50 protein-coding genes (1 of these 50 running past the window's edge) are annotated in these 57,671 nt (G+C 65.6%); 28 read left to right on the forward strand and 22 right to left on the reverse strand.

Features of this window, described 5'->3' with window-relative positions; genetic code table 11:
- Positions 1 to 176: 176 nt before the first annotated feature.
- The 4 genes from B4A72_RS12230 to B4A72_RS12245 form a co-directional block, all read right to left on the reverse strand.
- Entirely contained in the window at positions 177 to 1,658 is a 1,482-nt protein-coding gene (locus B4A72_RS12230; RefSeq protein ID WP_292956587.1) for an inorganic phosphate transporter, read from the reverse strand.
- Between the two features lie 70 nt (positions 1,659 to 1,728).
- Positions 1,729 to 3,357 (reverse strand): Na/Pi cotransporter family protein, encoded by a 1,629-nt coding sequence (locus tag B4A72_RS12235; RefSeq protein ID WP_292956801.1) that lies wholly within the window; start codon positions 3,355 to 3,357, stop codon positions 1,729 to 1,731.
- A gap of 264 nt (positions 3,358 to 3,621) precedes the next feature.
- Complete coding sequence (locus tag B4A72_RS12240) at positions 3,622 to 4,503, reverse strand: LysR family transcriptional regulator (RefSeq protein WP_292956584.1); 882 nt, start codon at positions 4,501 to 4,503, stop codon at positions 3,622 to 3,624.
- Positions 4,504 to 4,602: 99 nt separating this feature from the next.
- Positions 4,603 to 4,857 carry a hypothetical protein gene (locus tag B4A72_RS12245; RefSeq protein WP_292956581.1) on the reverse strand — a complete coding sequence of 85 codons (255 nt, stop codon included), beginning with the start codon at positions 4,855 to 4,857 and terminating at the stop codon, positions 4,603 to 4,605.
- Between the two features lie 345 nt (positions 4,858 to 5,202).
- Here B4A72_RS12245 and B4A72_RS12250 point away from each other — a divergent pair, with 345 nt between their 5' ends.
- Positions 5,203 to 8,718 (forward strand): ExeM/NucH family extracellular endonuclease, encoded by a 3,516-nt coding sequence (locus tag B4A72_RS12250; RefSeq protein ID WP_292978710.1) that lies wholly within the window; start codon positions 5,203 to 5,205, stop codon positions 8,716 to 8,718.
- A 120-nt stretch (positions 8,719 to 8,838) separates the two neighbouring features.
- Here the strand turns inward: B4A72_RS12250 and B4A72_RS12255 are convergent, their stop codons facing one another.
- Positions 8,839 to 10,029, reverse strand: coding sequence for a pyridoxal-phosphate-dependent aminotransferase family protein (locus B4A72_RS12255; RefSeq protein WP_292956575.1), 1,191 nt, complete (start codon positions 10,027 to 10,029; stop codon positions 8,839 to 8,841).
- Positions 10,030 to 10,139: 110 nt separating this feature from the next.
- Between B4A72_RS12255 and B4A72_RS12260 the strand changes: the two genes are divergently transcribed.
- Both B4A72_RS12260 and B4A72_RS12265 read left to right on the forward strand, forming a co-directional pair.
- On the forward strand, positions 10,140 to 13,031 hold the full coding sequence (locus B4A72_RS12260) for an FAD-binding and (Fe-S)-binding domain-containing protein (protein WP_292978712.1): 2,892 nt from the start codon (positions 10,140 to 10,142) through the stop codon (positions 13,029 to 13,031).
- 2 nt (positions 13,032 to 13,033) lie between these two features.
- On the forward strand, positions 13,034 to 13,711 hold the full coding sequence (locus B4A72_RS12265) for a GntR family transcriptional regulator (RefSeq protein WP_292956569.1): 678 nt from the start codon (positions 13,034 to 13,036) through the stop codon (positions 13,709 to 13,711).
- Between the two features lie 110 nt (positions 13,712 to 13,821).
- Here the strand turns inward: B4A72_RS12265 and B4A72_RS12270 are convergent, their stop codons facing one another.
- Positions 13,822 to 14,475: a GntR family transcriptional regulator gene (locus tag B4A72_RS12270; protein ID WP_292956566.1), complete on the reverse strand. Its 654-nt coding sequence runs from the start codon at positions 14,473 to 14,475 to the stop codon at positions 13,822 to 13,824.
- 154 nt (positions 14,476 to 14,629) lie between these two features.
- Here B4A72_RS12270 and B4A72_RS12275 point away from each other — a divergent pair, with 154 nt between their 5' ends.
- The 22 genes from B4A72_RS12275 (at position 14,630) to B4A72_RS12380 (ending at position 38,603) form a co-directional block, all read left to right on the forward strand.
- Entirely contained in the window at positions 14,630 to 15,610 is a 981-nt protein-coding gene (locus B4A72_RS12275; protein WP_292956563.1) for a TRAP transporter substrate-binding protein, read from the forward strand.
- 58 nt (positions 15,611 to 15,668) lie between these two features.
- Complete coding sequence (locus tag B4A72_RS12280) at positions 15,669 to 16,232, forward strand: TRAP transporter small permease (RefSeq protein WP_292956560.1); 564 nt, start codon at positions 15,669 to 15,671, stop codon at positions 16,230 to 16,232.
- Positions 16,229 to 17,509, forward strand: a complete 1,281-nt coding sequence (locus B4A72_RS12285) for a TRAP transporter large permease (RefSeq protein WP_292956557.1) — start codon at positions 16,229 to 16,231, stop codon at positions 17,507 to 17,509. The genes B4A72_RS12280 and B4A72_RS12285 overlap by 4 nt, the downstream gene beginning before the upstream one ends.
- Positions 17,506 to 18,483: a sugar phosphate isomerase/epimerase family protein gene (locus tag B4A72_RS12290; RefSeq protein WP_292978714.1), complete on the forward strand. Its 978-nt coding sequence runs from the start codon at positions 17,506 to 17,508 to the stop codon at positions 18,481 to 18,483. The genes B4A72_RS12285 and B4A72_RS12290 overlap by 4 nt, the downstream gene beginning before the upstream one ends.
- Positions 18,467 to 20,185: a dihydroxyacetone kinase family protein gene (locus B4A72_RS12295; protein WP_292956551.1), complete on the forward strand. Its 1,719-nt coding sequence runs from the start codon at positions 18,467 to 18,469 to the stop codon at positions 20,183 to 20,185. The genes B4A72_RS12290 and B4A72_RS12295 overlap by 17 nt, the downstream gene beginning before the upstream one ends.
- Positions 20,186 to 20,287: 102 nt before the next feature.
- Positions 20,288 to 21,328: a 4-hydroxythreonine-4-phosphate dehydrogenase PdxA gene (locus B4A72_RS12300; protein ID WP_292956548.1), complete on the forward strand. Its 1,041-nt coding sequence runs from the start codon at positions 20,288 to 20,290 to the stop codon at positions 21,326 to 21,328.
- 336 nt (positions 21,329 to 21,664) lie between these two features.
- The gene (locus tag B4A72_RS12305; protein WP_292978716.1) at positions 21,665 to 22,861 is read left to right on the forward strand and encodes an MFS transporter; all 1,197 of its coding nucleotides are present in this window, start codon (positions 21,665 to 21,667) and stop codon (positions 22,859 to 22,861) included.
- A gap of 2 nt (positions 22,862 to 22,863) precedes the next feature.
- Positions 22,864 to 24,036 carry a thiolase family protein gene (locus tag B4A72_RS12310; RefSeq protein ID WP_292978718.1) on the forward strand — a complete coding sequence of 391 codons (1,173 nt, stop codon included), beginning with the start codon at positions 22,864 to 22,866 and terminating at the stop codon, positions 24,034 to 24,036.
- Positions 24,033 to 24,416: a Zn-ribbon domain-containing OB-fold protein gene (locus B4A72_RS12315; protein ID WP_292978720.1), complete on the forward strand. Its 384-nt coding sequence runs from the start codon at positions 24,033 to 24,035 to the stop codon at positions 24,414 to 24,416. The genes B4A72_RS12310 and B4A72_RS12315 overlap by 4 nt, the downstream gene beginning before the upstream one ends.
- Positions 24,409 to 26,055 (forward strand): AMP-binding protein, encoded by a 1,647-nt coding sequence (locus B4A72_RS12320; protein ID WP_292978722.1) that lies wholly within the window; start codon positions 24,409 to 24,411, stop codon positions 26,053 to 26,055. Before B4A72_RS12315 ends, B4A72_RS12320 begins: the two co-directional genes overlap by 8 nt.
- Positions 26,056 to 26,105: 50 nt before the next feature.
- Positions 26,106 to 26,942, forward strand: a complete 837-nt coding sequence (locus B4A72_RS12325; protein ID WP_292978724.1) for a sugar phosphate isomerase/epimerase family protein — start codon at positions 26,106 to 26,108, stop codon at positions 26,940 to 26,942.
- Positions 26,939 to 27,484, forward strand: a complete 546-nt coding sequence (locus B4A72_RS12330; RefSeq protein WP_292956530.1) for a DAK2 domain-containing protein — start codon at positions 26,939 to 26,941, stop codon at positions 27,482 to 27,484. The genes B4A72_RS12325 and B4A72_RS12330 overlap by 4 nt, the downstream gene beginning before the upstream one ends.
- Positions 27,481 to 28,512 (forward strand): dihydroxyacetone kinase subunit DhaK, encoded by a 1,032-nt coding sequence (locus B4A72_RS12335; protein ID WP_292956527.1) that lies wholly within the window; start codon positions 27,481 to 27,483, stop codon positions 28,510 to 28,512. The genes B4A72_RS12330 and B4A72_RS12335 overlap by 4 nt, the downstream gene beginning before the upstream one ends.
- A complete protein-coding gene (locus tag B4A72_RS12340) occupies positions 28,509 to 29,429 on the forward strand; it encodes a tagatose 1,6-diphosphate aldolase (RefSeq protein WP_292956524.1) in 921 nt (306 codons plus the stop codon). The genes B4A72_RS12335 and B4A72_RS12340 overlap by 4 nt, the downstream gene beginning before the upstream one ends.
- A complete protein-coding gene (locus tag B4A72_RS12345) occupies positions 29,426 to 30,898 on the forward strand; it encodes an aldehyde dehydrogenase family protein (RefSeq protein WP_292956521.1) in 1,473 nt (490 codons plus the stop codon). Before B4A72_RS12340 ends, B4A72_RS12345 begins: the two co-directional genes overlap by 4 nt.
- 49 nt (positions 30,899 to 30,947) lie before the next feature.
- Positions 30,948 to 31,685 (forward strand): GntR family transcriptional regulator, encoded by a 738-nt coding sequence (locus B4A72_RS12350; protein ID WP_292956518.1) that lies wholly within the window; start codon positions 30,948 to 30,950, stop codon positions 31,683 to 31,685.
- Positions 31,685 to 33,106: an L-fucose/L-arabinose isomerase family protein gene (locus B4A72_RS12355; RefSeq protein ID WP_292956515.1), complete on the forward strand. Its 1,422-nt coding sequence runs from the start codon at positions 31,685 to 31,687 to the stop codon at positions 33,104 to 33,106. Before B4A72_RS12350 ends, B4A72_RS12355 begins: the two co-directional genes overlap by 1 nt.
- Before the next feature lie 113 nt (positions 33,107 to 33,219).
- Positions 33,220 to 34,260, forward strand: a complete 1,041-nt coding sequence (locus tag B4A72_RS12360; RefSeq protein WP_292956512.1) for an ABC transporter ATP-binding protein — start codon at positions 33,220 to 33,222, stop codon at positions 34,258 to 34,260.
- A gap of 40 nt (positions 34,261 to 34,300) precedes the next feature.
- On the forward strand, positions 34,301 to 35,653 hold the full coding sequence (locus tag B4A72_RS12365; protein ID WP_292978726.1) for an ABC transporter substrate-binding protein: 1,353 nt from the start codon (positions 34,301 to 34,303) through the stop codon (positions 35,651 to 35,653).
- Positions 35,654 to 35,743: 90 nt separating this feature from the next.
- The gene (locus tag B4A72_RS12370) at positions 35,744 to 36,619 is read left to right on the forward strand and encodes an ABC transporter permease (RefSeq protein ID WP_292956506.1); all 876 of its coding nucleotides are present in this window, start codon (positions 35,744 to 35,746) and stop codon (positions 36,617 to 36,619) included.
- A 1-nt stretch (position 36,620) separates the two neighbouring features.
- The gene (locus B4A72_RS12375) at positions 36,621 to 37,481 is read left to right on the forward strand and encodes an ABC transporter permease (RefSeq protein ID WP_292956503.1); all 861 of its coding nucleotides are present in this window, start codon (positions 36,621 to 36,623) and stop codon (positions 37,479 to 37,481) included.
- Positions 37,482 to 37,493: 12 nt separating this feature from the next.
- Positions 37,494 to 38,603, forward strand: coding sequence for a nucleoside hydrolase (locus B4A72_RS12380; RefSeq protein ID WP_292956500.1), 1,110 nt, complete (start codon positions 37,494 to 37,496; stop codon positions 38,601 to 38,603).
- Positions 38,604 to 38,685: 82 nt separating this feature from the next.
- Here the strand turns inward: B4A72_RS12380 and B4A72_RS12385 are convergent, their stop codons facing one another.
- The 8 genes from B4A72_RS12385 to B4A72_RS12420 form a co-directional block, all read right to left on the reverse strand.
- Positions 38,686 to 39,468 carry an enoyl-CoA hydratase gene (locus B4A72_RS12385; protein WP_292956497.1) on the reverse strand — a complete coding sequence of 261 codons (783 nt, stop codon included), beginning with the start codon at positions 39,466 to 39,468 and terminating at the stop codon, positions 38,686 to 38,688.
- Entirely contained in the window at positions 39,461 to 40,630 is a 1,170-nt protein-coding gene (locus tag B4A72_RS12390) for a CaiB/BaiF CoA transferase family protein (RefSeq protein WP_292956494.1), read from the reverse strand. Before B4A72_RS12390 ends, B4A72_RS12385 begins: the two co-directional genes overlap by 8 nt.
- Positions 40,631 to 40,633: 3 nt before the next feature.
- The gene (locus B4A72_RS12395; RefSeq protein ID WP_292956491.1) at positions 40,634 to 41,920 is read right to left on the reverse strand and encodes a TRAP transporter large permease; all 1,287 of its coding nucleotides are present in this window, start codon (positions 41,918 to 41,920) and stop codon (positions 40,634 to 40,636) included.
- Entirely contained in the window at positions 41,920 to 42,510 is a 591-nt protein-coding gene (locus B4A72_RS12400; protein WP_292956489.1) for a TRAP transporter small permease, read from the reverse strand. Before B4A72_RS12400 ends, B4A72_RS12395 begins: the two co-directional genes overlap by 1 nt.
- 65 nt (positions 42,511 to 42,575) lie before the next feature.
- Positions 42,576 to 43,553 carry a TRAP transporter substrate-binding protein gene (locus tag B4A72_RS12405; protein WP_292956486.1) on the reverse strand — a complete coding sequence of 326 codons (978 nt, stop codon included), beginning with the start codon at positions 43,551 to 43,553 and terminating at the stop codon, positions 42,576 to 42,578.
- Between the two features lie 504 nt (positions 43,554 to 44,057).
- On the reverse strand, positions 44,058 to 44,474 hold the full coding sequence (locus B4A72_RS12410) for an ion channel (protein ID WP_292956483.1): 417 nt from the start codon (positions 44,472 to 44,474) through the stop codon (positions 44,058 to 44,060).
- Positions 44,475 to 44,488: 14 nt separating this feature from the next.
- The gene (cueR, locus tag B4A72_RS12415) at positions 44,489 to 44,908 is read right to left on the reverse strand and encodes a Cu(I)-responsive transcriptional regulator (RefSeq protein WP_292956480.1); all 420 of its coding nucleotides are present in this window, start codon (positions 44,906 to 44,908) and stop codon (positions 44,489 to 44,491) included.
- Between the two features lie 13 nt (positions 44,909 to 44,921).
- Positions 44,922 to 47,438, reverse strand: coding sequence for a heavy metal translocating P-type ATPase (locus B4A72_RS12420; protein ID WP_292978728.1), 2,517 nt, complete (start codon positions 47,436 to 47,438; stop codon positions 44,922 to 44,924).
- A gap of 139 nt (positions 47,439 to 47,577) precedes the next feature.
- Between B4A72_RS12420 and B4A72_RS12425 the strand changes: the two genes are divergently transcribed.
- Positions 47,578 to 47,784 carry a heavy-metal-associated domain-containing protein gene (locus B4A72_RS12425; RefSeq protein ID WP_292956474.1) on the forward strand — a complete coding sequence of 69 codons (207 nt, stop codon included), beginning with the start codon at positions 47,578 to 47,580 and terminating at the stop codon, positions 47,782 to 47,784.
- Between the two features lie 47 nt (positions 47,785 to 47,831).
- Here B4A72_RS12425 and B4A72_RS12430 read toward each other — a convergent pair whose 3' ends face one another.
- The gene (locus tag B4A72_RS12430) at positions 47,832 to 48,563 is read right to left on the reverse strand and encodes a DsbA family protein (protein WP_292956471.1); all 732 of its coding nucleotides are present in this window, start codon (positions 48,561 to 48,563) and stop codon (positions 47,832 to 47,834) included.
- 16 nt (positions 48,564 to 48,579) lie between these two features.
- Positions 48,580 to 49,047, reverse strand: a complete 468-nt coding sequence (locus B4A72_RS12435; RefSeq protein WP_292956468.1) for a c-type cytochrome — start codon at positions 49,045 to 49,047, stop codon at positions 48,580 to 48,582.
- A 638-nt stretch (positions 49,048 to 49,685) separates the two neighbouring features.
- Between B4A72_RS12435 and B4A72_RS12440 the strand changes: the two genes are divergently transcribed.
- Positions 49,686 to 50,456: a DsbA family protein gene (locus B4A72_RS12440; protein WP_292956465.1), complete on the forward strand. Its 771-nt coding sequence runs from the start codon at positions 49,686 to 49,688 to the stop codon at positions 50,454 to 50,456.
- Entirely contained in the window at positions 50,453 to 52,570 is a 2,118-nt protein-coding gene (locus B4A72_RS12445) for a protein-disulfide reductase DsbD family protein (protein WP_292956462.1), read from the forward strand. The genes B4A72_RS12440 and B4A72_RS12445 overlap by 4 nt, the downstream gene beginning before the upstream one ends.
- Positions 52,571 to 52,651: 81 nt before the next feature.
- On the opposite strand, the gene B4A72_RS12450 is transcribed toward B4A72_RS12445, so the two are convergent.
- The 6 genes from B4A72_RS12450 to B4A72_RS12475 all read right to left on the reverse strand — a co-directional run.
- Positions 52,652 to 53,611, reverse strand: coding sequence for a 2-hydroxyacid dehydrogenase (locus tag B4A72_RS12450; protein ID WP_292956459.1), 960 nt, complete (start codon positions 53,609 to 53,611; stop codon positions 52,652 to 52,654).
- Positions 53,612 to 53,624: 13 nt separating this feature from the next.
- The gene (locus B4A72_RS12455) at positions 53,625 to 54,461 is read right to left on the reverse strand and encodes a fumarylacetoacetate hydrolase family protein (RefSeq protein WP_292956456.1); all 837 of its coding nucleotides are present in this window, start codon (positions 54,459 to 54,461) and stop codon (positions 53,625 to 53,627) included.
- A 79-nt stretch (positions 54,462 to 54,540) separates the two neighbouring features.
- Positions 54,541 to 54,717, reverse strand: coding sequence for a hypothetical protein (locus B4A72_RS12460; RefSeq protein ID WP_292956453.1), 177 nt, complete (start codon positions 54,715 to 54,717; stop codon positions 54,541 to 54,543).
- A 55-nt stretch (positions 54,718 to 54,772) separates the two neighbouring features.
- Positions 54,773 to 55,540, reverse strand: a complete 768-nt coding sequence (locus tag B4A72_RS12465) for an SDR family NAD(P)-dependent oxidoreductase (RefSeq protein ID WP_292956450.1) — start codon at positions 55,538 to 55,540, stop codon at positions 54,773 to 54,775.
- Positions 55,537 to 56,355 (reverse strand): PCC domain-containing protein, encoded by an 819-nt coding sequence (locus B4A72_RS12470; protein ID WP_292956447.1) that lies wholly within the window; start codon positions 56,353 to 56,355, stop codon positions 55,537 to 55,539. The genes B4A72_RS12465 and B4A72_RS12470 overlap by 4 nt, the downstream gene beginning before the upstream one ends.
- Positions 56,352 to 57,671: the 3' portion of an acyl-CoA synthetase gene (locus tag B4A72_RS12475; protein WP_292978730.1), read on the reverse strand. It continues 267 nt past the right edge of the window; the window shows 1,320 of its 1,587 coding nt (coding positions 268–1,587); its start codon lies off the right edge, out of view — the gene reads right to left on this strand; the stop codon is at positions 56,352 to 56,354. Before B4A72_RS12475 ends, B4A72_RS12470 begins: the two co-directional genes overlap by 4 nt.

Below are 57,671 nucleotides of genomic sequence, written 5' to 3' on the forward strand. Positions count from 1 at the left end.
CGGCATGAATGGCGGCGCGACGGATCAGAAATCCAACTAGGGTTCCGGATCACGCACGGGAAAACGCATCAGCGACCTTTTCCGGCCTTCGGCAATTTCGGCGCCCGCGGACATGACGCGGGCGCTGATCGGTTTCGGCGGCGACCGCGAAGAATGTCGCGGGCACCGCCAACATATCAGCCGTTGATGGTGCGCATCACGTAGAAGATGATCGCCGACAGCAGGGCCGCGGCGGGAACCGTCACCACCCAGGCGGCACCGATGGTCAGAACATGCGCCCGGCGAACCAGCTTGCGACGACGCCGTTCCTCGGGGTTGACCAGCGGCGCGTCCACGGCCAGCCGTGCGATCCGGGCGCGGCGTTCCGCATCCCATTCGCGAAAGAAGCCCACGCCGAAGACCGCGCCCACCGCGATATGGGTCGAACTGACCGGCAGACCCAGCCAGCTGGCGATGATGACGGTAATCGCGGCCGACAGCGCCACGCAATAGGCCCGCATCGGATTCAGCCTGGTGATCTCGCTGCCCACCATGCGGATCAGTTTGGGGCCGAACAGGAACAGCCCGAAGCTGATTCCGAAGGCGCCGATCAGCATGACCCAGATGGGAATGGTGAACGACTGCCCGACGCTGCCCGAGGCGACGGTCTGCACGATCGCGGCCAAGGGACCGACGGCATTGGCCACGTCATTGGCTCCATGCGCGAAACTGAGCAGCGCGGCCGAGACGACCAGCGGGATCGCGAACAGGACCTTCAGCGACTTGTTGCGGTTCTCGAGGCCCCGCGACTGGCGGGCGATCACCGGGATCATCGCCAGCCAGGTCACGATCCCGATGGCCAGCCCGATCACGATCGAAAGACCCAGCGACACGTCGAACAGATGTTTCAGCCCTTTCAGCGCCAGGTAGGCGGCAAAGGTGCCGGCCATGATGCCGACAAGGCCGGGCACCCAGCGGCGTGCGGCCGCAACCTTGTCGGGCTGATGGATGATCCGGGCCTCGATGAACCACAGGAACGCGGCCGCGATCAGCCCGCCCAGCAAGGGCGAGATGACCCAGCTTGCCGCAATCGTGCCGACCAGCATCCAGTTTACGGCGGCAAAACCGGCGGCGGCGATGCCCGCGCCCATGACGCCGCCGACGACGGAATGCGTGGTCGAGACCGGCGCGCCGATCCAGGTGGCCAGGTTCACCCAGAGCGCCGAGGACAGCAGCGCCGCCATCATGGCCCAGATGAAGATCGTGGTATCGCCCAGCACCTCGGGGGCGATGATGCCCTTTGCGATGGTCGAAACGACATCGCCGCCCGCGATCAGCGCGCCGGCGCTTTCGAAAATGGCGGCGATGATGATCGCGCCGCCCATGGTCAGGGCATTGGCACCGACCGCGGGGCCCATGTTGTTTGCGACGTCGTTGGCCCCGATATTCAGCGCCATATAGGCGCCGAAGACCGCCGCCAGCACCACGATCAGGCCCTGACTGGACTGGCCCAGAAACAGTGCTGCGGCCAGTCCGGCCAGCATGATGAAGACCAGCGCGATACCGGGCCCGACAAGCGGGCGCGCGACATAGGCCGTGGCCAGTTCCAGATTCGAGAACCGGCCCAGATCGCGGTCCAGTGTCTCGAGGTGGCGCGCTTCGAAATCCTTGTCGGCCATGCCGTGCCTTTCCGGTTGTCGCGGGCTGCCTAGGGGGCTTTGCGGGCCAGATCAAGCTTGTCGCACCGCCTCAGCCGGTCTTGAGTCGGCTGTCGATCAGCAGGCCCTCTTCGTCGAGGATCGGATGGGCCACGGCGACGAGATGGGCGTTGATCCGCTTGAGGTCGCGCAGGATGTCCAGATGCAGCGACGAGGTCTGCCGGCTCTGCTCGTGGCCCTCACGCAGGCGGATCAGATGCCGCTGCGCCGATTGCCGCTCCATGTTGCGGATATCGACCTTGACCTCCATCAATTGCCGCGCCAGCGCGCGATCGCCGGTCATGAAGACGGTCTGCGCGGTAGAAAGATTTTCCAGTGTCAGAAGGAACAGCGATTCCAGTTCCTTGTAGCCCGCATCGGAGAATCGCAGGCCAAGACCGGAGCGTTTGCGCAATTCCGCCGCGAGATTCCGGTCGATGATGTCGCCGACATGTTCGAGGTTGACCACGTAATCGATGATGTTGAGCGATCGACGCCGCTCTTGTTCGGTCGCGTTTTGCCCCAGGCGGCTGAGATAGGTCTTGACCTCCTGCTGCCGGCGATCGACGCGATCGTCCAGCGCCTTGACCTCGGCCAGCGGTGCCGTGTCGCTGGTCGAAAAGGCGTTATGTGTCTGGACCAGCATCCGCTGGACAATGTCGCCGATCGCCAGGGCCTCGCGGCTGGCGCCCGCCAGCGCCAGCGCCGGGGTTTCCAGCGCGGCCTCGGTCAGCCATCGCGTGCGGTCGGCGTCCTCGTCCGGCTTGTCCGGCAGCAGACGGCTGACGGCGGACCAGATCAGGCCGCTGAACGGCCAGATCACCGCCGCCAGGGCGATATTCAGCAGCAGATGCGCCTCGACCGCAAGGCCGGTCTGCGGCAGCGGCAGGCGTTCCAGCGCCCTGCCGACCGGACCCGCGAAGGGCAGGATCGCCACGCAGCCCAGGGCGCGCACGACAAGGTTTCCGGCGGTCACGCGCCGGGCGGCTGTCCGCGATGCCAGCGTCGCCAGTACCGGCGGGATCGCGCCGCCCAGATTGGCCCCCAGCACCATCGCGACGGTCAGGCCGGGCGACAGCCCCAGTGTCAGGATCAGCATGATCGCCGCCAGCGACGAGGCGCAGACCGCCGCAAGAGCCGCCGCGATGACCACGGCCACGGGCCAGGCACCGTCCAGCATCGTCAGGAAGGCGCCCATCGTCGGAGAATCGCGCAGCGGTGAGGTCGCATTGTTCAGCAGCGTCAGCGACAACAGCATCAGCCCGACGCCGATCAGTGCAAGACCCGTGCCCGAAATGGCCGGCAATCTCTGCCGCCGCATCACATAGCCGATCAGCAACAGCAGCGGCGACAGGGCCTCGATCCCCGTGGCCACGATCCAGGCAGTCAGGGCGGTGCCGACATTCGCGCCCAGAAGGGCGATCTGCGCCATGCGTCCGCGCACCAGATCGCGTTCGACGAAGGATGCGGTCATCAGCGCGGTCGCCGTCGAGGATTGCAGCGCCAGCGTGGCGACGAGGCCAGAGAAGAAGGCGCGCGGGCCGGTGCGCGTGCCCAGTCCCAGCACCATCTTCAGCCGCACGCCGAAGGCGTCGGTCATCCCCTTGCCCACCAGCCGCAGCGCGAACAGCAGCAAGGCGACCGCGCCGGCAAGCCGGAAGAAGACGATGAACGAATCCATCTGCACGAAACCTTTCCTTCGGACCGGCCGGTCGGCGCCGAAACGCGGCGAACGGCCCGTCCGGCAGCAAGTGTCGCCGTTTCGCGCGGCATACGCAATCAACGCCGGATGGCCTGGCGCAGTTTCGGACGGATTGATCCCGACCGCAGGATAGCGGCGGACCGGTTCGGGTCGTGCCGGCACCACGCCGGTATCGTGCCCACGGGATCAGCGGCCGGAACCGCGGCGCCATGCGACCGAAGACGGCCGGACCCGCGCTTGCCGCTAGACCAGCCGCAGCGACGCGGTGAAATCCAGGAAGCTGCGCATCGCAGCGGTCAGCAACCGGCGCGAAGGATAGACCAGCGAAACGGGAACATCGGGCAGGGCATGATCAGGCATCAGCGGCACCAGCGCCCCGGTTTCCAGTTCGTCGCCAAGTGCGAACAGCGGCAGCAACGCGATTCCCCGCCCCTCGATCGCCATCATTCGCAGCAATTCGCTGTTGTTGGAAGCAAAGGCGATCCGGACCCGCTGGTGGATCAGGACCTTGCCCTGTTGCAGCGGCCAGGTGCCGCTGCCGGGCAGGTTCGAGTAGTGCAGGCAGCGGTGCCGGGTCAGATCTGCCGGAACCTCGGGCGCGCCATGTTCGGCGACATAGCCTGGCGACGCGACCATCACGATCCTGGCCTCGTGAAGCTTGCGCGCGGTCAGGGCGGAATCCGGAAGATGGCCGATCCGGATGACCGCATCGAATCCGCCCGCGATGATGTCGGACCGGCCGTCGTCCAGCATCACCTCCAGTTGCACATGGGGATTGCTCTCGATGAAGCGCAGCAGATGCGGCCGCAACACGTTCAGCGTATACACGATGGGAGAGCCGATCTTCAGCGGACCGACGGGATGATCCGACAGGGCGCGCACGGCCTCGCTGGCCTCGTCGAGCCGGGCCAGAACGTCGCGGACGCGGTTGGCATAGCACTGACCGGCGGCGGTCGGCGTCACCGATCGCGTGGTCCGGTGCAGCAGCCGCGCGCCCAGATCCGCCTCCAGATCAGAGACATGCTTGCTGCACAGGCTTTTGGAGATCGACATCCGCCGCGCCGCGGCGGCAAAGCTGCCCTCGTCGATGATCGCGACGAATGTGCGCAGGATGGCGATGTCCATGATCTTGTTCTGCCCCCGATTGCCACATGGTCGAGGCAGACATGTAGAAAGCCGCCCCTGCATCGGCAAGGGCGGCCCTGGATCCGTCTGAAACGGCGATCAGCGGTCGCTGTTGCCGACCGGCGCTGCGTCCGAAGTGGGGAAGCTGGTGACGGTCAGGATCGTGTCGTCGGGAATCCCGCGATGGCTGAGTTCGCGCGACGACAGCACCTCGTCGGCCTTGACCTCGGCGGTCTGGACGGCCTGGGCGGGGCTGGCGGCCGAGCCCGGACGTTCGTTCTGACCGATATTGGCGGCCTGTGCGGCGCCGGTTGCCAGGGTGGCGGCGATCAATGCAACAAAGAATTTTTTCATGGTCATGTCCTTTCGATTGGCGCGGCATCTTCCGCGTCCTCTGCCAGATCAGATAGGCCTCTCCCGTCCGCGGAATTAGGCCCGATCGGTCGCGCTCTGTGTTCGACATTCCTGCACAATCCCGCGGCGGGCCGATGGCGCCCCGGGGCGGGGGCGCGGACAACCGCTGGTTGGGATGCGAAAGATGTTGCCATCCGCACGGCGAGCCATAAGCTCGGTCTCTCGCGCATGGCCGGACCGGCCGCGGAGATCGGGCTGCCGGCCTGCCGCGTCACGAGACGGTTGCACAGAACTGCTAGCGTTCGGCCTGCGCGGGCAACCGATGGGCTGACAGGGAAAAGACGCATGGCCACCATACCTCACGAAAAAGATTTCGACGCCGACCCTATCGGCAGCCGCGACGCGGCGCTGGCGGCGGAATTCGCCGGTGCTTTCGGCGACGCGGCCGCCGCGGCCCAAGTGGTCGCGCTGAACGAGACCTTTGACAGCGGCGCGGGCTTTTCCACCTCGGCGCCGTTCTTTTCGGATGGCTTGGGCGATTACTTCGGCATTGCCGGAACCGTCGCCGATTTCGGCACGGACCCGACGCCTTCGGCGCTGAAGACCTATGCCGGGGCCGATGGCAGCCACCTGACCGGGATGGATCTGGACGGCGAAGGGGCTGTGCTGCCGATCACCGCGGAATGGTCCGGCATCGACATTTCCGGCCTGTCGGATCTGACCTTCCAGGGCAGATTCGCGGAGTTCTTCGACACTCCGGGCGATATCGACGCGGGCGATCTGCTGATGGTGCAGGCGCGCATCGACGGCGGAGCGTGGCAGACTTTGCTGGCTTTCGTCGGCTCGGACTTCACCTCGGGCAGCTTCAACGGCAATTTCCGGCAGGACACCGATCTGGACGGCAGCGGCGACGGCGCCGTGCTGGCCGACGCCTTCCAGCAATTCACCGCCGCCATCGCCGGCACCGGCAGCGTCATGGACCTGCGCTTCACCGCCAGCCTGGACGCGGGCGACGAGGATTTCGCGGTGGACGATTTCCGCGTCATCGGCACCTCGGGCGGCAATGCCGGCCCGGCCGTGATCGCGCGGGCGGGCGATGGGCTGTCGGTATCCGAAGCCGGACCCACCACCGACAGCTTCACGCTGGAACTGGCGACCATGCCCGCGGCGCCGGTCGAGGTCACCATCGAGGCAGCGGACGGGCAAGGCGAGATCAGCCTGGACGGCAGGACCTTCGGCGCCTCCGCAACCGCGATCCTCGGCGGCACCGACCCGGTCGAGGTGATCGTGCGCGCCGTCGACGACACCATCGACGAGGCCGCGACCCATTCCGGGGCGTTGGGTTTCACCGTCGCCAGCGCCGATCCGGCCTATGACGGGCTGACGATCGCGGATCTGAGCGTCGCGGTCGAAGACGACGACACCACGATCACGCGGATTTCAGCCATTCAGGGCAGCGGTGCAGCCACCGGAATGCCCGGCGCGGAGGTCACCGTCGAGGCGGTCGTGACCGGTATCATCACCAACGCCGCCGGCGCGCAGGTCGGCTATTATCTGCAAGAGGAAGACGGCGACAGCGACGGCGACGCCGCGACCTCGGAGGGAATCTATGTCTATTCCGGCCAGCCGGTCGCGGTGGGTCAGCAGCTTCGGCTGACGGCGGATGTGTCGGAATTCTCGGGCCTGACCGAACTGAGCAATGTCCGCGACCTCGCGGTGCTGCAAACCGGCGTTCCGCTGCCCGCCGTCACCCTGATCACGCTGGGGATGAGCGCCGGTTTCGAGGCCTATGAGGGGATGCGGGTCCAGCTTGTCACCGGCTCGGAGGATCCGCTGACGGTGGTCACGAACTTCAATCTCGACCGCTTTGGCGAGATCCAGGTGGCCGAGGGCAATCTGGTCCAGCCGACGCAGATCTACGACGCCCAGACCCAGGCCGCCGAGATCGAGGCGCTGGCCCGCGCAAACGCCGCCGGGCGCCTGACCATCGACGACAGCTCGACCGCGCAGAACCGCGACACGATCACGATGATCGATTCCGGCGACGGCACGCCGCTGACGGCGGCCGATCCGCTGACCGCAGAGGGGCCGACGCTGCGACTGGGCAGCCAGTTGCCCGATGTCACCGGGATCATGGATGAACGCTACGGCGGCTATCGCATCCAGGTGGATGCGCCGCTGCAGGTGATCGCGGACACGGGTCAGCGCCCGGCCGAGCGGCCCGATGTCGGCGGCGACCTTCAGATGGCCAGCTTCAACGTGCTGAACTATTTCACCACGCTGGATGTGGCAGGCGCGGGCACCGGGCCGAACGGCGACCTGGACCCCCGCGGTGCGACCACGGCCGAGGATCTGGTCCGCCAGACCGACAAGCTGGTCGCCGCGATCACCCGGATGGATGCCGAGGTCCTGGCCCTTCAGGAGATCGAGAATAACGGCTTTGGCGAGGACAGCGCCATCGCCACGCTGGTCGATGCGCTGAACCGGGCCGAGGGCGCGGATGTCTGGGCCTTCGTCGATCCCGGCACCGGCTTCGTGGGCACCGATGCGATCACCACCGGCATCATCTATCGTGCCGATCAGGTTGCGCTGAAAGGCTCGGCCGTGCTGGATTACACCGAATCCACCGCCGCGACGACGTGGGATATCGTCCGCCAGATCCAGGAAAGCACCGGCGATTTCGTCGGCGATTTCGACCGCAACCGCCCCTCGATGGCCGCCAGTTTCGAGGCCGCGGATGGCGGCGGGATCACGGTGGTCGCGAACCACCTCAAATCCAAGGGCGCCAGCGGTCTCGACAGCCTGCTGGACGCGGCGATGGCGGCCGATGTCGATCCCGCGCTGATCGAGGCACTGCGCAACGATCCGAATTTCGATCAGGGCGACGGCCAGGGCTTCTGGAACGGCGTTCGCCAAGAGGCCGCGGCAGAGCTGACGCGCTGGATCGCCACCGATCCGACCGGCGCCGGCAGCATCGAAAACGTGCTGCTGCTGGGTGATCTGAATTCCTACGCCATGGAAGACCCGGTTCAGGCGCTGAAACAGGCCGGTCTGACCGATCTCGCCGGCGCATATCTGGGCCAGGAGGCTTATTCCTACGTCTTCGACGGCCAGCGCGGCACGCTGGATTACGGGCTGGCCTCGCAGGGGTTGCTGGACAATGTCACCGGCGTCGCCGAATGGCATATCAACGCCGACGAGCCCGATCTCTTTTCCTATTCCTCGGCCTTCAACAACGCCGGCTTCTACAATGCCGATCCCTTCGCGGTATCCGATCACGAGCCGATCCTGGTCGGCGTGACGCTGGACAAGCCCGTCCGGACCGTCGTCACGGGCGTCGATTTCGGCGGCGGCTGGCGGTTCTTCGATCGAATCTCCTATTCCGAGGACGGCGAAACCGTCGCCCGCCAGGTCGTGCCACCCATCGCCCGCGGCCTCGACATCAAGGGTTCGGACATCTCCATCTCGGCCGAGGGAACCAGGTTCGGCCTGCTGACTTTCGCCGGCGAGGGGCTGGGCATCTATGCGCCGCTGTCGGATCGGATCTGGAAATCCGAGGCCCACCGCATCGACGGACCCGAGGCGCTGCGTGTCAGCATGGATGACGGCGGCCGCCTGACCGACGCGACCGGAATCGCGCTGGATCTGACGGGTTTCGGCGGCAGGGGCCAGATACGGCTTGCCTTCTACGACGACGGTGCGGCGGTCGACGAAATCCTGCTGAAGCCGGCCGACCGGATCGATTACGAGGCAGCGGCCGCCTTTGACGAGGTGGTCCTGTCGGCGACGGGCAAGCTGGGTTTCGAGATCGCGGGAATCGACATGGCCCGGATCGAGGATGACAGCTTCGATTTCGTCTGACCGGAACCGGAAAACGGCACAGCCGGAGGGCGGATCCTGTCGTGGATACCGGCCTCCGGTTCGCGGGTCCGGCGAGGTTCAGGGACCCGGCGGCGCCCCCGAACTCCCCGGACGCGCGTGCTATTCGGCGGCGATACCGGGCGCCGCCAGATCGTCCAGAACCGCCATCGCGGCCTCGACCCCGCCATCGCGATGGGGCACCCCGGCCTTGCGCAGGCCCAGTTCGACCCCGGTCAGGGTTCCCGCCAGCGTCAGGTCGTTGAAATCGCCCAGATGGCCGATCCGGAACACCTTGTCGGCGACCCTGGACAAGCCGTTGCCCAGCGAGATGTCGTAATGTTTCAGCGCCACCTTGCGGAAGGCATCGGCGCTGTGGCCCTGGGGCATCATCACGGCGGTCAGCACACCGCTTTCCTGCCCCTGCTGGCGGCACAGCACCTCCAGCCCCCAGTGGCGCACCGCCGCGCGGGTCGCCGCGCCGTGCCGTTGATGGCGGGCAAAGACGTTTTCCAGCCCTTCGTCGCGCAGCATCGAGATCGCCTCGTTCAGCCCGAACAGCATGTTCGTCGCCGGCGTATAGGGGAAATAGCCGGTCGCGTTGCTGGCCTTCATGTCGCGCCAATCCCAGTAGGATCGTGGCATCCCGCCCGTCTCGGACACTGCCATCGCCCTGGCGCTGACCGCGTTGAAGGCGATGCCCGGCGGCAGCATCAGCCCCTTCTGCGAACCCGACACCGCCACGTCGACGCCCCATTCGTCAAAGCGGAAATCGATCGAGGCCAGCCCCGAGATCGTATCGACCATCAGCAGCGCCGGATGCCCCGCCGCGTCGATGGCCGCCCGCACCTGCGCGATCGGCGAGACCGAGCCCGTCGAGGTCTCGTTGTGGACGACGCAGACGGCCTTGATCTCGTGCGCCTTGTCCCTGCGCAGATGCGCCTCGATCGCCTCGGGATCGGCGCCGCCGCGCCAGTCGCCCTCGATGAATTCGGGGCGCAGGCCCAGTTTTTCGGCCATCTTCTTCCACATCGCGGCGAAATGACCGGTTTCATACATCAGCACCCGGTCGCCTTTGGCCAGGACATTGACCAGGGCCGCCTCCCATGCGCCGGTGCCCGAACATGGATAGATGACGACATCCTGTGCGGTCTTGAATACCCATTTCATTCCCTCCAGCGCCGCCTGTCCGACAGCGGCGAAATCGGGGCCGCGATGGTCGATCACCTGGGCGGAAATCGCGCGCAACACGCGGTCGGGGACCGGGCTGGGGCCCGGAATCTGCAGAAAATGGCGTCCTGCGCGATGTGACATGCGTTTTCTCCCTTCGCGGCATCCTGCCGCTTCCAAATGCCTTTTTAATTTTGCATTATGTATCCAATTCGGGTAGCCCGAAGTCAATAACCAAGTCGAAAGGGTCGCCCATGCTGGATCAGGCGCTGCGCAGGGAGTTTTCGGGCGAAATCCTGTTCGACACGTTTTCGCGCGGCCGCTATTCCACCGATGCGTCCTTCTACCAGATCATGCCGCAGGGCGTGGCGATCCCGCGCGGGTTTGCGGATGTCGAGGCCGCGCTGGCCGTCGCCCGCGATGCCGATGTGCCGGTCACCGGACGCGGCGGCGGCACCTCGCAATGCGGGCAGACGATCAATTCGGGGCTGATCCTCGACAATTCGGTGCATTTCAACCGCATCCTGGAACTGGATCCCGCGAACCGCCGCGTCGTGGTGGAACCGGGCATCGTTCTGGACGATCTGAACCGGGCGCTGAAACCGCACGGGCTGTGGTTTCCGGTCGATGTCTCGACCGCATCGCGCGCCACGATCGGCGGGATGGCGGCCAACAATTCCTGCGGCGGGCGGTCGCTGCGATACGGCACGATGCGCGACAACGTGATCTCGATCGAGGCGATCATGGCCGACGGCACCCTGGCGCAGTTCGGGCCGGTCGGGCCGAGGGGCGGGCCGTCCGACGCGCTGGTGGATCCGCTTCTGGCGATGGGTCGCGACCATGCGGCGCTGATCGAGGCGCGGATTCCGAAACTGACCCGGCGGGTCGGCGGCTACAACATCGATGCACTGGTGCCCAAGAACCGACCCGTCAACCTGTCCCACCTGCTGGTCGGCAGCGAGGGCACGCTGGCCTATTTCACCCGGATCGAACTGAAGTTGTGGCCGCTGGTTGGCCAGCGCGTGCTGGGCGTGTGCCATTTCCCCAGCTTCTATCAGGCGATGGACGCCACCCAGCATCTGGTTGCGCTGAACCCGCTATCGGTCGAGCTGGTGGACAACACGATGATCGGCCTGTCACGGCAGATCCCGATGTTCCGTCCCACCATCGAGCAATTCGTCAAGGGCGATCCCGCCGCCCTGCTGCTGGTCGAATTCGACGAAGGCGACGCCGCCGCCAATGCCGAAAAGCTGCGGCTGCTGGACGAACGCATGGCCGATCTGGGCTTTGACTGGCGCGCCGAGGGCAAGGGCTGGGGCGGCGTGGTCCCGATCGCCGACCAGCGCCTTCAGGGCCAGATCGCCGAGGTCCGCAAATCCGGGCTGAACATCATGATGTCGATGAAGCAAGAGGGCAAGCCCGTCTCCTTCGTCGAGGATTGCGCCGTCGAACTGCCCGATCTGGCGGAATACACGCGCGAGCTGAGCGCGGTCTTCGAACGCCACGGCACCAGGGGAACGTGGTATGCCCATGCCTCGGTCGGCTGCCTGCATGTGCGGCCGGTGCTGAACCTGAAACTGGACGCCGATGTCAAACGGATGCGCGCGATCGCCGAGGAAGCCTTTGCGCTGGTATCGAAATACAAGGGGTCGCATTCGGGCGAACATGGCGACGGGATCGTGCGGTCGGAATTTCACGAGCGCATGTTCGGGACCGAAATCACCACGCTGTTCCGCGAGGTCAAGGACCGGTTCGACCCGGATCGCCGCTTCAATCCCGGCAAGATCGTCGATGCGCCGAAGATGGATGACCGCCGCCTGTTCCGCTTTGCGCCCGGCTATACGGTGGCGCCGCTGAAGACCGAATTCGACTGGTCGGCATGGCCCGGCGCCGGCGGCGGGTTTCAGGGCGCGGTCGAGATGTGCAACAACAACGGCGCCTGCCGCAAGCTGGCGGGCGGGACGATGTGTCCGTCCTATCGCGTCACCCGTCACGAACGCGACGTGACTCGCGGTCGGGCCAACACGCTGCGGCTGGCGATCTCGGGCCAGCTTGGCCCCGATGCGCTGACATCGGACGCGATGGCCGATACGCTGGCCCTGTGCGTGTCCTGCAAGGGCTGCAAGCGCGAATGCCCGACCGGCGTGGACATGGCCCGCATGAAGATCGAGGTTCTCGCCGCCCGCGCCCGCAGCAACGGTCTGACGCTGCATGACCGGCTGGTGGCCTATCTGCCGCGCTATGCGCCGGTGGCCGCGCGGCTGCACTGGCTGATGAACCTGCGCAACCGCCTGCCGCTGCTGGCGCGGCTGATGCAGCGGCCGACCGGCTTTTCCGCCGCGCGCGCCCTGCCCCACTGGTCCGCTCGCCCCTTCCGCGATGCCGAGGCGCAAGGGGCGGATGCCGATATCGTGCTGTTCGCCGATCCGTTCAATCGCTGGTTCGAGCCCGAGAACCTGCGTGCCGCGGTCCGGGTTCTGAACGCGGCCGGCAGGCGCGTGACGGTGGCCCGGCCGCTGGATGGCGGACCGCCGCTGCAATGTGGCCGCACGCTGCTGTCGGCCGGACTGGTCGACGAGGCCCGGACCGAGGCCCGCCGACTGATCGACGCGCTGTTGCCCCATATCCGTGCCGGGCGCAGCATCGTCGGGCTGGAGCCGTCCAGCCTGCTGACGCTGCGCGACGAAATTCCCGCGATGCTGCCGGGCGACGACACGGCACAGATCGCCGGCGCCGCGCTGATGTTCGAGGAATATGTCGCCGCCGAACACGAGGCCGGGCGGTGGAGTCTGCCGCTGCGCCCGCCCGGTGTTCCGGTCCTGCTGCACGGCCATTGCCATCAGAAGGCGTTGGATGTCATGCCCGCGATCCACAAAGCGCTGGCTTTGCTGCCCGAAACCGATATTCAATTGATCGAGACCAGCTGCTGCGGCATGGCCGGATCCTTCGGCTATGGACTGGAAACCGAGGCGATCTCGCGCCAGATGGGGGAACTGAGCCTGTTTCCCGCCATCCGCGCCGCGCCCGGCGATGCGATCATCGTGGCGGACGGCACCTCGTGCCGCCACCAGATCGCGGACGGGACCGGGCGCAGGGCGATTCACGTCGCCCGGCTTTTCGAACTTGCGCTCCAGGAGGCGCGTTGACGATGAACCTTTCCGCGACCCAGTTGAAGCGTCGCCCGCTGCACGAGGAACTGACCGAATCGCTGCGAAAGCTGATCGTGTCGGGCGAGTTGCAGCCCGGCCGCAAAGTGCCCGAAAAGGAATTATGCGAGCTTTACGGCGTCTCGCGGACGCCCCTGCGCGAGGCGCTGAAGGTGCTGGCGACCGACGGGCTGGTCAATCTGGAACCCAATCGCGGCGCCTGGGTCAGCCGCATCACGGTCGAGGAACTGGACGAATTGTTCCCGGTCATGGGCGCGCTGGAGGCGCTGGCGGGCGAACTGGCCTGCAAGCACATTACCGACGACGAGATCGCGCAGGTCCGCGCCCTGCACGACCGGATGTTCGCCCATTACACGGCGCGCGAGCTTGAGGCCTATTTCAAGCTGAACCAGCAGATCCATGAGACGATCCTGGCGGCCGCCCGCAACGCCACGCTGACGGTGCAGTATGGCACCCTGGCAGCGCGGGTGCGACGCGGACGCTACATGGCCAACATGACCCGCGAACGCTGGGATCAGGCCATGAAGGAACACGAGGACATTCTGGACGCACTTCAGGCCCGCGACGGCGGGCGGCTGGCGGTGATCCTGCGCGAGCATATGGAAAAGACCAGCGTGACCCTGCGCGAATGGCTGCTGTCTTCGCCCGACGAGGGTTAGGGCACCCGCATCTTCGAACCCGGGACCATGACCGGCTCTCGGTCCGTCCACGCGGCGTGAACGGATCGCAGGTTTCGGCGGGGCAGCGATAACGGGTCCAATGATCTGGTCTATATGCTGTCCTTGACGCGCTCCCACGTCCGGCCGAGATGGTCGGACATGGCGTCGCCAAGCCGCTTGCCGTCCCGATCCTTCAACGCCGCGACCATCTCTTCGTGATCGGCAACCGCGCCGGCCCATGATTCCGGTTTCTGGTTGCCGATATAGCGGATGCGCTTCAGCCGTGCCTGGATATTGGCCTGCATGTCCTGCAGCGTCGTGTTTTTCGACAGTTCGGCCAGCCGCGAGTGAAATTCCTGGTTCAGCTTGTAATAAGGCAGACGGTCGCGCTGGCGGTAACATTCCATCATCCGCTGGTGCAGATCCACAAGCGCCTGGATCTGTTCGTCGCCGGCCCGCGCACAGGCCAGTTCGCCGGCCAGCCGTTCAAGATGCGCCAGCACCTCCAGCATCGAAAAGACATCCTCGCGCGTCAGCTTGCGCACGATGCTGCCTTTCGACGGGCGAACGATCACCAGCCCCTCGGCGGCGAGTGTGCGCAGGGCTTCGCGGAACGGCGTGCGAGAGACCTCCAGTTCCTCGATCAGACGGGCCTCGTCGATTCGGCTGCCGGGCTCCAGAACGCCCTCGATGATCAGGTCCCGCACCCGACTGACGACCTGATCGTGAAGAGAACGATTTGTGATCGCGATGTTGGCCGTCATCCTGGAACCTTCACCTTTTCCTGAATTTCAAAGGCTTATGAGATCATGGCGCAGTGTAGCAAGAAAAGGATTGCTGGTCGATACCTTGCGCATGTATACAAAATACATCGATCGAATATGCAGTTCTGCATGTTCTGGGAGGAGGAGACAGCACATGAAAACCTTTCGGAAAAGCGCCGCCGGCCTGATGGTTTGCGCCGTGACGATGGCCGCGGCACCGGTCGCGGCCGAGACCTACATCGTGGCGGTGGGGGCCGCCTCGAACAGCTTGCAGGGTCGCAGCGCGGCGAAGTTCGCCGAGGATCTGCAGGCCCGGCTGGGTGATGCCGACAAGGTCGAATTCTATGCCGACGGCCAGCTGGGCGACGAGAAGGAACTGGTCCAGAAGCTGCGGCTGGGCACGGTGCAGTTCACGCTGGTATCGTCGATCATGACCAATTTCTTGCCGGAATTCGCATTGTTCGACATGCCGTTCCTGGTTCGGGACCGGGCCCATCTGAGGGCCATCGACGCCCAGATCATCCAACCCGATTTGGCGCCGAAGCTTGACGAGAAAGGCCTGCACCTGATTTCGACATGGGAGAACGGTTTTCGCCAGATCACCAACAACACGCGGCCGATCAACACCCCCGAGGATCTTGCGGGACTGAAGATCCGCACGCCGTCGTCGGAATGGCGGGTCGCGATGTTCAAGGAATGGGGCGCGAACCCGACGCCGATGGCCTTCTCCGAGGTGTTCGTCGCCCTGCAGACCGGAACGATGGACGGTCAGGAAAACCCTTTGACCAACATCGTCGGCGCGAATTTTCAGGAGGTGCAGAAATATCTCAGCCTCACGGACCACGTCTATTCGCCCACTTATCTGACCAGCGGGGCCGAGACATGGGCGGGCCTGCCCGACGACGTGAAAACGGCCGTGTCCGAAATCGCGGACGAGGTCCAGGATTGGTCGCTCGCCGAGGGCGAGAAGGCGGATGGCACGCTGGTCGAGAAGGTCAAGGCGGCGGGGGTCGAGGTGAACGACGCCGACAAGGCCGCTTTCGTCGCGGCCTCGCAACCGATCTACGATGCTTTCGCTCAGCAGGTTCCGGGTGGGGCCGATCTGGTCTCGAAGGCACAGGCGCTGGCCAAGTAGGACCGCCTCGCGGTCGGCGCGCGGCTGTCGTGCCGACCGTCTCGCGCAGGAGCACCCCATGATTGTCCAGACAGAGAAGATCCTGCTCCGGCTGATCGAGTCGATCTGCCTTGTCCTGTTGGTCGTGCTGGCCGTCGCCGTCGTCTATTCGACCACCATGCGCTATCTGGGCTCGTCACCCTCGTGGTATGACGAGGTCGCAAGCGTGCTGCTGGCATGGCTGACCTATTTCGGCGCCACCTATGCCGTGTTCACGCGGTCGCATATGGGCTTTGCAGGGCTGGTCGCTGCATTGCCGCGCGGGCCTGCCGTGGCGCTGGCCATCCTGTCGGAAATGCTGGTGGTCGCCTTCTTCGCGCTTGTCGCATGGTACGGCTATGCGGTGCTGAGGGTCGCGGCCTTCGATTCGCTGCTCAGCCTGCCATGGCTGACGCTGGATATCGTGCAATCCGTCATCCCGATTTCCGCCGTGCTGATGATCCTTGGCACCCTGATGACGATGCCGCGCGCGATCCGCGATGCGGCACGCGGCATCGACCGCGAACACGCCGAGATCGAACATGCCATCGCCGAGGCCGAGAAGGAAGCCGAGGCCCTGTCCCGCAAGGAGGACAGGCCGTGACCCTGCTTCTGACCACCGCCGCCCTGATCTTGCTGATCCTGATCAACGTGCCCATCGCGATCGCCATCGGCATCGTGTCCGTCGGCGGCTTCTACCTGACCTCGGGCAGCGCCCGTTTCTACGACATGGCGATCGCGCTGTATTCTGGCGCAACCTCGTTTCCGCTGATCGCGATCCCGCTGTTCATCCTGGCGGGCAACCTGATGAACACATCGGGCATCTCGGTCCGGCTGATCAACTTCGTCACCGCGCTGATCGGCTTCGTGCGCGGCGGGCTGGGCATGGTCAATATCGGCGTCTCGATGGTCTTCGCCGAGATTTCGGGATCGGCTGTCGCCGATGTGGCGGCGACCGGCACCGTGCTCATCCCCGAGATGAAGAAACGCGGCTATTCCCGCACGCTGGCGGCGGCGATCACCTCGTCCTCGGCCTCGCTGGCAATCATCATTCCGCCCTCGATCCCGATGATCCTTTACGGCGCCATCGCCGAGACCTCGGTGCTGAAGCTGTTCGTCGCAGGTATCGTTCCCGGCATCCTGGGCGGCGGGCTTTTGATGCTGGTCACCTATATCCTGGCGATCCGCTACGACCTGCCGCGCGCCGAGGGCTTTGATCCGTGTCACGTCTGGAAAAGCTTGAAAGAGGCCTTCTGGGCGCTGACCATGCCGGTCATCATTCTGGGCGGCATCTTCTCGGGCGTGGTGACGGCGACCGAGGGGGCCGGACTGGCCGTTCTTGCCGCGCTGATCATCGGCATCTTCATCTATCGCGATCTGGACCTGAAAAGGTTGCGCAGCACGATGCTGGAAGGGGTCAGCCAGACCGGCGTGGTCATGCTGCTGGTCGCCACCTCGGCGGCATTGGGGCTGTTTCTGACCCAGGCGCAGGTGCCACAGCAACTGGCGGCGCAGATCACGCAGATGACGACAAATCCGCTGATCGTTCTGGCGCTGCTGAACCTGCTGCTGCTGGTGCTGGGGATGTTTTTGCATGGCGCGGCCGCGATCATCCTCGTCGTGCCCGTGGTCATGCCGCTGGTCAACGCCGTGGGGATCGATCCGGTCCATTTCGGCATCATGGTGACGCTGAACCTTGCCATCGGCCAGCAGACGCCGCCGGTCGCATCGGTCCTGATCACCTCCTGCTCGATCGCCAGGTCTGGCATCTGGGAAACCTCGCGCACGAACCTGCCCTTCATCGGCGTGCTGGCCTTCGTCCTGCTGCTGGTCACCTATGTCCCGTCGGTATCGCTGGCCCTGACAGAGTATATCAAATGACCTCCGCAATCCTGCAGACCGGCCGGCCGCGCTGGTCACCTTCGGACTGGCCCATCGCCGCCGCGATGATCCCGTTTCCCGCGACGCTGCCGGACGGGCGATCGGTGCAGGAGGCGGGCCCCGTTGCCTGGGCGGCCAGCCTGTCCGAGGTCGCGGCCGCAGGCTTCGTCGCCGTCGATCCGACGGATTCGTGGCTGCGCGTTGCCGATCTGGAGGCGCCCATGCGCGCCGAGTTCATGGCGATCTGCCGCGGTCTTGGTCTGGCTGTGCCCGCCATCTCGACCGCGCGCCGCAGCGTGATCGACCCCGATCACGGTGACGCGAATCTGGCCTATTGCCACCGCGTCATCGACACGGCGGCGGAACTGGGCGCGGGCTGGGTCAGTATCGGCCTGTTCGGCCCGCTGACACGGGCGCAGCAGGACGCGACATGGTTCTGGACCCAGCCCGGCCCCCGCAACCCGGCCGATCCCGAAACCTACCGGCTGGCGCTGGATCGTGTGCGCGAGCTGGCGGGTCACGCCGGGCGCAGCGGCATCCAGCTGTCGCTGGAGATGTATGAGGATACCTATCTGGGCACCGGCGAAGGCGCCGCGCGCTTCATGACCGATCTCGATCATCCGGCCGCGAGGCTGAACATCGACATCGGAAATCTGGTCCGCCTGCATCGCCCGGTCGAGCCCTGGACCCGGATGATCGCGCGATGCGCCCCCTTCGCGGGCTATTGGCATGTCAAGAACTACTACCGCATGGAAGACAGCGCCACCGGTCGGGCCATGAGCCATCCGGCGCCGTTGCTGGGCGGCACGATCAACTGGCGGGCGGCAATCAACATGGCGCTGGATCTGGGTTTCGACAGCCCGTTTCTGGTCGAACATTACGGCGGCGACGGGCTTTGGATCTGCGCACGCAACCGGGATTATATCCGCGACATTCTGACCGAGAGGAGGCGCCGCGATGACAAGGATCTTTGACGACCCCGAAGACTTCGCGGCAACCGCGCTGGCAGGTTTCTGTTCGGCCAATCGCGACCGCGTGGCGGCGGTGCCGCATGGCGCGGTGCGGGCCGCGCCGGGCGCCGAGGGCAAGGTGGCGCTGGTGATCGGCGGCGGCTCCGGCCATTACCCGGCCTTTCTGGGATATGTGGGCGCCGGCCTTGCCGATGCCGCGGTCGCCGGCGACGTCTTCGCCTCGCCCTCGACCAGCGCCGTGGCGGGCGTGGCGCGCGCTGCCGATCGTGGCGGCGGCGTGATCCTGGGCTTTGGGAATTATGCGGGCGATGTGCTGAATTTCGGCGCCGCCGCCCGGCGGTTGCAGGACGAGGGCATCGACGCGCGCATCCTTGCCGTCACCGACGACGTGGCCAGCGCCCCCGCGGATCAGCGCGACAAGCGGCGCGGCGTGGCGGGCGATCTTCCGGTCTTCAAGATCGCGGGGGCGGCCGCGGAGGAAGGCATGGATATCGACGCCGTGGTTTCCGTGGCACAGGCCGCGAATGCCGCCACGGTCTCGTTCGGCATGGCCTTCGCCGGCTGCACGCTGCCGGGTCAACCAGGGCCGCTGTTCACCGTCGATGACGGTTTCGTGGCCCTTGGCCTCGGCATCCACGGAGAACCCGGCACCCGCACCGAAGCCATGGTTGCGGCGGCCGATCTGGCCCGGATGCTGCTGACGCCGCTGCTGGCCGAACGCCCGGACGGGCATGACGGGCGCGTCGCCGTCGTCCTGAACGGGCTGGGTTCGACCAAATACGAAGAACTGTTCGTGATCTGGCATCATCTCTCGGGCCTGATGCAGCAAGAAGGGCTGGCCATCGTCGAACCCGAGGTCGGCGAATTCGTGACCAGCCTCGACATGGCCGGCTGTTCGCTGTCGATCACCTGGCTGGACGATGATCTGGAACGGCTGTGGCGCGCCCCGGCCGACGCCCCGGCCTTTCGCAAGGGCGCGGTCGAACCGCGTCGTGCCGAGGCGCCGGTTGTCGCCGACATTATGCGCGAGATTCCGCAGGGCGGGACCGCATCGCGGGGCACGGCCGTCTGCATAGCCGACCTGATCGAGGCGCTGGCCGCGTCTCTGGCCGAAGCGGAAGAAATGCTGGGCCGCATCGACGCGCAGGCCGGCGACGGCGATCACGGGCAGGGCATGGCGCGCGGGTCGCGGGCCGCGGCCAGCGCCGCGCGCCACGCCGCGGCTTCCGGTGCCGGCGCCGCCACGACACTGGGCCTTGCCGGCGACGCCTGGGCGGATCGCGCCGGCGGCACGTCGGGGGCGCTGTGGGGCGTGGCCTTGCGGGCCTGGGGCTCTGCCCTTGGCGATGCGGATGCGGCCCGCGCGGCCGATGTGGGCCGGGGCGCCGAGGCCGCGCTGACGGCGATCACCGATCTGGGCGGGGCCCGGCCGGGCGACAAGACGCTGGTCGACGCCATGGTGCCCTTCGTCGAGGCTTTGGGCGCCGGCATCACGGCAGGGCTGGACCTTGCCCAGGCATGGTCGAAGGCGGCGGACCGCGCAACCCTTGCCGCCGAGGGCACTGCGAAGCTGCGCCCAAGGCTGGGCCGCGCGCGTCCGCTGGCCGAACGCAGCCTGGGTCATCCCGACGCGGGCGCAACCTCGCTGGCGCTGTGTGCAAGGGTCGTCGCGGACCGGCTTTCGACCCGCCGTCGGCAAGTCTGACAGCGACGGAAAGACAGGGATCGGGCCGGCGCCCGTGGCGGCCCCTGCGAAGACGACATCCGCGCGCGGTGAAACGCGCGTCAACATGAGAAGGGGCCGAAGATGCGGCTGGCATTGGCGATCGGAGATGCGGGGGGCGTGGGGCCGGAACTGGCCGCGAAACTGTTGACCCACCAGGACATGCGGGATCGGGACGTGATCGTGCTGGGCGACGCGCGGCTGCTGGGCTTGGGCGCGCGGCACGGGGGCCTCGACCTTGATCTGCCGACTGTCGCGGCGGCGGACCTGCCCGATCGGCTGCCCGCGGGAAAGGTCATGGTCGATCTGGGGAATTGTCCGCCGGGCGATCTGACGCTGGGGCGCTCGAGCCAAGGGGCCGGGGCGGCCTCGCTGCAGAATTTCGCCGCGGCCCTGCGTCTGGCGCAGGCGGGCGTGGCGGATGCGGCGATGTTCACGCCCTTCAACAAGCATTCGATGCGACTGGCGCGGCCCGCCTATGTCGATGAGATCGGTTTTATCGACGCGACGCTGGGGGCGGATCGCAGCGGGCGCGAATTCAACGTGCTGGAAGAGGTGTGGAACGCCCGCGTCACCTCTCATATTCCGCTGCGCGAGGTTGCGGCCAGCCTCAGCGCCGAGCGCATCCTGTCCAGCATCCGCCTGACCGTCACGGTGATGGAGGGCGCCGGAAAGCCGGCCCCGCGCATCGGCGTCGCCGCGCTGAACCCCCATGCGGGCGACGGACGCAATTTCGGCGAAGAGGACGAGGATATCATCGCCCCCGCCATCGAGGCGGCGCGGGCCGAGGGGCTGGATGTCGCCGGTCCGATACCGTCGGACACAGTGTTCGTGCGGGCGACGCGGGGCGAGTTCGACGCGGTGCTGACGATGTATCATGACCAGGGCCAGATCGCGATGAAGCTGATGGGCTTTGATCGTGGCGTGACCCTGATCGCGGGCTACGGCTTTCCGATCGTGACCCCCGCGCATGGCACCGCCTACGACATCGCCGGACGCGGCAAGGCCGATCTTGGGGCGACGCTGGCAGCGGCGCGGCTCGGCCTGGCGCTGGCCAGGTTGAATCCCGGCCGTTCCGGCACAGGCCACCTCGCCGACAATTGGGCGACCGACCCCGTACGCTGACGGCGGAAGCCTGCGCTGACCAGGCCGAACCAACCGTTTCCCTGCGGCTCATCCGTCACGGCGATGAAGAACGCGCCGATACCGTGGCCTGTCAGGCCACGGCAAGGACGCGGAACTTCGCAGCAGGGACGGCCGGTAGCGCCAGCGATCCGATGCCGCCGCAGCACCGCGAACTGCCGGGAATGCGCTTGGGCGACAGGGCCTCGACAGGGACCTCAGCATCGCCGGAGCCCGCTTGCGCGCGCCTGCTTGAAGGCGGCACCGACGCGATCCATTCTTGCCTTCTCACGTCAAATGTCTTAGATAATTTGTATTAACAAATTTTCCGGAGCTGGCGTGTCCCTTCCACCATCCAAGGCCATGGCCCGGATCGAGCCCGCATTGACGCGGGGACGGGCCAGTCTGGTCGGGCGTCATGCGGTCGCGCAGCTGATGCTGTGGTCGGGGCTTTACTACCTTTTTCCAGCACTGACGGGGCGTATCCTGGCCGAGACGGGGTGGTCGGCAAGCATCCTCACCGCGTCCTATACGGCCGGTTTCCTGCTCTGGGCGTTTTCCTCGCCGCTGGTGGGTCGGACGATCGACATCGGTCATGGAATAGTGGCGATGCGCTGCGGAGCGCTGGTCGGTGCCAGCCTGCTCGTGGCCATGTCGCAAGCACAGACGCTTGCCGTTTTTGCCCCGCTGATGGTGCTGCTGGGGGCGTCGATGGCAGCCACCCTCTATGATCCGTGCTTCGCCATCCTGCTGCGTCGGTTCGGCGCCTCCGCAGCCAGTCCGGTCGCGACCGTGACCCTGGTGGCCGGGTTCGCCACGCTTCTGACCTTTCCGATGGTGGGGTGGCTGCTGCAAGTCACGGACTGGCGCACGGTAATGCTTGCCGCTGCGGCCCTGGTCCTGGCTGCGGCGGTGCTGATACCGTCCGAAGGCGCGGCCCGCCCGGCGGACCGGTCGCGCCATGACATGCCCCGCGGTCGCGCCTCGCCGACGGTGCTGCTGATCGGGCTGTCCTTCGCCACGCTGATGTTCAGCCACGCGGCCCTGCTGTTCATCCTGCCCCTGCATCTGCGAAAACTGCCCGAAACCGCCGATTTCGCGCTGATCCTTCCGGCGCTGCTGGGCCCTGCGCAGATTTTCGGACGGCTGGTCTGCGCGCCACTGATCCGGCTTTTCGATCCTGTTCTGCTGGCGCGCAGCGTTTTTGGCGTGATGCTGTTGCCGCCGCTCGCGCTGCTCGTCGTGCCCTATCAGGCGACAACCATCCTGCCGATCCTGCTGCTTCAGGGGGCGGGCTACGGGATGCATACGATTCTGCGGCCGGTTCTGACGCGGAACCATGTGCCGCCGTTCAGGCTGGGCCGCGATCTGGGCCTGATCGCCATGATCGGGCTGGTGATGATGGCGCTTGGACCGGCGGCCGGCGGGGTCGTATGGCAAGGGGCGGGCTTTCAGGTTCTGGCGTGGCTGTTGCTGGCGATGAATCTGGTCGGTGTCCTGCTGTTGTTCCCGCTTCCGCGACGGGCAGAGCGGTGACGATGGCAAACGAAATCGGCATGGTGGTCGCAGGCGGGGCGCTGACCCGGTTCGGCCGCCGCAAGGATGGCAGCAGCTTTCGCGACTGGGCGCGGCAGGCTTTCGCGGCGGCCCTGCGCGATGCGGGCCTGCAGCGCCGCGATATCGACGCGCTGATCGTCGCCTCGGAAAGCGATTTCCTTACCCTGCAACTGAACCCCGCCAGCCTCTTGGCGGATGAGCTGGGTCTTTTCGGTATCCGCGTGATGCGGGCAGAGGGCGGCGGCGCGTCGGGCCAGGTTGCTGTCCAGGCCGGGGCGGCGCTGGTCTCCTCGGGTCAGGCGCGGCGCGTGGCCGTGCTGGGATTGGAGCCTGCGGCCGCCCATCTTTCGGGCGCGGATGTCGCCGCGCTTTATTCTCTGTCCTTCGACGCCTGGACAGACGGCATGACGGGGATCGATTCAACCTCGATCTATGCCATGTCGGCCCTGGCCTTCATGCGCCGCACGGATGCAACCGTCAGCGATTTTGCCCGCGTCGCGGTGCGAAACAGGCAGAATGCGCGGCACAATCCCAATGCGCATCTGCCGCTGGACATCGCGCCGGAGGATGTCGCGGCATCGACGATGATCGCCGCGCCCTATCGGCGGCTGGACTGCTCTCCCCTCAGCGATGGGGCAGCCTGCGTGATCCTGTCTCAGCCCGGCAACCTGCCGGGAACCGGCAAGGGCCGCGCCCGGCTCGTCGGCATGGGTTCGGCCAATGACCGGGTTCGCCTGGCCGAACGCGCCGATCCGGGCACATTCGCCGCCAAGCGCCTGGCCGCTCAGCAGGCCTATTCGCACGCCGGGATCACACCGGCGCAGATCGGGCTGGCCGAGGTCTATGACAGCTATTCCGGCGCGCAGCTGCAAGCGCTGGAGGCGTTGGGCCTGGCGGATGACGTCGTTGCCGCAGAACGACGCGGCGTGTTCGACGCGACGGGCACGGTGCCGACCAATCTGTCGGGCGGCCTGCTTGGGCAGGGGGCGCCGGTGGGCGCGACCGGCGTGGCGCAAATCGTGTCCTGCGCGCACCAGCTGGAGGGGCGCTATGCGGGTCTCGGGCCGCGGATTACCCCGCGTTTCGCGCTGGCCGATACCCATGGCGGCATCGCGACCTTGTGCGCCGTGACCATTCTGGGAGGCGTGGAATGAGATTTTCGATAGCCCTGGACTACACGCTGCCCGAGGGCGGGATGGCCCCGTATTTCGACGCATTGCGTGCCGGCGTCGCCCTGGCGTCGCGTTGCAAGGGATGCGGACGGATCAGCTTTCCGCCGCGGCTGGTTTGCGCGGAGTGCGGTGCAGAGGCGCATGACTGGGCGCGTCTGTCCGGTCGCGCCCGCGTGGTTCTGCGCACCGACGCCCTGGCGGCGGCCTTTGCGCTGGCGCGGTTCGAGGGTGCGGATGGCACGACGACGGTCGCCCTGGGCAATCCCGAGGCAAGGGGCGAAACGGGACAGCTGATGGCGCCGAACGGGCCTCGGCCCGGCCTTTGGCTGCGGCTGAATGAACGGGAGACGGACCATGCTTGAGACCTGGACAGAGGCGCAACTTGCCGAGATCGGGCTGCGCCGTGACGGCGAGGCCGTGACGATCGACATTCCGGCGGATGCAAACATCTTTTCCATGACGCTGGGCCGGCAGCTGGGACCGGAGGGCGCGGACAGGCCGGCCATGCTGTTCGAACGGCCGGACGGCCGCCTTGAAACCTGGAGCTTCGCCCAGATCGACGCGGCCGCAACGACCCTTGCCGCGCATCTGCGAGGACTGGGTTATGGCCGCGGCGATCTGGTCGGTCTTCATACCGGGATGCGCCCCGAAACGGCCATCGGGCATATGGCCGTGTGCAAGCTGGGCGGAACGGCGGTGACGCTGTCGCAGCTTTACGGGTCGGATGCCCTGGCCCATGCGCTGAATGATTGCGAGGCGCGCTGTCTTCTGACCACCGAAGCCGCCTGGGCCAACCTGCGGGACGAAGCAGGGCGGTTCGGGTATCTGACCGATATCCTCGTCTCCGAAAGCGCGGGGACGGAGCCCGATCTGCGGGCCATTCTGGACAGCGCCGCCCCGCCCGGATTCGAACCGGACTATACCGGGCCCGATGATCCCGCCTTGCTGATGTATACGTCGGGGTCGACCGGGATGCCCAAGGGCATCCTGCACGGGCACCGGATCCTGGCCGCCTATCGCCCCTCGATCAACCTGTTCTACAACCTGTCGTTGCAGGACGCGGACGCGGTGTTCTGGTCGCCCTCGGATTGGGCATGGGTCGGCGGCTTGCTGGACATGATGATGCCCGCATGGCTGGCCGGGCGGCCGATCGTCACCTCGGAAGCGCGCTTCACGGCAGAATGGGCCTATGAATTCATGGCCCGCCACAAGGTGACGCATGTCTTCCTGGCGCCCACGGCGGTCAAGCGTCTGGCGCAGACGGCCCAGCCGCGCGACAGCCATGATCTGTCGCTGCGGGTGATCTGCACCGGGGGCGAGGCCCTGGCGGCGGATACCCTCGTCTGGGCCGAGGACAGGCTGGGCGTGGTCTGCAACGAGTTCTACGGCATGACCGAGGTGAACCATCTGATCGGCAATTGTTCGCGGCTTTATCCGCGAAGACCCGGATCCATGGGCGTGGCCTATCCCGGCCACGACGTGCGGCTGGTCGATGCCGAAGGAATCGAGGTGGCGGACGGAGAGCCGGGCGAAATCGTGACGCCTGCGACATCGCCGACGCGATTTCTTGGCTATCTGAACAATGCCGGGAAAGAGGCCGAATTGCGGCTGGGCGACTGGCTGCGCACCCATGATCTGGCGGTGCGCGATGCGGACGGGTATTTCTGGTACAAGGGCCGGTCGGACGACCTGATCAAATCGTCGGGATTCCGCATCGGCCCGACCGAGATCGAGGAATGCCTGCTGTCACACCCCGCCGTGGCCGAAGCCGGCGTGATCGGCAAGCCGGATGCCCAGCGTGGCACGATCGTCAAGGCCTTCGTGCGTCTGGCCTCGGGATTCATCGGCGATGCGTCGCTGACCGAGGAATTGCGCGCCCATGTCCGCAACAAGCTCGCATCCTACAAGGCGCCACGAGAGATCGACTATGTGGACGAATTCCCGATGACCTCGTCGGGCAAGATCAACCGAAAGGCCCTGCGGCAGGCAGAAGGTAATTGACCTGACTAATTTGTATCTACTAATATGTAGAGGCAAGCGAGGGATGGCAGATGAAATTCGGCGTTCATGCGGGATTGTGGATGAAAGCGTGGCAGGACGACCCCTTGCCGATTCTCGACATCGCGGCCGATCTGGGCTTTGACGGGGTCGAGCTTTCGTTGCTGGGGATCGGAATGGACCGCGCCAGCGGCATCGGCAAGGCTGCCGCCGCACGCGGGCTGGACCTGACCTGTTCGACCGGCCTGGGCGCCGAGGCTGACCCGACATCGCCGCAGGTCGCCGTGCGCGAACGGGCCGTTGCCGTCCTGACCGAGGCCGTCGAAATCACCGCTGCCCTGGGGGCAAGATCGCTGGCCGGTGTCGTTGCCGCGCCATGGGGCGTCTTTGCGCCGGGCGATTCGGATCGGGCCGACCGATCGGCACGGACCCTGGCCCGGATCGAACCGGTGCTTGCGCAGAATGGCGTGACCCTGGGGATCGAGGCCGTGAACCGGTTCGAAACCGATCTGACCAGCACCGCCGCCGATGCCACGGCGATTGCCCGCGCCACCGGGGCCGCGCATGTGGGCGTTCTGCTGGATACGTTTCACATGAACATCGAGGAGAAGGATCCGGCCGCCGCGATCCGCGCCACCGGCGACGCCCTGGTGCATTTTCATGTCTCGGACAACGACAGGGGTGTGCCGGGCTCGGGTCATTTCGATTTTGAACATTGTGCCACGGCGCTGTCGGATATCGGCTATGACGGCTGGATCACCGCGGAAATGTTCGTGATGCCGTCCAACCCGAACAGCGCGGATGTGAAGGTCTGGCGCGCGATCGAGCCCGACCCGACCGAGGCCGCGCGGCAGACGCTGGACTTCATGCAGCGGGTCTTTGCGCGATGACCGGGCCCGAATTCTTCTTGGCGCTTCAGGCCCGGATCGCGGTCCATGCCGATGCGCTGAACCGGCTGGATGCAGCCTTGGGAGACGGCGATCATGGCGCGACCATGCTGCGCGGCCTGACCCGCGCGGCGCAGGCCGACAGGGGCGCGCAGGCCAAGGCGTTCATGCGGGCGTCGGGTGGTGCATCGGGGACGTTGTTCGGGCTGATCCTGATCGAGATCGAACGGCATCTGAACGAAAACGCCGCGTTGGGCGAGGGCCTGCAACGCGCCTGCGAGCGGATCAAGGATCTGGGTCAGGTGACCACGGGCGACAAGAGCATGATCGACGCGCTGGCGCCGGCGGCGCACGCGCTGGCGGAGGGCACGGTGCAGGATGCCGTCGATGCCGCCGTCGCCGGTCGCGACCGCACCCGCGACCTGAGCGCACGCAGGGGCCGCGCGCAATATGTCGAGAATGGCGGACGCGGCCATGTCGATCCCGGCGCGGTGTCGGTCGTGATCATCCTTGAAACCCTGGCAGGCAAGGAAAGCGCGCTGTGAAAAAGCTGATGAACGCGGCGGAAAGCATCGTCGACGACATGATCGACGGCTATGTGTCGGCTTTCGAACAGGTCGTCCGGGGCCATCAGGATCCCCGCATCGTGGTGCGGGCGAAGGGCCGCAAGGATCCCGATCGAAAGGTGACGCTGCTGATCGGCAATGGCTCGGGGCACGAACCGATTGCCATGGGGTTCGTCGGGGCGGGCCTTCTGGATGCCAATGTGGTCGGCGACGTGTTCGCCGCGCCCTCGGCCGATCTGATCCTTGACGGCATCCGCGAGGTATCGGGCAAGGCGGGCTGCATCCTTCTGATCTCGCAGCATTCCGGCGACATGATCAACGGCCGCGCGGCAGTGATGCTGGCCGAGGAAGAGCGGCTGAGGGTCCGCGCCCTGCCCATGTATGACGACATCTCGTCCGCACCGCGCGACCGCATCCAGGATCGTCGCGGCGCCCCCGGCACCATGTTCATCTACAAGATCCTCGGCGCCGCGGCCGAGGCAGGAATGCCGCTGGACGATTTGATGACCTTGGGCCGGGCCGTCCGCGCGCGCACCGTGACCCTGGCCGCGGCGCTGTCGCCGGGCATCTCGCCGCTGACCGGCCAGCCGATGTTCGACCTGCCCGACGACGAAATCTATCTGGGCATGGGGGTGCATGGCGAACCGGGGATCGGGCGGACGGGGGTCGGCCCGGTGCGCGATCTTGTCACGCTGATCGTCGACAAGCTGCTGGGGGATTACCCGATCGCGTCAGGCGGACAGGCCGCCGTGATCGTCAATGGCATGGGCGGCACCACGCTGATGGAGCTTCTGACCGTCTGGAACGAGACCCGACACGCGCTGGCCGCGCGCGGCATCGCGGCGGTCGCGCCCATGATCGGATCCTTCGTGACGACGCAGGAAATGGGCGGCTTTTCGATTTCGCTGCTCGAGCCTGCGGGCGACATGCTGCGGCTGTGGACCGCGCCCTCGGATACGCCGTTCTTTCCGTCCATCCGGCATGCTGAAAAGGAGAAAAGCCAGTGACCCGTTCCGAACCACTGAGCATGCGTCCGATCCGCGGAGTTGCCGTCGATCAGGGCAGCGGGCTGGCCCGGATGCTGCGCCAGGCACGCGGTGCCAAGGCCGGGAAAGGCGACCTGTTGCTGTTCAAGCGACTGGTGGCCGAGCAGCTCAGCCCCGAGGCCAGCACCTTGCTGGTCGATGCGAATTACGGTCGCGAATTGCTGCCCTCGATCGCGCCGGGCTGTGAAAGCATGCTGGCCTACGAGGCCGATGTCTATCGCATCGCGGACGAGGACCGGATGACGGTTCTGCCCGAAGACCTCAGGATCGCGGATTATCCGGGGCTGGGGGTCCGGGTGCTGAAGTTCTTTCTGTATTTTGCCCCCAACGACCCGACCCCGATCAATGCGCAGAAATTCGAACGGGTGCGCCGGATCGGCGCGGAATGCCGCGAACACGGCATCACCTTCCTGTTCGAGCCGATCGTCTATGACCGCGCCGTGCCCGACGAGGACGGCGCGGAATTCGCCCGGCTGAAGCCCCGACTCGTGACCGAGGCGACCCGGCTTTTCGCCGCGCCGGAATTCGGGATCGATATCCTCAAGGTCCAGATTCCGCTGAACCTGTCCCATGTCGAGGGTTTCGGCACCCCGACGATGACCCGCCCCGAGGCCGCCGCCGCCCTGCGCCACGCCGCCGAGGCCGCCGGGGACATTCCGCTTTTGTATCTGTCCGCAGGGGTCACGTTCGAACGGTTCGAATCCTCGCTGAAGCTGGCTGTCGAATCGGGCGCGGGATTCGCCGGTTTCATGTGCGGTCGCGCGATCTGGAACGACGCCATCGCCATCTTCGGCAATGACGGACCCACCGCCGCCGAAGCCTGGCTTGCCGATGAAGGTCGCCGTCGTCTGGCACGCCTCTCCGAGGCCGTCGCATGAACCTGATCCCCCGCCTTCCCGCGGTCCGGACCTTCCTGTCGCGCGTTCAACCCCTGCGTATCGACGGGGCCGAGGTCGCGGGCTCGTCCGAACTTGATGTGTTCGACCCGTCAAGCGGGGCGGTCTTGTGCCGGATCGCGTCGGCGGAGCCCGCGCAGATCGACATGGCGGTGGCTGCCGCGCGCGCCGCGCTTGGAGGGCCGTGGACGCGACTGACGCCGCATGATCGCGGGCGGCTGATCTGGAAACTGGCCGACGCGATCGAGGAGCGCAAGGATGTCTTCGGTCAGCTTGACGCGCTGGACAATGGCAAGCCCTTCGCGATCGCGCGCGATGTCGACGCGGTCTGGTCGGCGCGGCATTTCCGCTATTTCGCGGGCTGGCCCGACAAGATCGAAGGCGCCACGATCCCCGTATCCACCCCCAGTCGCCGGAACCACACGCGGATCGAGCCGATGGGCGTCTGCGGGCTGATCACACCTTGGAACTACCCGACGCTGATGGTCGCGTGGAAGCTGGCCCCGGCCCTGGCGACGGGCAACACCATCGTGTTGAAGCCCGCCGAACAAACCCCGCTCAGCGCCCTGTATCTGGCCGATCTGGCACTGGAGGTCGGGTTTCCGCCCGGTGTGCTGAACGTCGTTCCGGGATCGGGCCGCGATGCCGGCGCCGCGCTTGCGTCACATCCCGGCGTCGACAAGATCGGGTTTACGGGATCGACGGCAACCGGGCGCGAGATCGTCAGGGCTTCGGCAGGGAACCTCAAGAAGGTCTCGCTTGAACTGGGTGGCAAGGCCGCCAACATCATCTTCGCCGACGCGGATCTGGAACTTGCGATCCCGGGCGCGTTCTGGGCCCTTTTCGGCAATAACGGTCAATCCTGCACCGCCGGCGCCCGGCTGTTCGTGCATCGCAGCCTGCATGATCGGGTGCTGGAGGGGCTGCGCAAGCTGGCTGACGGGCTGTCGATCGGGCCGGGGATGGATGCCAGGGGCCACGATCTTGGACCGGTGATTTCGCGTCCGCAGATGGACAAGGTTCTGGGCTATATCGCCGATGGGCGCGATGCCGGCGCCGAATGCGTGGCCGGTGGCGCGCGGCGGGGCGACGCCGGATGGTTCGTGCAGCCCACGATCCTGACCGGGGTTCGCGACGATATGCGCATTGCGCGCGAGGAAATCTTTGGCCCGGTCCTGTCTGTCCTGACCTTCGATGACGAGGACGAGGTGCTGGCCCGTGCGAACGATACCGAATATGGCCTTGCGGCGGGTTGCTGGACGCGGGACGCTGGACGTGTGGCAAGAATGGGCGCGGGCCTGCATGCCGGAACGGTCTGGATCAATTGCTGGGGCGATACCGACGCGGCCTCGCCCTTTGGCGGCATGGGCCAAAGCGGATATGGCCGCGAGATGGGGCGCGACGCACTGGCGCTTTACAGCCAGACGAAATCGGTTTGGCAAGGCGTGTAGCCGCGACGGTGCAACGGAAAGTGCTGCCATCGCAAGGAGAGGATGACACATGGCCGAGCAGAATGTGCCGCGATATCAGACCATCCACGAAGAGATACTGGCACGGTTGAAGCAGGGGCTGTATTCGGTCGGCACACGGTTGCCCTCGGAAGAAGCGCTTGCGAAATCATTCGGTGTCAGTCGGGTGACGGTGCGCCGCTCGCTCGAGATGTTGGTCAGCGCGGGTTACCTGATTTCACGGCAAGGCAGCGGCTACACGGTCAGCACCCTGTCGCCGCCATCGACGACCTGCCTGATCTCGTTTACCGATGCGATCCTGAAAAGCGGCCGCGTGCCGGGTGCGCGACTGATCGGGATCGACCGCTTCGACGGCGACGCGCCCGCGACGGTGCAGGCCCTGTTCGACGAGCCGGTCGTCCGGATCCAGCGGCTGCGCATGGTGGACGGGCAACCGCGGATGCTTGTGAACACCTGGGTGCCGACCCGCCTGGTGCCGGATTTGTCCGATGCGGATTTCCCCGAGGATGGGCCGAACCAGTCGATCCTGCGGATCCTGGTCCGGCGCTTCGGCCTGGAATGGGGCAGCGCATGCGAGACGATCCGCCCCCAGCTGGCCTCGGACGAAGTGGCCAGGCTGTTGGGCCTGGCCCCGAACACGCCGATCCTGGCGCAGGCATGTTCGGCCCTGGACGACAGCGGCGCGCCGGTTTTCTATGACGAAGTATATCGCGATTCCCCGATCACCTACGAACTGGTCGGCGCGTCGCGGCGGGAAAGGTCCGAATGATGAACGTCCGGTTTCGCATCGGCCTGATCAACGCTTCCCTGCCCAGCTATTTCCCCCGGCGACACGGTGTCTTTGAAGCAGCCGAGAAGATGCTGGCCGATCTGACCGCCGATCTGGGCATCGGCCTGGTCAGTGCCCCGGACCTGCCGATGGACGCCCGCGCGGCGCAGCAGGCGGTCGATCATTGCCGTGCCGAAGGCGCGGGATTCATCCTGTTGCTGCATGGCGGGTTCACCATGGGCGATGTCGCGCGCCAGATCGCGGCATCGGATCTTCCCATGGGCGTCTGGGCCACGCCCGAACCGAGCCACGAAGGCGATATCCAGCTGAACAGTTTCGTGTCGCTGAACATGACGATGTCGATTGCCCGTGGGGTGCGTGATCTGCGCCATGCCCCGGTGCAGTGGTATTTCGGCGCCCCCTCGGACGCGGCACTTCGGGCCCGGCTGCGGCAGACCCTGATGGCGGTCAGGACGGCTCACGGACTGAAGGGCTCGCATGTCGGGCTTGTCGGCGGGCTGGCGCCGACATTCTACAACATGGATGTGTCGCAGGCCGGGCTGATGTCGGCGCTTGGTGTGGCGTTCGCGCATGTCGACATGCACGAGATGACCGGGCGGATGGATGCCGCCGATGCCGCAGAAGTCGGCGCGGAGGTGGCTGACATGGCAGCCGCGGCCGAGATTCGCGGCGTGTCCGACGACCAGATGGCGCTGACGGCACGGGCGGCGCTGGCGCTGCGCGCGATCGCGGGCGATCACGGATTTGACGCGCTGGCGGTTTCGGACTGGCCCGCATTGCAACAAGCCCCGGGAATGCATCCGGGTGCGGCGTTCAGCTGGATCGAGGAACAGGACAACCTGCCCGTCGCCTCGGAAGGGGACGTGATGGGCGCGGTGACGCAGATGGCGGTCCGGGAGATGACCGGGCGGGTCGGCTGCCTGTTGGACATGACCTCGCCGCAGATGGACCGCGACCGGATCCTGATGTGGCATGGCGGGGGCGGACCGCTATACATGGCGCGGGATCGCGCAGCATGGATCAACCACCCGATGATCGGACGCGGCACCGCCGAGGGGCCGAGATTTGGCGCGATAGCCGACTTCGAGTTCGGCGAAGGGCCGCAGACGGTTCTGCGCCTCGCGCGCGATGGCGATGCGTTCTTCGCCATCGAGGGCGATGTCGTCCGCGCCGAGGAAAGCGGCTTCACCGGATGTCGGGGCTGGGTCAGCAACTTTTCGGACCGCTCGGGCGGGGCAAGCGCCGCATCCGTCGTGACCAGCGTGATGGAACACGGGCTGGAACATCATTTCGTCATGGTGCCCGGCCGCTGGCGCGATGCGTTCGAAGAATTCGGCGGCTGGTCCGGCATGAAGCGGCTGGCGCTGATTGCGCCCCATGCGGGACTGGCCGATCGATAGGCGCGATCGCACAGATATCCGTTGACAGATCGGGCGCTTACCGCATAAATTTGTATCTACAAATTTGACCGCAGCAATTTTGGTCCGGACGGGGGTCAGACGACGTGACACAAGTGCAGCTCAGGTCCATCAGCAAGCGGTTCGGCGGGTTCACCGCGATCGAGAATATCGATCTGGATATCCGGTCCGGAGAGCTGGTCGCGCTGCTGGGTCCATCCGGTTGCGGCAAGACGACGACGTTGCGGATGATCGCCGGACTGGAAAATCCGACCACCGGCGAAATCCATTTCGACGATCGCGATGTTTCGGATTTGCGGGTGCAGGACCGCAATGTCGGCATGGTGTTTCAACGCTATGCGCTGTTTCCGCATATGACTGTGGAAAAGAATATCGCCTTCGGCCTGTCGGTGCGCGGAACACCCAGATCCGAGATCAGCGATCGCCTGGACGAGATCATCGACGTGGTTCAACTGGGCCCGTTCCGGCAACGCTTTCCGGCGCAATTGTCCGGCGGGCAGATGCAGCGGGTCGCGATCGCGCGGACGCTGATCACCAAACCTTCCGTGCTGATGATGGACGAACCCCTGGCAAACCTGGACACCAAGCTGCGCGGCGAAATGCGCCGGTTCATCCGAACCCTGCAGCAGCGACTGGGAATCACCACGATCTTCGTGACCCATGATCAGGTCGAGGCGATGGAACTGGCCGACCGGATTGCGGTGATTTTCAACGGCCATCTGGCGCAGTTCGGCCCGCCCGAGGATCTTTACCGGCAACCGGTATCGGTGGACGTCGCCGATTTCATGGGCGCGTCGAACATCTTTCCCGGCACCATGACCGGCACGGACGCGGTAAAGACGGGCTTTGGCACGCTCAGCGTGGTCGCGCAACCGGGGATGGCCGATGGCAGCCGCGTTCACGCCATGCTGCGCAACGAGGGCATCGACATTCATCCCGCCAATGTCGAAGGCGGCGACGACATGGTGGCCGGCCGGATCGCGGCACGGGATTTCTTCGGGGCCACGGTGAATTACGTGGTCGAATGCGGCGCCGAGCGGATCATCGTGAACGAACAATCGCGAAGGCTGCTGGATGTCGGCATGGAAGTCCGGCTGGATATTCCGGCCGAGCGGGTCTGGCTGATGGCCGGCTAGAAACGGCATCCAGCGGAATTCTTTTTGGGAGGAGAGGAAGATGCGTCACTTACTGTTGACCGGCCTGACGGCCGGGTTGGTGCTGACGGGGGGGGCGGCCATGGCCATCGACCCCGAAGGCGAAGCATTCCAGAAAAGCTTTCTTGCCGGCGATCTGAGCTGGGAGGAAGTCCAGGCCCGCGCCCGCGAGGAAGGCCAGGTCAACCTGTATTACTGGGGCGGCAACGACAATCTGAATGTCTGGATGGACAGCGTCGTGGCCCCGGCGATGGCCGGCGAAGGCATCACGCTGAACGCCGTTCGGATCACCGGCACCAAGGATGCGGTCGATCTGGTTCTGGCCGAGAAGAACGCCGGCAAGATGGCCGGCGCGGGCAGCGTCGATGCGATCTGGCTGAACGGCGAGAATTTCAGCACGCTGAAGCGTCAGGACGCGCTGTTCGGCGCCTTTGCCCGGAAACTGCCGAATGCCGAGTTCATCGAATGGGACGAAAGCGATCCCCGGTCGCTGTTGAACCTGCGCGATTTCGGCGTTCCGACCGAGGGCAAGGAGATGCCCTGGTCCGGCGAACAATATGTCTGTGCCGTCAACGCCGACCGAGTTCCCGAGGCAGATCGCCCCAGGACGTTCGAGGCGCTGCGCACCTATCTTGAGGGCAACCCGGGCAAGTTCATCTACACCAAGCCGCCAGATTATGAGGGCAACACTTTCGTTCAATCGGTGGTCTATGCGTTCAACCCCGATGGTAACGGCGCCGAGCCATTCCAGCAATCGCTTGACGAACTGGGGGCCGAGGAACTGGCGCGCCTGATCGAGCCGGGCATGAAATTCCTCAAGGATCTTCAACCGCTGCTGCTGGGCGGCGAAAGCGGCCGGCCCCGGTATCCCGAGGATGCGGCGTCGCTGAACGGATTGTTCCTGAACGGCGAAGTCAACTTCAACTGCAAGTTCGGCCTCTATGCCGTCGCCGTCGGCCTGTCCACCGGCACCTATCCCGAAGCGGCCGAACAGATGATCTTTCCCGAAGGCGGGATGATCAAGAACAAGAACTATCTCGCGGTGCCCAGCAACACGCCCAACCCGGCGGCGGCGATGGTCTTCGTCAATTACATGACCTCGCCCGAGGCGCAGACCTCGAAGCTGCAATTCGCGGGAATGCCGGCGGGCATCGACGGCTGGAAACTGTCCGATGAACAGGCCGCAGCCCTGGCCGAGGCGTCGCCCGGCACCGTGGGCGTGACGCAAAAGGAACTGGACGCGAACGTGACGCCCGATACCAATGCCACCCTGGTCGATGTGATCGAGGCGACCTGGCTGGAATATATCGAACGCGACAGCCAGGCACCGATCGCCGATATCGTCACCCGCGCCGCCGGCAATCTGTCGAAGTGACCGCATGCCGCCGCCGGGCCATTCCCGGCGGCGGCACGACATCCCGATGCGAGGGCGCCGATGAACAGGCACATCAGAAGAATGCGCAGCATGCGGCGTGAACGGCTGTTTCTTGCCCTGCAGATGACGCCGATCATGGTGGTCCTTTTCCTGCTGTTCGGCGGTGCGCTGGTTCTGGCAATCGTGCAGTCGCTTGGCTATGCGCCCTGGTTCGGCGTCAACACCTTTCCCGACCTGTCTTATTTCCGGGCGCTGTGGTCGTCGCCGTCCTTCTGGCAGTCTCTGGGGCTGACCATGTATTACGCCACGGTGTCGACCTTTCTTGCGCTCGTGGGCGGCATCCTTCTTGCGCTGGCGCTTATCAAGACCTTTCCCGGAAAGACCCTCTACAAGTATCTCTACAAGCTGCCGCTGATGATCCCCTACACGGTCGGGATCGCGCTGGCGGTGCTGATGCTCGGCAATGGCGGCGTGCTGTCGCGCTTTGCGGCGCTGTTCGGGCTGATCGACGATCCGGGCCAGTTTCCGCAGATCCTCAAGACCCATTATGGCTGGGGCATCATCGCCGTCTATGTCTGGAAACAGCTGCCCTTCATCACCCTTGCGATCTATGCGGTGCTGCTTGGCATCGGCCGCGAAACCGAAGAGGCCGCGGCGATCCTGGGTGCGAAGCGACGCACCATCTTCTTCCGGGTGACCCTGCCGCAGATCCTGCCCGGCATCGTGTCGTCCACGCTGATCTGCTTTGCCTTCAACGTGGGCGCGTTCGAGGCGCCGTTCATCCTGGGCGGCGGCTTTCCCGATACGCTTCCGGTGGTGGCCTGGCGCTATTTCAACGACGCCGACTATACGCTGCAGCTGCAGGGGATGGCGACGGTGGTGTCGATCGGGCTGATCGCCGGGGTGATCCTGTTCGGCTATCTCGCGGCGTATCGACGGTTCGAAAAACGGATGGGACGGAACTGACATGGCCCGCAGAAGCACCGAAAGCCTGGCATCTCGCCTGTCGCCGTTCCAGAAGTTCTATCTGATCATCGTCGCCGGTTTCGTTCTGGGCCCTTTCATTCCCCTGATCATCCAGAGCCTTGCCTTCCGGTGGGCCTGGCCCGACATGCTGCCCGGCACCTGGTGGCTGGAGCAGCGCGGCAAATCCATGATGCCGCTGGCCTGGGATTATGTCCTGTCGCCCTACAGCCGCATCTGGGAAGCAACGTTGAACACCGTGGGCATCGGACTGGCCGTGACCGTGATCTGCCTTGCGATCAGCCTGCCGGCGGCACGGGTGCTGGCCCGCGAACGGTTCCGCGGCAAAAGCGCGTTCGAGTTCTTCCTGTCGATGCCGCTGATCGTGCCCGAGGCCGCCATCGGCATCGCGCTGCTGATGATGTTCATCCGGCTGGACCTGGCGGGCAGCTATTTCGGCATCATCATCGCGCACCTGATTCCCACGATCCCCTACATGGTCCGCATGCTGACCGCCGTCTATCAGGGGCTGGGACGCGATTTCGAGGAACAGGCGATCATCCTCGGGGCCAGCCGCTGGCAGGTGCTGCGTCTTGTGACGCTGCCGATGCTGCTGCCCGGCGTGGTGGCCGGGGCGCTGTTCACCTTTCTCGTCTCGACCAACATCTTCCTGCTGACCTTCTTTCTGGGTCAGGGCAAGATCATCACCCTGCCGACGCTGCTGTTCTCGAAGATCGCGGGCGGCACGCTGGATGCATCGGCGGCAGGGATCACCCTCATCGTCACCTTGCCGGGGATCATCCTTCTGATCATCTCGGAGCGCTTCATCAAGGAAGAGGCGTTCGGCAAGGGGTTCGGCAATTAAGGAGCCCGTCACATGACCATCCCCGAACAGGTGCTTGCCCGTTTCCCGCGGCTGGACCCCGATTTCGTCAAGGCGCGCCTGCAACGGCCAGAGAATCCGGCGCGGGTGATCATCGACACCGACACCGCCAACGAGATCGACGATCAATATGCGCTGGCCTGGGCGCTGTTGTCGCCCGACCGGCTGAAGCTGGAGGGCGTGACCGCCGAACCCTATTCCTTCGCGCATCATCGCGAGGGCATGCTGCGCAGCGTCCGGATCCTGAAGCGCGGCGGGCCGGGCAATGCCGAGGAAGAAAAGTTCATGGGCGGCTTCGCCGGCTGGGCGCAACGCATCGTCGAGACAGGCACCGACCCTGAATCCATCAAGTTCGTGCTGCCCGACGAGGGCGCCGAACAATCCTATCACGAGATCATCCGGGTGTTCGGCCATTGCGGCGTCGATCCCGACGGCATGGTCCATCGCGGATCGCCGGCCTATCTGGACGATTTCGACAGCCCGCTGGACACCGAGGCGGCACGATTCATCATCGACCGCGCACGTGCCGCACCCGACGAGCCGCTGTATATCCTTGCGATGGGCGCGCTGACCAACATTGCCTCGGCCCTGTTGATGGCGCCCGACATCATCAACACCATCGTCGTGGTCTGGACGGCGTCCTTCCCGTCCTACGCGCCGTTCTGCAACGCACCGTCGCTGAACCTCGTGCAGGACAGGCTGTCCTCGCGGCTGCTGTTCGATTGTGGCGTGCCGCATGTCTATCTGCCGGGATACCATGTCGGCGCGCAGCTTCGGATATCACTGCCCGAGATGGAACGGTTCGTGAAGGGCAAAGGGTCGATCGGCGACTATCTGCACCATCTTTACACCCACAACCCGCTGCACGAGAAATACGTCATCACCGAACCCGAGACGAAGACCTGGGTTCTGTGGGACATCATCAATGTCGCATGGCTGTTCGACGCAACCTACGTCTCGACGCACATGACCCGTTCGCCAGTCCTGGATCCCGAACTGTACTGGCAGCATCCCGCGGGTCGCCACCCGATGCTGGAAGCCTATGACGTCAACCGCGATGCGATCTTCGAAGACTTCTACAGGGCGCTTGAGCGCGCGCCCTGACGGATCGGGATCCTTCACGGTTCGGCGCCGCGTCCCTGGTTGCGCGACGGGCAGCAATTTGCCAGGTTCAACGCCCGGTGCCCTAGGTCCCGCTCCATTCCGGTTTGCGCTTGGCCAGAAACGCGCCGACGCCCTCGCGGAAGTCGCGGCTGCCATAGATGCGCGCGATCACGTCGCGGTCATCGGGGGCGGCATCGGCCAGCCTTCCGAACAGGTCGCGGCAGGCGGCGACGGTCAGCGGCGCGGCCTCGGTCAGCCGGCGGATCTGGCGGTCGGCCTCGGCCTCGATCCGGTCGGGCGGCACGCAGGCGCCGGAGAATCCCAGACGGTGGACCGTCTCGCCGTCCAGAAACTCCGACAGCAGCAGCATCCGACGCACCGGACCATCGCCGAAGGCACGGACAAGCCGGGCGATATTGGCGGCCGACAGCGTGTTGCCGACCGTGCGGGCGATCGGCACGCCGAATTTCGCCTCGGGCGTGACGATCCGCAGATCGCAGGCGGCTGCGATGGCCAGCCCGCCGCCGACGGCCGCGCCCTCGATCACCGCCAAGGTCGGCGCGGGCAGATGCGTCAGCCGGGCCAGCGTGGCATCGATCCGGTCTTCGTAGGCGACGCCGTCCGCGCCGCCATCGAAGGCGGTGAATTCGGAAATGTCGGTGCCGGCGACAAAGGCCCCGCCCGCGCCGCGAAAGACGATGACGCGCAGATCGTCGCGGGCCTCCAGCTGGTCGCAGACCTCGCCCAGCCGCGCATACATTGCGAAGGTCATCGCGTTGCGGGCGGCGGGCCGGTCAAAGGTGACATGCGCGACCGGGCCCTCGATGCGCAGATGGACATCGCCTTTTCCGGCGGCATCAGCCATTGGCGACCTCGATCCCCAGTTCGCGCAGCAATTCGGCGCGGTGTTCGTCCAGCAGTGGCGGATGGCGGCGCACCCGCTGGGGCGTGCCACGCAGCTTGACCGGAAAGCCGATATTCCTCACCTCGCCTTCGATCGGGTGGTTGATCGGCATGACCATGTCGCGCGCGTCGGCATGTTCGTTGCCCAGAGCCTCGGCGTAATCGAGGATCGGGCCGGCGGGAATCCCTGCATCCAGCAGCGCCTGCACCCATTCCTGGCGCGTGCGCGTCACCAGCGTCGTTTCCAGATCCGCGATCAGCGCATCGCGGTTCTTCATCCGCAGCGCGTTCGTCGCGTAATCGGGGTGGTCCGTCAGATCCTCGCGGCCCATCGTCTCGCAGAGGCGGCGATACAGGCGGTCGTTGTTGGCGCCCAGCACGAAATGGCCATCCTTGGCGCGGACCGCCTGATAGGGCGCGGCCATGCGGTTGGCGGTGCCGATCCGTCCGGGGACGATGCCGGTGCCCCAGTAATCGCAGATGTCCCAGACGGCAAAGGACAGCCCGGCCTCGTAGAGCGAGGCGTCGATGAACTGCCCCTCGCCCGTCTTCTGCTTGCCGATATGGGCGGCGAGGATCGCGTAGACGGTGAACAGCGAACAGCCGATATCGGCCAGCGGCCCGCCCGATTTCGCGGGCGGGCCATCGGGATGGCCGGTGATCGACATGATCCCGGATGCCGCCTGCGCCATCAGGTCGAAACCCGGCCGCTGCGACCACGGCCCGGTCTGCCCGAAGCCCGAGATGCTGGCATAGATGATGCCCGGATTGATCGCCGCCACCGTGTCGTAATCGATGCCCAGCCTCTTCACGACGCCGGGTCGATAATTCTCGACGATCACGTCGGCGGTCTTGGCCAGTTCCAGAAAGATCCGCCGATCCTCGTCGGATTTCAGGTCCAGCGCGATGGACCGCTTGTTGCGGTTCATGTTCAGGAAACCCAGGCTGTCATCGCCCTTCAGCCTGAATCCCATCGCGCTGCGGGTCTGATCGCCACTGGGGGGTTCCACCTTGATCACATCGGCGCCCAGGTCGCCCAGCAACATGCAGCAGAATGGCCCGGCCATGACCTGGCTGACATCCAGAACCCGGATTCCCTCCAGCGGCAGCGGTTTGTCGGACATGGCTTAACCTCCGTAGATCAGGCGGACCGGCAGCAGCGAGATCGCGGGCAGGTAGGTGCTGATCAGCAGCAGCGCCAGCAGCGCGCCGATGAAGGGCAGGTTCACCTTGGTCGTCTCCCAGATGTCGGACTTGGCGATGGAACAGGCAGCAATCAGGACCGAGGCCACAGGCGGCGTCTGCTGACCGATGGCCAGGTTCAGCGTCACCACCAGCCCGAAGTGAACCGGGTCGATCCCGGCCGCCAGCACCATCGGCATCACGATCGGCACGACCAGGATGATCGCCGCCGCCGAATGCAGGAACATGCCCAGGATCAGGAAGGCCACGTTCAGCATCATCAGGATCAGGTATTTGTTCTCGGTGACCCCGCCGATGGCGCGGGCCAGTTGCTGGGGCAGCTGCGCCTCGGTCAGGAAGCCGCCGATCAGATAGGATGATGCGACCAGCAGCATCACCACCGCCGTCTGCACCCCGCTGTCGACCAGCGACTTGTAAAGCGCGCGGACATCGAATTCGCGATAGATCACGCCCGAGATGAACAAGGCCGCCACGACAGCCAGCGCCGCGCCCTCGGTGGCGGTGACGATGCCGCCGAAGATGCCGCCCAGGATGATGACCGGCAGCAGCAGCGCCCAGCCAGCCTCCTTGAAGCGCAGCCAGACATTGGACAGCTGGAACCGTTCCTCGACCGGGAAATTGTGGCGCCGTGCCTGCACATAGGCGGCAACGGCCAGGCAGATCGCGCCGACGATGCCGGGGCCGAAGCCCGCGATGAACATCTTGACGACCGATTGCTGCGCCATCACCGCATAGAGGATCATCGGAATGGACGGCGGCAGGATGATCGCAAGGCTGGAGGCCGACGAACAGATCGCCGCCGAGAATTCCTTGGAATATCCCTTCTTGCGCATCGCGGGGATCAGGATCGAGCCAAGCGCCGCAACACCCGCCACGGCCGAGCCGGAAATCTCGGCAAAGAACATGGACGCCCCGATGACGACAAAGGACAGCCCGCCCCGCACGAAGCCGACCAGCGCCGAGGCCAGCGCGATCAGGCGGCGCGAGATCGAAGAGGCATTCATGATCGACCCTGCCAGCACGAACAGCGGAATGGCCAGCAGCGGAAAGCTGGAGGCGCCCTCGAACATGGTCAGGGCAAGGTTGGGCAGCATGTCCGCGCCCTGCACGATGACGATGGCCAGGATGGCGACGATGCCAAGCGCCACCGCGATGGGCACGTTCAGCAGCGCCAGACCGAACATTCCCACAAGCATGTATCCGATGGTCATCAGCGTTCTCCGCGATGGGCGTGGGCACGGGACGGCACGCTGGCATCGTCCTGTTCCAGCGGCGTGTTCGAGATGTCGCCAAGCGCCTCCCTGATCTCGTGATCGACAAAGCCCCCGCCCCGCGCGTCGCGCATCAGTTCGGGCAGGCGCACCGCCTCGGCGATCATGAACAGCACCGCGCCCAGCGGGATGATGGATTGCGTCAGCTGGACCGAGACATTCGGCAGCGAGACCAGCGTCATGCCCTCGAGGATCATCAGAACCTGCCAGCCGGCATAGGCCAGAAGCCCGAAGAAGCCGAAGACGCAGATTTCCGAAAAGATCGTCGCGGCGACCCGCCAGCGGACCGGCATCGCGTTGACCAGTCCGGGAAAGCCGATATGGGCGCCCTTCAGCGCCGCCAGCGCGCTGCCGAAATAGGTCATCCAGACCAGTCCGATCGAGGCGACCTCGTCATACCAGCTGAGCGCCGATCCGAAATAGCGAAAGGCCGTTCCCGCCACGATCAGGGCCGTCAGGGCCGCCACGATCAGCGCGGTGATGACCTCGAGCAGGGTCTCGAAACCCCGCCGAAGCGTGAACGAAGTCATGAAAATCTCCCCGGAATGTCGGATCGGGCGGGCCGGATGTTCCGTCCGGCCCGCCCTCGCGGCCCTTATTGGGCGGCCAGATCCTGCGCCTTCTTGATCAGTTCGGCGGCGCCATCGACCGATTGGGAGAATTCGTCGTAGATCGGCTTGCTGGCGTCGATGAAGGCGGTGGTATCGACCTCGTTCACCTCCATCCCCTCGTCGATCAGCTTCTGCAGCAATTCGGTGTCGAGGCCGGATGCGATCTCGTAGACGACATCCTGCATTTCAACGGCGGTGTCCTGCAGCACCTGCTGCACCTCGGGATCGAACTTGCCCCACGACCGTCCGGCCACGACATAGGCCGGCGTATAGACGTGGTTGCTTTTCGACAGGTATTTCTGCACCTCGTAGAAGCGCGACGGATAGATCTGGGCATAGGGGTTTTCCTGCCCGTCCATCACTCCGGTCTGCAGCGCCACGAACACCTCGGAGAAGGCCATCGGGCTGGGGCTGGCGCCATAGGCCTGGAACATCTTCACCCGCCATTCGCCGCCGGGAACCCGCAGCTTGATCCCGGCCAGGTCGGCGGGCGTGTTGATGGGCCTGACATTGTTGGTGATCTGCCGGAAGCCGTTTTCCCAGACGCCGATGATCTTGTAGCCCGCATCCTCGGCCGGCGGCGCCATCGACGGCAGCAGGATCTCGTCGCGGATCTTCTTCATGTGGTCGCGGTTCTGGACCAGATAGGGCATCTCGAACAGACCGAAGATCGGCACCATCGAGGACATGATGGTCGAGGGCAGCGCCAGATCCACGGTGCCCAGCTTGATCTTCTGCAGCATTGCCTTGTCGTTGCCCAGCTGACTGGATCCATAGACCACGACCTTGGCCTTGTCGCCCAGCTTCTCGTTCGCGCGCTTGGCGAATTCGGTGGCGCTGAGATCCATCAGCGAACCCGGCTCGCCGACATGGCCGAACTTGATCTCGGTCTGCGCGGCAGCCTGCGTGGCCATGCCCAAGGCGGCCATGACTGCGGCAGCCAGCAATCCCTTGATATTCATCTTGTCTCCTCCCTGTTTGCGTTGTTTTCGCCTGTTGGCCCGCCCCTCGTCCTCCTCTGACGGGGGCGGGAAGCACCGCTGACCGGATGATGGCAAGCAGTCCTGAACCAGATCCTTGGGTCGCGCGGCCGCTGTTGCGGCGGCTTCGTGCCTCGCCCCCGTCAAGGCTGGACAGCGCACCGCATTCGCCGTGGGGTAACCGCCATTTCGGCCGCGCGAACCACCCGATGTCCCTCCTCCGACAATCTGGCGTAATTTTGTATTATGTATAATGAATGATTCCGCAGCCGGTCAACCCGCTTCGCACCGGTCCGCAATCCGGCCGGGTTGCGGCATGGGTATTGACGCTGCCGGCGATGGAATCTGAAAGGCGAAAGCGCGCCCTGACGATGGGCGCGCGCAGTGCATGAACCGGTCCAGCCTCGTCGTCCGCAAGCTTGGGAACCAGGCGCGCAGACTGCGCCGACCCGGACCGGCGCCAGACAGCGAGGGACGTGCGATCCGTCAGTTCCCGCGCTTGGTCACCACCAGGAAAATCGTCGAGGCCGAACAGCTGATCAGAAGAAATCCGTTCAAAGCCTCGATGCCGGCGAGGAACCGCAAATGCCCGGTGGGATAGATATCGCCCAGCCCAAGAGACGAATAATTGACGAGCGAGAAGTAGAAGACATCCATGAACGAATCGACGATATCCTGTTCAAAACCCCCGATGCCCAATGCCTCACCCATGCTGAAGCCGACCGCATAGAGGCCGGCTTCAACGACATGGGCGATCCCCAGCGTATAGAGTGCCACCAGAACCCGCCCCGATCCCGACAATCCGGGGCTGTCGCCGAATCTCATCACCAGATTCATCGCGCGAAGATGAACCAGCCCGCTCAGCCCGAACAGGGCGACCGCCAGAAAAAGGGACCAGACCAAATTCTCGGATTCCCTCAGCCGGTCCTGTCCAGCACCTCGCCGTCCGGGCCTTTCGTGGCAAGGTCGGCGAGGATGGGACAATCCGGTCGGTGGTCTCCGGCGCAGGCCTCGAAAAGATGCGCAAGGGTCGCGCGCATTTCCACAAGTTCCGCGATCTTTCTGTCGATCCGCTTCAGGTGCTGGCCGGCGATATCCTTCACCTCGGCGCTTGCGCGTCTTTCGTCCTCGTAGAGCGCAAGCAGATTGCGGCAATCCTCGATGGAAAAGCCCAGGGCGCGCGCACGGCCGAGAAAGGCAAGCTTGTGCGCGTCGCTTTCCCTGAAGATCCGATAGCCGTTCTGGCTGCGAAGCGGCTTCACGAAACCGATATCCTCGTAGTAGCGGATCGTCTTGGCCGGCAGGCCGGACAGGGTGGCAACATCTCCGATATTCATGTCGTGGCCCTTTCTATTCTGCGGCGACCGGGGAAACGGTGGGCGACCCCGACCTTTCCGGACCCTTGCCGGTCTCTTCCATGACCGGACGGACCCGGCGCAGCCGCAAGGCGTTGGTCAGGACAAAGACCGAACTCAGCGCCATGGCGCCGGCGGCCAGCATCGGCGACAGCAGCAATCCCGATACCGGATAGATCACGCCCGCCGCGACCGGGATCAGCGCGACATTGTAGCCGAAAGCCCAGAACAGGTTCTGGCGGATGTTGCGCATGGTTCGTGTCGATACGTCGAATGCGTTCACGACTCCGCGAAGATCGCCCGACATCAGCACCACGTCGGCCGACTCGATGGCGACATCGGTCCCGGTGCCGATCGCGATGCCGACATCGGAATGGGCCAGCGCGGGTGCGTCGTTGATACCGTCACCGACAAAGGCGATCCGCTGTCCGTCGGCGCGCAGGTCGTCAAGCGCGGAGACCTTGCCATCGGGCAGGACACCGGCGATCACATGGTCGATGCCGGTCTCGCGCGCGATGGCCTCGGCCGTCTCGCGCTTGTCGCCGGTGATCATCGCGACCTTCAGGCCCAGATCGTGCAGCGCCGCAATCGCCTCGGCGCTGGAGCGTTTCACCGGATCGGCGACGCCGAAGACCGCAGCCACACGTCCGTCCACGGCGGCGAACAGGGCAGTGCGACCGCGCGAGGCGAGTCGCGTTTCGGCCTCCGCGAGCGCGTCGATCGAAAGCCCTTCGCGGATCATCAGCCGGTCGGCGCCGACAAGCACGTCGCGACCCGATACCGTCGCGCGCACGCCGAAACCGGTGATCGATTCGAAATTCCCGGTTTCCTGTCGGGCAGCGCCCTCGGACTGGGCGGCGCGGACGATCGCTTCGGCGATGGGATGTTCGGACCGTTCCTCGACAGCGGCGACCAGCCCCAGCACCTCGGCGCGGTCGAACCCTTCGGCCAGTTCCAGATCGGTCAGTTCGGGTCGGCCCTCGGTGACGGTGCCGGTCTTGTCCAGCGCCACGACATCGACCGAGGTCAATTGCTGCAAGGCATCGCCCTTGCGAAACAGCACCCCCATTTCCGCGGCGCGGCCGGTCCCGACCATGATCGAGGTGGGCGTCGCAAGCCCCATTGCGCAAGGGCAGGCGATGATCAGCACCGATACGCCCGCCACCACGGCATAGGACAGGGCAGGCGATGGCCCGACCAGAAGCCAGACCAGCACGGTCACCGCCGCAAGGGCCATCACCGCGGGCACGAACCACAGCGTGATCCTGTCGACCAGGCCCTGAATCGGCAGCTTGGCGCCCTGCGCGTCTTCCACCATGCGGATGATCTGCGCCAGCGTCGTGTCCGCACCGACGCGCGTGGCACGAAACTGGAAGCTGCCGGCCCCGTTGACGGTGCCGCCGGTGACCGGATCGCCCGCGGACTTGGCCACCGGAATCGGCTCGCCCGTGATCATGCTTTCATCGACATGGGCGCTGCCCTCGGTCACCTCGCCGTCCACGGCGATGCGTTCGCCCGGCCGCACGACAAGAACGTCGCCGGCGCGAATGCGCTCGATCGCGATTTCCTGCGGCTCGCCATCCACCAGGACGCGGGCGGTCCGGGCCTGAAGGCCCAGCAGCTTCTGGATCGCCGCCCCCGCACGGCCCTTGGCGCGGGCTTCCAGGAACCGACCCAGAAGGATCAGCGCCAGGATGACCGCCGCTGCCTCGAAATAGACGGCGCGGGACGCCTCGGGCAGCAGTGCGGGCGCGAATAGCGCCGTGACGGAATAAAGGTAGGCAGCCCCGGTGCCCACCGCGACCAGACTGTTCATGTCCGGCGCGCCTTTCACCAGCGCGGGAATACCCTTGGTATAGAAATCCCGACCGGGGCCGAACATCGCGATGGTCACCATCACGAACTGGATCGCCCAGCTTGTCTGCTGGCCGATTGTCCGCGCGACCAGATCATGCATTCCCGGAATCAGGATCGTGCCCATTTCCAGCATGAAGACGGGTAAGGCCAGCGCCGCCGCGAAGGCGGTCTTGCGGGCCAGCGCGCGGACTTCCGCCTGCTTGCGCTCGCCCCGCTCTTCCACCGGGGTCTCATCGGCGGCCTTCGCGGGATAGCCGGCCGCATCTGCGGCCCGGATCAGCGCGTCCAGTTCAACCGCCCCTTCCACGAAGGTCACGGTCGCGGTTTCGGACGCAAGATTGACATTGACCTCGGTCACGCCGGGAACGGCCGCCAGCGCCTTGTCGACGCGGCCGACGCAGGACGCACAGGACATGGACGAAATGGCAAGACGCACCTTCCGGGTGCGGGCGGGATAGCCGGCGCTGTCCAGCGCCTGGACCACCTGCGGAAGGCGATCGGCGGAATCGATCCGGAACTGCGCCGTCTCCGCCGCAAGGTTCACATTGACCTCATCGACGCCGGGCAGCCCCGAAATCGCGCGATCGACCCGACCGACACAGGACGCGCAGGACATGTTCTGGACCGGGATCCGCAGATTTTGTGAAGCTGGCATGGTTGTCTCCTACACTGCTGGATCGTCACATAAGGCTTCCACCTACTGGAAGGTCAACTGTTTCGAGGCGAATTTGTTTCCCCCTTGACCTTCCCGTGCTGGAAGCACCCACCTGTCGGCGCAGACAAAGGAGATGAACATGAGCAACTTCAGCGTTCCCGGCATGAGTTGCGGTCACTGCACGGCGGCGATCGAAAAGTCCGTCAAGGCGCTTGACCCGACGGCGAAGGTCAATTGCGATCTTGGCAGCCACACCGTTTCGGTCGAAAGCTTTCTCAGCGACCGCGCCGTATCCGAAGCGATCCGCGATGCGGGCTACGAGGTGGCGGATCCGGCCGCAACCTGAGTCCTGTTCGGCGCCGGGCAGCCCGGCGCCGAAGCGGCCCGTCGATCCTATTGCGCCGCGCTGCGCACCTGCTCGACCAGGGCGCCGAGCTGTTCCTGTTCGACAAAGCCCGGAACCAGGTTGTCGCCGATCACGAAGGACGGCGTGCCGTTGAAGCCAAGCGCCTGCGTCAGCCGCCGGGAGGTCGCGATATGTTCGTCGACTTCCGGCGCGGCCATGTCGGCGCGCAATTTCTCGACATCCAGCCCGATCTCTTCCGCGATCCGCATCACCGAGGCTTCTTCCGCCCGCCCCTGCATCCCCATCAGAGCCAGATGGAATTCCTCGTATTTGCCCTGTTCGCGCGAGGCCAGGGCGGCACGCGCGGCAAACACCGATCCCTCCCCGAGGATCGGCCATTCGCGATAGACAAGCCTGACATTTTCATCGTCTTCTACAAGACCCTCGACCTCGGCCATGGCCCGTCTGCAATAGGGGCAATTGTAGTCGAAGAACTCGACGACGGTCACATCCCCGTCCGGATTTCCGAGAACCGGCGCATTCGGGTCGCGTTCAAGCAGATCGCGCTGGTTCGTCAGGACATCCGACTGCGCCTGCGACTGCGCGGCGGCCTGATCGGCTTCCAGGGATTGGATCGCCTCGATGATGATCTGCGGATTTTCGCGGATGGCCTGCAACGCCAGTTCCTTGATCCGCTCGTCGCTGGGCTCCTGTGCCGCCGAGGCAAGCGGCAGGATCGCAAGGCTGGTGGCCATGACCGCATGTCGAATGAATCGCATTTCTATGTCCTTTCCGCTAACCGGGGTCAGCATTCCGTTCGGCCTGGATCGCACGCTCGCGTTCGGGCCAGGTCGATTTGATATAGGCGATGATGTTCCAGATCTCGGCATCAGACAACTGGTCGCCGAAACCGGGCATTCCGCTGGCGAAATCCATGCCCTGACGCGCAAGAGCCGCCTTGCCGCCCAGTTTCGTATAGTCGAAAAGCATCCGGTCGGCATGATGCCATGTATGCCCCGTCTCGTCATGCGGCGGCGCGGGCAGAACGCCGTCGGGACCGGCCTGGCGCCAATCGGGCTGCCCTTCGAGATTGGCGCCGTGGCAGGCGGCGCAGGATTCGGCATAGAGCTGCTGACCTTTCGCAATGTCGACGGTTTCCGGCATCGCGCCCGTGGCGGCATCCGTTCCGCTCTGGCGCCAGAACCCGAAACCGATGCCGGCGGCGATCAGGACCAGCGCGGCGACGATTGAATATGTTCGCATCCGTCTCACCCTTCCCAGGTCATCATGCCCGCCGGGACGCGACCGGACATCTGTCGGTGAAATTGCCAATCGCCGGAATTGCCCGCGACCGAAACGAAATTGCGCGCCTCTCCAGCGCCGGTCATCGGGCGATCAGGCATCGGCGTTCTGGCTATCCCGGCCACAAGGAAACGTCCACGGTCGAATCCATCGACCGGCTATCTTCCGGACGCTGCCGTTTCCGTTCCCTTCCGATCAGCCGTGACCGCCTTCCAGCGCAGGAGGGTCAAGCCCAATCAGCCTGACATAAAAGTGAATTCCGGATCGGTTCGTCGCATTGACCTTCCCGCGCAGGAGGTCGCCAACGAGATCGGACCATCCACCGGACAGGCAGAAGGCCGGACATGCAGCGATGTCACGGAAAAACCCGGCCTCCGTCGGCCGAGATGGCGACACTGAGGACGCGGCCGCGCGCCCCGGCGCAGCCAACCCCGGCCACTGCGCGTCGGCTGGGCATCAGGGCCGCAGGTTGATATTGTCCGCCTTCCCGGGATCGTCCCGGGTTCGGGCGGAATCGTGACGATGGCCGCGCGGGTGCCCTGGCCTCCGCAAGCCGAATGGGATTGTGAACCGATCGCAATGAAAGCGAACCCGCCGAAATGACCTCCGAGAAACGACGAACGCTGCTGATTTTTTCCGGGCTCGCGGCATTGTATGCCGGCTTTCGGATCGTTCCGGGCTGGGGCGGGGACAAGCTTGTCTTCGAGAAGATGAACGACCCGTCCGGTTTCCGGCGGCTGGCGGGCGGCGAAAGTTCGACCGGTTTTGACCCGTTCTTCGGGTTGAAGCCGCAATCGCGAAGCAACCTGGCGGATGTCGAATCCAGGGTCCGGCAGAATATCTGCGCCTCTCTCTATGGCGAAACCCCGAGGGACGGCCAGCCTGTTCCGGTGGCGTTCTTTTCGGATTATTACTGCCCCTATTGCCGTGTGCTGACCAAGCGGCTTTCGGCCATCGAGGCGCGTCCCGACGCCGGCATCCGGGTGATCGTGCATGAATGGCCGCTTCTGGGTCAGGCCTCGACGCTGGCCGCGAAAGCGGCACTGGCGGCAAGAATCCAGGGGGCCTATGCGGCGTTCCATGAACGTCTCATGAAGACGCCGTTTCAGGTCACGCCCGAATATCTTCGCGTTCTTGCGCAGGATATCGGTATAGACCAGGCGAAAATGTTCGCGGACATGGACAGCGACAGCGTTATCCGTGACCTTGAAAACAGCGCGGCACTGGCCCGGATACTGGCCTTCATCGGCACGCCCGGGACGGTGATCGGCCGAACGGCGATCCAGGGCGAGGTCAGCGAAGGCACCCTTCTGGATGTCGCCGCCCAGGAACAAGAGGAAGGCTGGACTTCGGTATGCCGACAGACGTGAAAAACAACATCCCGGGCCGGGTCGATCGGGTCATCCGCTGCCTGATCGTCGCCCTGATGGCGGCTTTCGTCGCTGCAACCGCCACTTGGGCCGCGGAATCGGACAGTTTCAGCAACCCGGCCATCGAAGCCCGCCTGTTGACGGCCGAAAACGGCGTCGCTCCGGGCGCAGGGACGATCTCGGCGGGGCTTTATCTTCGACTGGGCAAGGACTGGAAGACCTACTGGCGCTCGCCCGGAGAGGTCGGGATCCCGCCCTCGATCGACTGGTCGGGGTCCAGCAACGTGGCAGAGACCGAATTTCTGTGGCCCGCGCCCCAGCGATTCACCGCCTTCGGGATCGAGAATTTCGGCTATCATGAAGAGGTCGTCTTTCCGATCAGCATCACGCTGAAGAATCCGGATGCCCCTGTCGAATTGCGGGCCCGGGTCAGCCTGCTGACCTGTTCGACCGTCTGCGTTCCACAGGATTTCGACCTTTCGCTGGACCTGCCGCGCGGCAGCGGAATCGACCAGGCCTCCGCAAGCCTGATTTCGTCCTATGCGGCGCGGGTGCCGGACGATGGCACGGAAAGCGGAATCACGATCGACGCCGCATCCGTGGATGCGGAGATGACGAATCTGACACTGACCGCAAGAAGCGAGGATCCGTTCAGGACGCCGGATGTCTTTCCGGAAATGGGCGAATTCACCGCCTTCGGCAAACCCGATATACGGCTGGGCGACGGGGGGCGGCTGCTTTGGGCCCGGCTTCCGATCCTGGCGGCACAGGATGACCCTCCCGCGTTGCAGGTGACGATCACCGACGGCGAGCGTGCCGCCACAATTCAGGCGGGATTGACCGACGCGGCCCCGCCGCCGCCCTTCAGCGTCGCCGAACTGGTGCCCGGCCTGGATGAACTGGCCTGGATCGCCGTCGTCGCCTTTCTCGGCGGCCTGATCCTGAACGTGATGCCCTGCGTGCTGCCGGTGCTGTCGATCAAGCTGTCCTCGGCGGTCAAATCCGGCGGCCAGTCGCTGCCGCGCATTCGCCGCGGATTTGCCGTCTCGGCCCTTGGCGTGATGGCGTTCATCTGGATTCTCGCCGCAGCGACGATTGCCATCAGGGCTTTCGGTCTGACCGTGGGATGGGGTCTGCAATTCCAGAACCCGGTCTTTCTGGCGGTGATGCTGGTCGTGCTGGTGGTCTTTTCGGCGAACCTGTTCGGCTTTTTCGAGATTGCGCTGCCGTCATCGTGGCAGACGCGGCTGGCCCGTGCCGGCGGCGGAAAAGGCTATGGCGGCGATTTCGCGACAGGCGCCTTTGCGGCCATTCTCGCCACGCCCTGTTCGGCCCCCCTGCTGGGCACGGCGATCGCCTTTGCCCTGGCCGGGCGGGCTGTCGACATCGTGGTGGTCTTCACGGCCCTGGGGGCCGGCCTGGCCGTTCCTTACCTGGTCGTCGCCGCCTTTCCGCGACTTGTTCAAAGACTGCCCAGGCCCGGGCGCTGGATGATCGTGCTGAAGGTGGTCCTGGGCCTTGCGCTTGCAGCGACGGCTCTGTGGCTGTTCTGGGTTCTCGGCGGCGTGGCGGGCCGGCGGACCGCCCTCTGGGTCGGGCTGGCCAGCATCGGGGTGGCGGGGCTTTTGTCGCTGGGCCGGGTGCCGGCGGTGATCAGGATTCCGGGTTCCGCCGCGCTGGTCGTGTTGGCGATCGCGGTGGCGGGTTTCCTGTCCGATACGGACAGCAGGTCCGTTCCCGGCGTGGCGACCGACTGGGCCGCTTTCGACCGCGCCGCGATCCCCCGCCATGTCTCGACCGGGCAGGTCGTCTTCGTGGACGTGACCGCCGACTGGTGCCTGACCTGCAAGGCGAACAAGGCACTTGTCCTCGACCGAGAGCCGGTCGTCTCGCGCCTGCGCGAACCTGGCATCATCGCCATGCAGGCCGACTGGACGCGGCCCGACGAAGCCATATCCCGCTATCTGGAAAGCTTCGGGCGGTTCGGAATTCCGTTCAACGTCGCCTACGGCCCGAATGCGCCGGAAGGCATCGTCCTGCCCGAGATCCTGTCGACCGAGGCTGTCCTTCGCGCGCTGTCCGATGCCGGCGCCTCGCAGATCGCCGAACAGTGACCCGCCAGCCGATAGGCCGCTGATCCTGTCGGGCCGCGATCGCGGCCAGCCGCGGGCCGGGCCGGACAGTGACGGCCCGGCCTATTCCGTCAACAGCGATCGGGATTCCGGGACCGGCGTGACCGGACGGCCGCGTTCGAACCAGCTTGTCACGTTGTCCACGACCAATTGCCCCATCGCGTCGCGCGTATGGTCCGAGGCCGAGGCGACATGCGGCAGCAACATGGTGTTGGGCGCCTCCAGCAGTGCCGGCAGCGGGTGCGGTTCGTCGGCGAAGACGTCCAGCCCGGCCCCGGCGATCCGGCCCTGGGCCAGCGCCGCCGCCAGATCGGCCTCGTTCACCAGGGCGCCCCGGCCGATATTGATCAGAAACCCGTCGCGGCCCAAGGCGTCCAGAACATCCTCATCGACGATTCCCTGCGTCTCCTCGGTTCCCGGCGCGGCCAGGATCAGGACATCGCAGGCACGGGCCAGTTCGGTGATGTCGTCGAAATAATTCAGCGGCAGGTCCTGGCGGTTTCGTCCGCAATAGGCGACTTCCAGCCCCATCGCATCCAGCCGCTTCCAGATCGCCTTGCCGATCCGGCCCAGCCCGAAAATGCCGACCTTGCGTCCGCGCAGGCTGGCGGTCAGCGGAAAGGCCCCCTGCTCCGCCCATTTCCCGGCGCGCAGGTAATCCTGCGCCTGCGGCAGGCGCCGGATCGTGCCGATCAGCAGAGCAATGGTGATATCGGCCACCTCGTCGCTGAGAACGTCGGGTGTATGCGTCACCACCACGCCGCGCCCGGCCGCCGCCTCGGCGTCGATCTGGTCGTAGCCGACACCGAACGCGGCGATGATTTCCAGCGCCGGCAGACGGTCCATGAAAGACCCGTCGATCCGCGTGCCGCCCGCCAGAAGGCCGCGCACGCGCGGCCCGATCTGGGCCAGCAGCGCATCGGGGTCTTCCGCCTCCCACAACCGGTGGATCACGAATTTTTCGGAAAGCCGCTCGGAAACGATGGCCCGCAGGGGCGAGATTTGCACAAGTTCTGGCGTCATGTCGCGATCCTTTTCAATCCGCCACCACATCCTGGCGCTGCGATCCCAGCCCCTCGATGCCCAGTTCAATCACATCGCCCGCCTTCAGATAGCGCGGCGGCTTCATCCCCATCCCGACGCCGGGCGGAGTCCCGGTCGAAATCACGTCGCCCGGATGCAGCGACATGAACTGGCTGAGGTAATGGATCAGGAACGGAACCTTGTAGACCATGGTCGCGGTCGATCCGTCCTGGCGCGTCTCGCCATTGACCTTCAGCCACATGGCCAGCGCCTGCGGGTCGGCGACCTCGTCCGGAGTGACCAGCCAGGGGCCGATCTGTCCGAAATTGTCGCAGCTCTTGCCCTTGGTCCACTGACCCTGGCGTTCCGCCTGAAACGCGCGTTCGGACACGTCGTTGGCGATTGCGAAGCCTGCGACGTGATCCATCGCCTCGGCCTCGCCGACATATTTCGCGGTCTTGCCGATGATGACGGCCAGTTCGACCTCCCAATCGGTCTTTTCGCTGCCGCGCGGGATCACGATGGGATCGTCGGGGCCGCAGATGGCGCTGGTGGCCTTCATGAAGATCACCGGCTCGGGCGGCACGGCCATGCCGGATTCGGCGGCGTGATCGGCATAGTTCAGCCCGATGCAGATCATCTTGCCGGTGCCGGCGACCGGCGGCCCCAGGCGGGGCGCGCCCTCGACCAGCGGCAGCGAGGCCGGATCCAGCCCGGAAAGCGCAGCCAGATCGCCCAGCACCGCGCCGCGCAGATCGTCGATATGGTCCGACAGGTCGCGGATGCGGCCATCGCGGTCCAGAAGCCCGGGCCGTTCGGCCCCGGCTTCGCCATAACGCAAGAATTTCACTGTCCGCCCTCCTTCGGCACATTCAGATGTCGCCGGACAAACTTGCAGATTACGCGAACCGGGGCCAGAGCCGGGCGGCCTATTGCGATCCGTGCATCAGCTTGTCCATATCATCGGCGCTGACCCGGTCGATCCCGGCCTTTTCCAGCGCTTCGGCCACGATCCGTGACTGGCTCTTGCCCGAACGCGCGGCCTCGACCGCCAGCCCGCGGCGCAGATCCTCGGGAATGTCGAAAGGCACATGGTTGGTGGTCATGGCATCCTCCTGTCGCGATGTCCGCTGTCCAACGCGGTCCCTGCCGCCCCGGTTTCTAGCCCTCGCCACGCCGCAGAGCGGGCAGGCCGACCCCCGCCGCATCGAAACCGCCATCGACGGCCAGAACCTGCCCGGTGATGAAGCTGGCCTTGCCAGAGGCCAGAAACACGATCCCCTCGGCGATCTCGCGTGCCTCGCCGTAGCGGTTCAGCGGAATGGCGTCGTAATAGGCCGCGATGATTTCCGGCGCGTGAACCGCCATCGCCAGCTTGGTGCGCACCGGACCGGGGGCGATGCAATTCACACGGATGCCCTTTTCGCCCAGTTCGACGGCGAATTGCTTGGTCATGTGGATCACCGCCGCCTTCGAGGTGCCATAGGCCACCCGCAGGGTCGAGGCGCGCAGCCCCGAAATCGAGGCGATGTTCACGATTGCGCCCTTGCTGTCGGTCAGCGCCGGAACCAGCGCCTGCGAGCACAGGAAAACCCCGTCCAGATTGGTCTGCATGACCTCGCGCCAGGCCTCGTAACCGGTGTTCTCGACCCGGCCGAACAGGGCCACGCCGGCATTGTTGACCAGCGCGTCCACCCTGCCAAAGACCTGCAACGCCTCGGCCGCCATCGCCTGAACCTGTTCGCGGTCCGAAATGTCGGCGGCAATGACATGCACGCCCTTCAGGGCGGCGGCGGCGCTGGTCAGTTCCTCGGCGTCCCGATCGACCATGACGACGCGCCAGCCCTGTTCCAGAAACAGCTCCGTGCTGGCCAGCCCGATGCCGCGCGCGGCCCCCGTGACCAATGCGACCTTTGCCTCATGGCTCATGACATTTCCTCCGGTTCGATGACGATTTCGACGGTGACGCCGACCGGGTTTGCACCCTCGGCCAGAACGCCCGAATGGACAAGGCCATCGGTATCGACGACCTCGATGGGCAGATGCGGGCGGCCATCGCGCAGCACCGCACCCGCGAAATGCAGTTCGGTCGCCATGCAATCGACGCAAGCGCCATCCTGAAAGCGGATATGGTCGATGCTGCCGACGCCGTGGATGCGGGCATCGGTGATCGCGTGCTCGGCGCAGAGCGAGGCAATGGCCGTCGCCACGTCCTCGCCCGGCCGCAGCCGCGCCAGAAGCCCGCCGCCGGTGCCACCGCCCTGCGGCTGGAACAGGGTAAAGGCGGTTTCGGCATCGGGCAGGGCCTCGAACCAGGCATCGTCGCTGCCGATCCCGTGCAGGACGGCATCCCTGGCCAGCACCGAATCCAGCGGCAGCAGATGGCCCATGCGATCCTGCCAGATGCCGTGGCAATGCAGGAACGTGGCGCCATCCTTTTGCCCGATGATGGCCGTGGCCGGTCCGACAAGGGTCGGCCCCTCCAGCGCGATCCGGTCCGAATACCAGGCCGCGTGAAGCCCGTCGCGCGAGAATGCCGGCAGAACGTAATGCAGCGGATCGCAGACAGCGCCGTCCAGCCGCAGCATCCCGCCCCGGCAGCCCGCAGCCTCGAAGATCGCGGCCACCGCGTCCATCACGCCCTGACCGGCGCGAACCCGGCCCGAAACCCGCCGCAGCCTCGCACGGACGGCCTGCACCCGCGCCGTGGCGCGCGGGCCGGGATGGATCATGCGGCCCTTCATGCGCGGTCCAGCAGGGATTGCGCCTCCAGCGCCTCGCGGATCAGCTTCTTGGTGATCTTGCCATAGGCCGATTTCGGCAGTTCCGGCCAGAACAGCACCCGGTGGGGCCGCTTGTATCCCGATATCCTGTCCGCCAGGAAATCCTTCACCCCGTCCTCGGTCGCGCTTTCGCCGGGGCGGCAGACGCAGATCGCCCAGCCGACCTCGCCCCATTTGCGGTCGGGCACGCCCAGCACCGCGACCTCGGAGATCGCCGGATGGGTCAGGATCTTTTCCTCGATCTCGCGCGGATAGACGTTCGAGCCACCCGAGATATACATGTCCGACGCCCGCCCGGTGATATAGACGAAGCCCTGCGCATCCATGTGGCCCAGATCGCCGGTGCGGAACCAGCCGTCGCGAAAGGATTTGGCATTCGCATCTGCGTTGTCGAAATAGCCCGCGAAGACCGCCGGGCCGATCACGCACAACTCGCCCGTCTCGAAGGGCGGCAGCGCGCGGCCCTGATCGTCCTGCACCTGCACCTCGATGCCGGTCCGGGGAAAGCCGCAGGTGCCTTCGCGGGCATCGTCATCCGCGCTGTGCAGCCATGTGGGCAGGACGGTGATGTTGCCCGTCACCTCGCCCAGCCCGAAATACTGCACCAGGACCGGCCCAAGCGCGGCCAAGGCGCGTTTCTGATCCTCGCGATACATCGGTGCGCCGGCATAGATGACGTAGCGCAGCGAGGTATGATCGAAATGGTCCAGGCTTTCATCCTCGACCAGCATCTTCAGGATCGTCGGCACCGTGAAGATGGTCGAGACGCGCCAGACCTCGACCAGTTTCCAGGCCGTCGCCACGTCGAACTTGTCCGATGGCATCAGCACCGTCTTCACCGCGCGGGCCACCTGGGTCAGTTGATGCACCCCGGCGCCGTGCGACAGCGGCGCCACGACCAGCGAGGCATCCTCGGGCGTCAGCCCCGGCATCAGGTCGGCCAGATGGCTGGTGACGACAAAGGCCATCTGCCCATGGGTCAGCACCGATGCCTTGGGCCGCCCGGTCGTGCCGGAGGTGAAGAAGAACCAGCAGGGATCGTCGCGATCCACCGCCGCCACCTGCGGATGCCGGCCCAGATGCGCCTCGGTCAGCGCGCTTACGGAGGGGCCGAAATCGGCATCCCCGAAAGCCAGCAGGCGCAGGTCCGGCGCGGCCCCGGCGCAGGCCGCCGCGTGATCGGGGAAACGCGCATTGCAGATCATGAACCGCGCGCCCGAGCTTTCGGTCAGATAGACCAGTTCCTCGGGCGTCTGGCGGTAATTCGCGGGCACCCA

The sequence above is a fragment of the Paracoccus sp. UBA5162 genome (genome assembly GCF_002413585.1).
In the GTDB taxonomy this organism is placed as follows: Bacteria; Pseudomonadota; Alphaproteobacteria; order Rhodobacterales; family Rhodobacteraceae; genus Paracoccus.

Coding starts and splice junctions, on each gene's coding strand:
- B4A72_RS12230 (WP_292956587.1), bottom strand. CDS start 1,658: ATGGCCGACAAGGATTTCGAAGCGCGCCACCTCGAGACACTGGACCGC.
- B4A72_RS12235 (WP_292956801.1), bottom strand. CDS start 3,357: ATGGATTCGTTCATCGTCTTCTTCCGGCTTGCCGGCGCGGTCGCCTTG.
- B4A72_RS12240 (WP_292956584.1), bottom strand. CDS start 4,503: ATGGACATCGCCATCCTGCGCACATTCGTCGCGATCATCGACGAGGGC.
- B4A72_RS12245 (WP_292956581.1), bottom strand. CDS start 4,857: ATGAAAAAATTCTTTGTTGCATTGATCGCCGCCACCCTGGCAACCGGC.
- B4A72_RS12250 (WP_292978710.1), top strand. CDS start 5,203: ATGGCCACCATACCTCACGAAAAAGATTTCGACGCCGACCCTATCGGC.
- B4A72_RS12255 (WP_292956575.1), bottom strand. CDS start 10,029: ATGTCACATCGCGCAGGACGCCATTTTCTGCAGATTCCGGGCCCCAGC.
- B4A72_RS12260 (WP_292978712.1), top strand. CDS start 10,140: ATGCTGGATCAGGCGCTGCGCAGGGAGTTTTCGGGCGAAATCCTGTTC.
- B4A72_RS12265 (WP_292956569.1), top strand. CDS start 13,034: ATGAACCTTTCCGCGACCCAGTTGAAGCGTCGCCCGCTGCACGAGGAA.
- B4A72_RS12270 (WP_292956566.1), bottom strand. CDS start 14,475: ATGACGGCCAACATCGCGATCACAAATCGTTCTCTTCACGATCAGGTC.
- B4A72_RS12275 (WP_292956563.1), top strand. CDS start 14,630: ATGAAAACCTTTCGGAAAAGCGCCGCCGGCCTGATGGTTTGCGCCGTG.
- B4A72_RS12280 (WP_292956560.1), top strand. CDS start 15,669: ATGATTGTCCAGACAGAGAAGATCCTGCTCCGGCTGATCGAGTCGATC.
- B4A72_RS12290 (WP_292978714.1), top strand. CDS start 17,506: ATGACCTCCGCAATCCTGCAGACCGGCCGGCCGCGCTGGTCACCTTCG.
- B4A72_RS12295 (WP_292956551.1), top strand. CDS start 18,467: ATGACAAGGATCTTTGACGACCCCGAAGACTTCGCGGCAACCGCGCTG.
- B4A72_RS12300 (WP_292956548.1), top strand. CDS start 20,288: ATGCGGCTGGCATTGGCGATCGGAGATGCGGGGGGCGTGGGGCCGGAA.
- B4A72_RS12310 (WP_292978718.1), top strand. CDS start 22,864: ATGGCAAACGAAATCGGCATGGTGGTCGCAGGCGGGGCGCTGACCCGG.
- B4A72_RS12315 (WP_292978720.1), top strand. CDS start 24,033: ATGAGATTTTCGATAGCCCTGGACTACACGCTGCCCGAGGGCGGGATG.
- B4A72_RS12320 (WP_292978722.1), top strand. CDS start 24,409: ATGCTTGAGACCTGGACAGAGGCGCAACTTGCCGAGATCGGGCTGCGC.
- B4A72_RS12325 (WP_292978724.1), top strand. CDS start 26,106: ATGAAATTCGGCGTTCATGCGGGATTGTGGATGAAAGCGTGGCAGGAC.
- B4A72_RS12330 (WP_292956530.1), top strand. CDS start 26,939: ATGACCGGGCCCGAATTCTTCTTGGCGCTTCAGGCCCGGATCGCGGTC.
- B4A72_RS12345 (WP_292956521.1), top strand. CDS start 29,426: ATGAACCTGATCCCCCGCCTTCCCGCGGTCCGGACCTTCCTGTCGCGC.
- B4A72_RS12350 (WP_292956518.1), top strand. CDS start 30,948: ATGGCCGAGCAGAATGTGCCGCGATATCAGACCATCCACGAAGAGATA.
- B4A72_RS12355 (WP_292956515.1), top strand. CDS start 31,685: ATGAACGTCCGGTTTCGCATCGGCCTGATCAACGCTTCCCTGCCCAGC.
- B4A72_RS12365 (WP_292978726.1), top strand. CDS start 34,301: ATGCGTCACTTACTGTTGACCGGCCTGACGGCCGGGTTGGTGCTGACG.
- B4A72_RS12370 (WP_292956506.1), top strand. CDS start 35,744: ATGCGGCGTGAACGGCTGTTTCTTGCCCTGCAGATGACGCCGATCATG.
- B4A72_RS12375 (WP_292956503.1), top strand. CDS start 36,621: ATGGCCCGCAGAAGCACCGAAAGCCTGGCATCTCGCCTGTCGCCGTTC.
- B4A72_RS12380 (WP_292956500.1), top strand. CDS start 37,494: ATGACCATCCCCGAACAGGTGCTTGCCCGTTTCCCGCGGCTGGACCCC.
- B4A72_RS12385 (WP_292956497.1), bottom strand. CDS start 39,468: ATGGCTGATGCCGCCGGAAAAGGCGATGTCCATCTGCGCATCGAGGGC.
- B4A72_RS12390 (WP_292956494.1), bottom strand. CDS start 40,630: ATGTCCGACAAACCGCTGCCGCTGGAGGGAATCCGGGTTCTGGATGTC.
- B4A72_RS12395 (WP_292956491.1), bottom strand. CDS start 41,920: ATGACCATCGGATACATGCTTGTGGGAATGTTCGGTCTGGCGCTGCTG.
- B4A72_RS12400 (WP_292956489.1), bottom strand. CDS start 42,510: ATGACTTCGTTCACGCTTCGGCGGGGTTTCGAGACCCTGCTCGAGGTC.
- B4A72_RS12405 (WP_292956486.1), bottom strand. CDS start 43,553: ATGAATATCAAGGGATTGCTGGCTGCCGCAGTCATGGCCGCCTTGGGC.
- cueR (WP_292956480.1), bottom strand. CDS start 44,908: ATGAATATCGGAGATGTTGCCACCCTGTCCGGCCTGCCGGCCAAGACG.
- B4A72_RS12420 (WP_292978728.1), bottom strand. CDS start 47,438: ATGCCAGCTTCACAAAATCTGCGGATCCCGGTCCAGAACATGTCCTGC.
- B4A72_RS12425 (WP_292956474.1), top strand. CDS start 47,578: ATGAGCAACTTCAGCGTTCCCGGCATGAGTTGCGGTCACTGCACGGCG.
- B4A72_RS12430 (WP_292956471.1), bottom strand. CDS start 48,563: ATGCGATTCATTCGACATGCGGTCATGGCCACCAGCCTTGCGATCCTG.
- B4A72_RS12435 (WP_292956468.1), bottom strand. CDS start 49,047: ATGCGAACATATTCAATCGTCGCCGCGCTGGTCCTGATCGCCGCCGGC.
- B4A72_RS12440 (WP_292956465.1), top strand. CDS start 49,686: ATGACCTCCGAGAAACGACGAACGCTGCTGATTTTTTCCGGGCTCGCG.
- B4A72_RS12450 (WP_292956459.1), bottom strand. CDS start 53,611: ATGACGCCAGAACTTGTGCAAATCTCGCCCCTGCGGGCCATCGTTTCC.
- B4A72_RS12460 (WP_292956453.1), bottom strand. CDS start 54,717: ATGACCACCAACCATGTGCCTTTCGACATTCCCGAGGATCTGCGCCGC.
- B4A72_RS12465 (WP_292956450.1), bottom strand. CDS start 55,540: ATGAGCCATGAGGCAAAGGTCGCATTGGTCACGGGGGCCGCGCGCGGC.
- B4A72_RS12470 (WP_292956447.1), bottom strand. CDS start 56,355: ATGAAGGGCCGCATGATCCATCCCGGCCCGCGCGCCACGGCGCGGGTG.